This is a genomic window from Deltaproteobacteria bacterium (genome assembly GCA_016235345.1).
In the GTDB taxonomy this organism is placed as follows: domain Bacteria; phylum Desulfobacterota; class Desulfobacteria; order Desulfobacterales; family Desulfatibacillaceae; genus JACRLG01.
Genome location: JACRLG010000023.1, coordinates 275479 through 333149 on the forward strand (window position 1 = coordinate 275479; position 57671 = coordinate 333149).

Annotated in this window: 51 protein-coding genes and 2 pseudogenes (1 of these 53 running past the window's edge); 22 read left to right on the forward strand and 31 right to left on the reverse strand. The window is 56.7% G+C overall.

Translation table 11 applies throughout. The annotated features are described in order from the left end of the window. Positions 1-1881: hypothetical protein (locus HZB23_11770; protein ID MBI5845334.1), on the forward strand; the 1881-nt coding region annotated here is incomplete at its 5' end. 47 nt (positions 1882-1928) lie between these two features. Here the strand turns inward: HZB23_11770 and HZB23_11775 are convergent. The 12 genes from HZB23_11775 to HZB23_11830 form a co-directional block, all read right to left on the reverse strand. After that, entirely contained in the window at positions 1929-2606 is a 678-nt protein-coding gene (locus tag HZB23_11775; protein ID MBI5845335.1) for a hypothetical protein, read from the reverse strand. A 151-nt stretch (positions 2607-2757) separates the two neighbouring features. Next, on the reverse strand, positions 2758-3120 hold the full coding sequence (locus HZB23_11780; GenBank protein MBI5845336.1) for a hypothetical protein: 363 nt from the start codon (positions 3118-3120) through the stop codon (positions 2758-2760). A gap of 102 nt (positions 3121-3222) precedes the next feature. Further along, positions 3223-5553: an FAD-dependent oxidoreductase gene (locus HZB23_11785; protein MBI5845337.1), complete on the reverse strand. Its 2331-nt coding sequence runs from the start codon at positions 5551-5553 to the stop codon at positions 3223-3225. Between the two features lie 84 nt (positions 5554-5637). Further along, entirely contained in the window at positions 5638-7269 is a 1632-nt protein-coding gene (locus HZB23_11790; protein MBI5845338.1) for a 4Fe-4S binding protein, read from the reverse strand. Continuing rightward, the gene (locus HZB23_11795; GenBank protein ID MBI5845339.1) at positions 7227-8363 is read right to left on the reverse strand and encodes a glutamate synthase; all 1137 of its coding nucleotides are present in this window, start codon (positions 8361-8363) and stop codon (positions 7227-7229) included. Before HZB23_11795 ends, HZB23_11790 begins: the two co-directional genes overlap by 43 nt. Before the next feature lie 280 nt (positions 8364-8643). After that, complete coding sequence (locus HZB23_11800) at positions 8644-9330, reverse strand: cytoplasmic protein (protein MBI5845340.1); 687 nt, start codon at positions 9328-9330, stop codon at positions 8644-8646. Positions 9331-9473: 143 nt separating this feature from the next. Then, entirely contained in the window at positions 9474-11558 is a 2085-nt protein-coding gene (locus tag HZB23_11805) for an elongation factor G (protein ID MBI5845341.1), read from the reverse strand. Between the two features lie 242 nt (positions 11559-11800). Beyond that, positions 11801-12820 (reverse strand): tRNA lysidine(34) synthetase TilS, encoded by a 1020-nt coding sequence (gene tilS / locus HZB23_11810; GenBank protein ID MBI5845342.1) that lies wholly within the window; start codon positions 12818-12820, stop codon positions 11801-11803. Between the two features lie 136 nt (positions 12821-12956). Continuing rightward, positions 12957-13358: a hypothetical protein gene (locus HZB23_11815; GenBank protein MBI5845343.1), complete on the reverse strand. Its 402-nt coding sequence runs from the start codon at positions 13356-13358 to the stop codon at positions 12957-12959. Positions 13359-13588: 230 nt separating this feature from the next. Continuing rightward, on the reverse strand, positions 13589-13972 hold the full coding sequence (locus HZB23_11820; protein MBI5845344.1) for a DUF3568 family protein: 384 nt from the start codon (positions 13970-13972) through the stop codon (positions 13589-13591). Positions 13973-14033: 61 nt separating this feature from the next. Continuing rightward, a complete protein-coding gene (gene tpx, locus HZB23_11825; protein ID MBI5845345.1) occupies positions 14034-14546 on the reverse strand; it encodes a thiol peroxidase in 513 nt (170 codons plus the stop codon). Between the two features lie 182 nt (positions 14547-14728). After that, a complete protein-coding gene (locus HZB23_11830; protein ID MBI5845346.1) occupies positions 14729-15418 on the reverse strand; it encodes a porin family protein in 690 nt (229 codons plus the stop codon). 199 nt (positions 15419-15617) lie between these two features. On the opposite strand from HZB23_11830, the gene HZB23_11835 reads away from it, so the two are divergent. Both HZB23_11835 and HZB23_11840 read left to right on the forward strand, forming a co-directional pair. Continuing rightward, positions 15618-16343, forward strand: a complete 726-nt coding sequence (locus tag HZB23_11835; GenBank protein ID MBI5845347.1) for a transcriptional repressor — start codon at positions 15618-15620, stop codon at positions 16341-16343. Positions 16344-16414: 71 nt separating this feature from the next. Continuing rightward, positions 16415-17053 (forward strand): GNAT family N-acetyltransferase, encoded by a 639-nt coding sequence (locus tag HZB23_11840; GenBank protein ID MBI5845348.1) that lies wholly within the window; start codon positions 16415-16417, stop codon positions 17051-17053. 73 nt (positions 17054-17126) lie between these two features. On the opposite strand, the pseudogene HZB23_11845 reads toward HZB23_11840, so the two are convergent. The 3 genes and pseudogenes from HZB23_11845 to HZB23_11855 form a co-directional block, all read right to left on the reverse strand. After that, positions 17127-17468, reverse strand: a pseudogene (locus HZB23_11845) (type II toxin-antitoxin system PemK/MazF family toxin). Beyond that, positions 17462-17554 (reverse strand): annotated as a pseudogene (locus HZB23_11850) (AbrB/MazE/SpoVT family DNA-binding domain-containing protein). The pseudogenes HZB23_11845 and HZB23_11850 overlap by 7 nt, the downstream one beginning before the upstream one ends. Positions 17555-17692: 138 nt before the next feature. After that, the gene (locus tag HZB23_11855; protein MBI5845349.1) at positions 17693-19684 is read right to left on the reverse strand and encodes a tetratricopeptide repeat protein; all 1992 of its coding nucleotides are present in this window, start codon (positions 19682-19684) and stop codon (positions 17693-17695) included. Positions 19685-19752: 68 nt separating this feature from the next. Between HZB23_11855 and HZB23_11860 the strand changes: the two genes are divergently transcribed. The 7 genes from HZB23_11860 (at position 19753) to HZB23_11890 (ending at position 27383) form a co-directional block, all read left to right on the forward strand. Then, positions 19753-20739, forward strand: coding sequence for a radical SAM protein (locus HZB23_11860; protein MBI5845350.1), 987 nt, complete (start codon positions 19753-19755; stop codon positions 20737-20739). 9 nt (positions 20740-20748) lie between these two features. Beyond that, a complete protein-coding gene (locus HZB23_11865; protein ID MBI5845351.1) occupies positions 20749-22077 on the forward strand; it encodes a glycerate kinase in 1329 nt (442 codons plus the stop codon). Between the two features lie 286 nt (positions 22078-22363). Then, on the forward strand, positions 22364-23566 hold the full coding sequence (locus tag HZB23_11870) for a 4Fe-4S binding protein (GenBank protein ID MBI5845352.1): 1203 nt from the start codon (positions 22364-22366) through the stop codon (positions 23564-23566). 74 nt (positions 23567-23640) lie between these two features. Further along, the gene (locus HZB23_11875) at positions 23641-24315 is read left to right on the forward strand and encodes an outer membrane lipoprotein carrier protein LolA (protein MBI5845353.1); all 675 of its coding nucleotides are present in this window, start codon (positions 23641-23643) and stop codon (positions 24313-24315) included. 119 nt (positions 24316-24434) lie between these two features. Then, positions 24435-25040, forward strand: coding sequence for a hypothetical protein (locus tag HZB23_11880; GenBank protein ID MBI5845354.1), 606 nt, complete (start codon positions 24435-24437; stop codon positions 25038-25040). A 96-nt stretch (positions 25041-25136) separates the two neighbouring features. After that, complete coding sequence (locus HZB23_11885; protein ID MBI5845355.1) at positions 25137-25793, forward strand: OmpW family protein; 657 nt, start codon at positions 25137-25139, stop codon at positions 25791-25793. 222 nt (positions 25794-26015) lie between these two features. Continuing rightward, entirely contained in the window at positions 26016-27383 is a 1368-nt protein-coding gene (locus HZB23_11890; GenBank protein MBI5845356.1) for a hypothetical protein, read from the forward strand. On the opposite strand, the gene lnt is transcribed toward HZB23_11890, so the two are convergent. Together lnt and HZB23_11900 are read right to left on the reverse strand one after the other, a co-directional pair. Beyond that, positions 27301-28836 (reverse strand): apolipoprotein N-acyltransferase, encoded by a 1536-nt coding sequence (lnt, locus tag HZB23_11895; protein ID MBI5845357.1) that lies wholly within the window; start codon positions 28834-28836, stop codon positions 27301-27303. The two genes, HZB23_11890 and lnt, sit on opposite strands and share 83 nt — an antisense overlap. Positions 28837-28890: 54 nt before the next feature. Next, complete coding sequence (locus tag HZB23_11900; GenBank protein MBI5845358.1) at positions 28891-29418, reverse strand: DUF3592 domain-containing protein; 528 nt, start codon at positions 29416-29418, stop codon at positions 28891-28893. A 538-nt stretch (positions 29419-29956) separates the two neighbouring features. On the opposite strand from HZB23_11900, the gene HZB23_11905 reads away from it, so the two are divergent. Next, on the forward strand, positions 29957-30229 hold the full coding sequence (locus HZB23_11905) for an HU family DNA-binding protein (protein ID MBI5845359.1): 273 nt from the start codon (positions 29957-29959) through the stop codon (positions 30227-30229). 185 nt (positions 30230-30414) lie between these two features. Then, on the forward strand, positions 30415-31443 hold the full coding sequence (locus HZB23_11910) for a hypothetical protein (protein MBI5845360.1): 1029 nt from the start codon (positions 30415-30417) through the stop codon (positions 31441-31443). Between the two features lie 93 nt (positions 31444-31536). On the opposite strand, the gene plsY is transcribed toward HZB23_11910, so the two are convergent. Further along, positions 31537-32139 carry a glycerol-3-phosphate 1-O-acyltransferase PlsY gene (gene plsY, locus HZB23_11915; protein MBI5845361.1) on the reverse strand — a complete coding sequence of 201 codons (603 nt, stop codon included), beginning with the start codon at positions 32137-32139 and terminating at the stop codon, positions 31537-31539. Between the two features lie 377 nt (positions 32140-32516). On the opposite strand from plsY, the gene HZB23_11920 reads away from it, so the two are divergent. The 5 genes from HZB23_11920 to HZB23_11940 all read left to right on the forward strand — a co-directional run bounded on the left by HZB23_11920 (position 32517) and on the right by HZB23_11940 (position 37752). Further along, the gene (locus HZB23_11920; protein ID MBI5845362.1) at positions 32517-34370 is read left to right on the forward strand and encodes an ATP-dependent metallopeptidase FtsH/Yme1/Tma family protein; all 1854 of its coding nucleotides are present in this window, start codon (positions 32517-32519) and stop codon (positions 34368-34370) included. Then, a complete protein-coding gene (folP, locus tag HZB23_11925) occupies positions 34370-35230 on the forward strand; it encodes a dihydropteroate synthase (GenBank protein MBI5845363.1) in 861 nt (286 codons plus the stop codon). The genes HZB23_11920 and folP overlap by 1 nt, the downstream gene beginning before the upstream one ends. 159 nt (positions 35231-35389) lie before the next feature. Beyond that, positions 35390-36163, forward strand: coding sequence for a type III pantothenate kinase (locus HZB23_11930; protein MBI5845364.1), 774 nt, complete (start codon positions 35390-35392; stop codon positions 36161-36163). 1 nt (position 36164) lies between these two features. Continuing rightward, positions 36165-36821 (forward strand): hypothetical protein, encoded by a 657-nt coding sequence (locus HZB23_11935; GenBank protein ID MBI5845365.1) that lies wholly within the window; start codon positions 36165-36167, stop codon positions 36819-36821. Positions 36822-36885: 64 nt separating this feature from the next. Further along, positions 36886-37752 (forward strand): nitroreductase family protein, encoded by an 867-nt coding sequence (locus tag HZB23_11940; GenBank protein ID MBI5845366.1) that lies wholly within the window; start codon positions 36886-36888, stop codon positions 37750-37752. Between the two features lie 23 nt (positions 37753-37775). Here HZB23_11940 and HZB23_11945 read toward each other — a convergent pair whose 3' ends face one another. The 8 genes from HZB23_11945 to HZB23_11980 all read right to left on the reverse strand — a co-directional run bounded on the left by HZB23_11945 (position 37776) and on the right by HZB23_11980 (position 44039). Next, entirely contained in the window at positions 37776-38165 is a 390-nt protein-coding gene (locus tag HZB23_11945) for a hypothetical protein (GenBank protein MBI5845367.1), read from the reverse strand. A 180-nt stretch (positions 38166-38345) separates the two neighbouring features. Next, the gene (locus tag HZB23_11950) at positions 38346-38924 is read right to left on the reverse strand and encodes a flavodoxin family protein (protein MBI5845368.1); all 579 of its coding nucleotides are present in this window, start codon (positions 38922-38924) and stop codon (positions 38346-38348) included. 12 nt (positions 38925-38936) lie between these two features. Further along, a complete protein-coding gene (locus HZB23_11955; protein ID MBI5845369.1) occupies positions 38937-39569 on the reverse strand; it encodes a dual specificity protein phosphatase family protein in 633 nt (210 codons plus the stop codon). A gap of 45 nt (positions 39570-39614) precedes the next feature. Further along, a complete protein-coding gene (locus tag HZB23_11960) occupies positions 39615-40361 on the reverse strand; it encodes a cytosolic protein (GenBank protein ID MBI5845370.1) in 747 nt (248 codons plus the stop codon). A gap of 23 nt (positions 40362-40384) precedes the next feature. Then, the gene (pyk, locus tag HZB23_11965; GenBank protein MBI5845371.1) at positions 40385-41788 is read right to left on the reverse strand and encodes a pyruvate kinase; all 1404 of its coding nucleotides are present in this window, start codon (positions 41786-41788) and stop codon (positions 40385-40387) included. A gap of 4 nt (positions 41789-41792) precedes the next feature. Continuing rightward, a complete protein-coding gene (locus tag HZB23_11970; protein ID MBI5845372.1) occupies positions 41793-42197 on the reverse strand; it encodes a hypothetical protein in 405 nt (134 codons plus the stop codon). Continuing rightward, the gene (locus tag HZB23_11975) at positions 42194-43018 is read right to left on the reverse strand and encodes an SDR family oxidoreductase (GenBank protein ID MBI5845373.1); all 825 of its coding nucleotides are present in this window, start codon (positions 43016-43018) and stop codon (positions 42194-42196) included. The genes HZB23_11970 and HZB23_11975 overlap by 4 nt, the downstream gene beginning before the upstream one ends. Positions 43019-43031: 13 nt before the next feature. Next, positions 43032-44039 (reverse strand): NAD-dependent epimerase/dehydratase family protein, encoded by a 1008-nt coding sequence (locus tag HZB23_11980; GenBank protein MBI5845374.1) that lies wholly within the window; start codon positions 44037-44039, stop codon positions 43032-43034. Between the two features lie 185 nt (positions 44040-44224). Here HZB23_11980 and HZB23_11985 point away from each other — a divergent pair, with 185 nt between their 5' ends. The 4 genes from HZB23_11985 to HZB23_12000 all read left to right on the forward strand — a co-directional run bounded on the left by HZB23_11985 (position 44225) and on the right by HZB23_12000 (position 50297). Next, on the forward strand, positions 44225-45472 hold the full coding sequence (locus HZB23_11985; GenBank protein ID MBI5845375.1) for an IMP cyclohydrolase: 1248 nt from the start codon (positions 44225-44227) through the stop codon (positions 45470-45472). Positions 45473-45713: 241 nt separating this feature from the next. Beyond that, positions 45714-47387, forward strand: a complete 1674-nt coding sequence (locus tag HZB23_11990; GenBank protein MBI5845376.1) for a YgiQ family radical SAM protein — start codon at positions 45714-45716, stop codon at positions 47385-47387. A gap of 80 nt (positions 47388-47467) precedes the next feature. Further along, complete coding sequence (locus tag HZB23_11995) at positions 47468-48559, forward strand: hypothetical protein (protein MBI5845377.1); 1092 nt, start codon at positions 47468-47470, stop codon at positions 48557-48559. A 451-nt stretch (positions 48560-49010) separates the two neighbouring features. Further along, entirely contained in the window at positions 49011-50297 is a 1287-nt protein-coding gene (locus HZB23_12000) for a radical SAM protein (protein ID MBI5845378.1), read from the forward strand. Between the two features lie 100 nt (positions 50298-50397). On the opposite strand, the gene HZB23_12005 is transcribed toward HZB23_12000, so the two are convergent. Together HZB23_12005 and HZB23_12010 are read right to left on the reverse strand one after the other, a co-directional pair. Beyond that, complete coding sequence (locus HZB23_12005; GenBank protein MBI5845379.1) at positions 50398-52569, reverse strand: TonB-dependent receptor; 2172 nt, start codon at positions 52567-52569, stop codon at positions 50398-50400. Positions 52570-52605: 36 nt separating this feature from the next. Continuing rightward, a complete protein-coding gene (locus HZB23_12010; GenBank protein ID MBI5845380.1) occupies positions 52606-53610 on the reverse strand; it encodes a molybdopterin-dependent oxidoreductase in 1005 nt (334 codons plus the stop codon). Between the two features lie 469 nt (positions 53611-54079). Here HZB23_12010 and HZB23_12015 point away from each other — a divergent pair, with 469 nt between their 5' ends. Continuing rightward, positions 54080-54439: a hypothetical protein gene (locus HZB23_12015; GenBank protein ID MBI5845381.1), complete on the forward strand. Its 360-nt coding sequence runs from the start codon at positions 54080-54082 to the stop codon at positions 54437-54439. Here HZB23_12015 and HZB23_12020 read toward each other — a convergent pair. The 3 genes in view from HZB23_12020 to HZB23_12030 are tightly spaced (each overlapping or abutting the next) and all read right to left on the reverse strand, a layout consistent with a single transcriptional unit that may run on beyond the window. Beyond that, a complete protein-coding gene (locus HZB23_12020) occupies positions 54413-55054 on the reverse strand; it encodes a YkgJ family cysteine cluster protein (GenBank protein MBI5845382.1) in 642 nt (213 codons plus the stop codon). The two genes, HZB23_12015 and HZB23_12020, sit on opposite strands and share 27 nt — an antisense overlap. Next, positions 55051-56742: a tetratricopeptide repeat protein gene (locus tag HZB23_12025; protein ID MBI5845383.1), complete on the reverse strand. Its 1692-nt coding sequence runs from the start codon at positions 56740-56742 to the stop codon at positions 55051-55053. Before HZB23_12025 ends, HZB23_12020 begins: the two co-directional genes overlap by 4 nt. Next, positions 56739-57671 carry the 3' portion of a tetratricopeptide repeat protein gene (locus tag HZB23_12030; protein ID MBI5845384.1) on the reverse strand. 720 nt of this gene lie beyond the right edge of the window, so 933 of the gene's 1653 nt are visible here — the last part of the coding sequence; its start codon lies beyond the right edge, outside the window; its stop codon occupies positions 56739-56741. The genes HZB23_12025 and HZB23_12030 overlap by 4 nt, the downstream gene beginning before the upstream one ends.

The following is a 57671-nucleotide window of genomic DNA, read 5'->3' on the forward strand; positions in this document are numbered from 1 at the left end:
ATTCCCCTTGCGGCGATTGTGCTGGTCGGGGCCTTCATGGCGCTTCCCATGTTCGCGCGCATGGACCGCCTGCCAAACATGATCATGAACGACTGGGGCGAGGTCTATTTTCACCAGGCCGCTGCGCGGGAAAGCGTTCTCTCCGGGGCCGGAATCCCCTTCTGGTGTCCCTACGTCAACGGCGGATACCCCCTGGCAAGCCACCCCTACGATCCCAGCCTTTCCCCGCTTTTCCCGATCACCCTGGTTTTCGGCGAAGTGGCCGGAACCCGCATCCTCCTGTTTCTCGTGTTCCTGGCGGGGCTTTGGGGCATGTGGGCCTCAAGCCGTAGGATATTCAATTATTCCCCACTTGAGGCATTTGCAGCCACGTCGGTTTACGCGGCAAGCGGTTGGCTTCCCATGCGCTTTTTCGGCGGAAACTTCAACGAATGCCTTCTCTACGCCTTTCCAGCCCTGGCCTTTTGCATAAGCAAAGGCCGGGCAAGCCGGGGTTTTGCCGTGCTGGCCGGGCTAATCCTTTACACCATGATGGCCCAGGGCAAATACGTTTACCCTGTGAGCATCTTTTATTTGCTGTTATGGTGGGCGGTTGAAAGGGTTTTCTCGCGGGGCCTAAAATCGGATGAAAGAACCTTTTCATTTTACGCAATATGCGCAGGCATCGTAATCTCATGCCTTTTGGGGATAACCAGAATATACCTGCTTGGCGAAATCATTTCGCTGGATTCGCGGAATTATGATTACAGCATGATGAATAGCAACAGTTCGCTGTATGAAAGCCTTTATTACATCTATCATTTTTTTATTAGAATTCATGACTTCTCGAACGAAACCCTTGTCATGAACGGGCAGATGTATGTCAGCGTCGCAAACAACATGTATCGCCTGGAAAACAAATACATCGGCTGCGGCATCCTTGCGCTGATTTTTGCCCTGATATGGCTCGTTGCCAATTTCGGCGGGAAAAACAAGGGCTTGTCCATCCTGTCGATCCTGACCGCCCTCCTTGCCGTCACCAACTACTTTCCCATAGATATCTACAGGCCCTTGGGCTTTCTGCCCGTTTTTCACAACATCAAGTATCCGGCCAAGTATTTCAATTATTTCCTGCTGTTGTTCATCGCAATTGGCGTCGGAGGCTTTTTCAACGCCTTCTGCGGCCATCTCAAAAAGGATTTAAGGAGCGCGGCTGCCCTGGTCCTGCTGGTTTTTCTCGTATTGCCGGGCATGTGGCGGAATTCCTCCATCATTCCCCTTGCATTCACGCATCCCCGCCCGGCCCGTTGGGTCAAGGCCGACGCCTTTTTCAACGTGGATTACGGCGATCTCTACCCCAATCTCTTGCAGGGTTACGGGCTCCTCCGGCACTGGTGCGGCAACATAGTGCTCTCCACGTCCGTGGTTCCGGCCTTTCTGTGCACCAAAACCGCCCGGCAGGTGGGAACCATAGTCCGCTGCGCGGGCCAATACGCCCGGAACCCCGCCTATTCCGGCGAGGTCGGCCTTGAAAACGGTTACGGAGCCGTGAGCGATTTCAAAACGGGTTACAACCGGACAAGTTTTTTCGTGAGCCTTTTCGGCCCGGACACGGTGATAGTGAACCAGAACTGGGCTTCGGGATGGAAAACGGACCGGGGAATCGTCACCCGAAAAAACGGGCTCCTGGCCGTTAGGTTCGACAAGCCTTTCAGCGGACCAGTGACGCTTTCATACCGCCCGCCCCATATAGGATGGGTTCTTGCCCTGAACCTACTGGCGGTTCTCGGGCTTCTCCTGTGGGCCTTTTTCCGGCCTTTCCGCGCCCGGCCCGGCCTGTCGGCCCCTGGCGGGAATTCCGTCCTGTCCTTAGTCGCTAATGGAGGGGATAAAAAGATGTAAAAACAGTAGGTTGTGTGGTTCCTTGCGAAGCGCTGGCTCACCCAGAATTACGTATTCCACCAGCAATAATATAAGCGTGAGTTTTTGCGGTCATAAACCAAGTGCCAATGCACCTCGCCGTCATCTTTTTTGAAAAACAGACCATCTTTTACGGTGTCGAGGTTATATAATGGTGTGCGATAGGCTTTATCAATTTGTCCTGGTCCATAAATAAAATCAAATTTTTGAATTTGTTTATTCCAAGTTTCGAGTTCATTAATTTGTTTTCCTGTAATTTTGCTTATCAACTTTTCAAGATCAGACTTATCAGCAGAGAACGCTATAAAAATTGTATGGTCCTGAAAACCATCTGTATAAAAGTATGCATTGATAACATTATTTTTAAGTTTGAACTCATCTTTAATAATTTTTATTGCTTCACTATTAATAAATATTTTTGGCTTACTCGTGTTTTCCGTTGCCTTATTAAATGAAATAAAAATTGTGCACGAAATAAGAATCAAAACTATAAATATTGAAGATGCTATAATATAAAAAGTCTTGGCTCGATATCTATAAATAAAATATGCACAAGGTATTAGTGCAATAAATAATATTTTTGCGTCAATATGTACGCCAATTATATCAAAACATTTATATATTATAAAAAATAATCCCAATTCAATTGTTGCGTATATCACAGCCAAAATATATTTATAATGATTGTATTTGGATTCAAGCTCCATTGCTGACATCCAATCACACGCAAAAGATTGTAATTAATCGATTCATGCAGGCCAATCACAAGCTGCCCTGTGGACGGCTTGTTACAGTGGCGCGTTTTTCGTCATATTCCACGCCCCCAGGGGTAGTCCCCGATCTTTTCCAGCATGAATTTCATTTTACCAGCACAAAGCGTTCAGCCAAATATCCATCATGAGTGAATGGCGGCTCCTTCTTAATTCTATTTTCCCATTCTTCTCTTGATTCATTATTTTTATAAACCATGGCGGTGCCAAATAGTCTTATTGTTTTTCCGATGGTTTCTTTTGGTAGAGTAAATCCTCTTAACGAGACAGAAAAATTTTTGCAAACAAGAGTATCGCCTATTTTTGAACGAAATAACTTACCTTCAACAGCCACCTTTTTCCCTTCGGCACTTTGAAATTCATCCTTGGTTTTAATAACAGTATGCCCCTCGGTTTCTGTAAACATAAAACAAATTAACAAAAAAAATAGTGAAATAACAATTGGCTTCATACATTACCTCACAGATTCTTCATTGGTGAAATTGGGGCATTTCGATAGGCAGTTGGGGGGGGGCGAAGGCCCCCCGGCCGCCGGAGGCATGTTTTTTCTTCGCTATAATGGGCTGTTCTCGGTAAGGTTCCACACCCCGCAAGGGCAGGCCCCCATGCAGAAGCCGCAGCCGATGCAAAGCGCCGCGTTCACCGTCATTTCAAAGCCCTTGTCGGGAAGGCTGGTGCGGGAGATGGCACCCTTGGGGCAGATTTCAGCGCAGATTCCGCAGTCCCGGCAAAGCCCGCAGGACGAGCAGTTGCCCGCGCAGTCGCCGGTGTCGGAAAAGGTCCGCTTTTTGGGGTCGAAATAGGCCAGGTTCACCCGGTTCAAGGGAATCACGGCCTTGAAGGTTCTTTTGGGAAGCCTGCCCGACAAAAGCTCGTGCATGGCCTCCGCCGCCTTTTTTCCCGCGCCTATGGCGTCGGTGAGAAGGCCGGGCCGGACGATGTCTCCCACCGCGAAAATCTTGGGGTCGGTGGTGCGAAAGTTTTCGTCCACCGTAATAAAGCCTTTTTGGGTCTGCACGGTTTCCGGAAGGAACCCGGTTTCCGGCGCGTCTCCGATTGACACCACCACGGTGTCGGCGTCAAGGGCCGTCCCGTCCGTAAAGAGCACGTCCTTTTCGCGGATTTCCTTCGTAAAAAGCGGCCACAAGAATTTCGCGCCCGCCTTTTCGGCGGCGTCCCGTTCCTTGCCGAAGGCCGCCGGTTTCTGGACGTCCACCAGGGTGACGGATTCCGCCCCCAGGGCAAAGGCCGAGGAGGCCACGTCGCAGCCCACGTTTCCGGCCCCTATCACCACCACTTTTTTTCCGGCCTTCGCCTTGCCGCTTTTAAAGGCCCGCAGAAAGTCGAGGGCGCTTTCCGCCCGCTCGATTCCCGGAACCGGCAGCATCCTGGGCTTGGAGGCCCCCGCCGCCATCACCACGAAATCGTACCGGGCGGCAAGATGGGAAACGCCGTCCCGGTCCAGGTCCTTTTTGAGGGTGACGTGGGGAATCACTTCCCGCACCCTTTTAAGCTCTGCGGACAAAACCTCCGGCGGGATGCGTTCGGGGGGAATTGCGGTGGAAAGCTTGCCACCAAGCTCTTTTTCCCGGTCGTAGACAGTGGCCTCGTGGCCCTTGAGCCGAAGCTGCCAGGCAACCGAAATTCCGGCAACGCCGCCGCCCACAACCGCTATCTTTTTGCCGGAAAGGGGCGGTAGATCGGGAGTTTTGGCGGCAAGGCTCGCGCGGCCCAGAACGCCCACGTCGATGGGGGTCATGCCTAGGCTGTTACGGGTGCAGCCGCCCATGCATAGGTTGGGGCAGAGGTAGCCGCAGACCGTGGCGGGAAAGGGCGAGTAAAGAAGGGAAACATTCACCGCCTCCTCGGTTTTGCCCTCGCGGACCAGCCGCCAGCGCTCGGATACCGGGATGCCACTGGGGCAGGCCGCCTCGCAGGGGGAGGCGTGCTTTCTGTTCTCCCACACCGGAACGAACCGACGAAGCTCGCCCGTGGTGACCACCTCTATGACTCCGCGTTCGCCGTCCAGAAGATCGCCTACAAGGCCGCCTGTTCCAAGCTCGTGATCCCAGACATTGCGCCTGAACTCGCTCATGGCCCGCCTGGGCTTGGCAGCCTTTTCGTGGGGGGAGCGTGCCTCTATGAGGCTCCACTCCTCACGACGGGTAAGAAGCGGCATTAGCCCGGTTTTTTTGACCCGGAAGAGGAAATCGCCCAATCCTTCAAGCAGCCATTCCCAGTCACTGTCCTCTATGGGAGCGAGCTTGGCGTCGGCCTCTGAAAAGCCCCTGTGAGGCCCGCGAACGAAGATGCGCCCGCGCACCATGCCCACGCAGGGGCGGAAACCCAGCACGTTTTCGGGGTTCTGGGGGCTAAGGCCGCAGACCACGGCGGTTCCGCCCGCCATGAATTCGGCGAAGTAGTCGCCCACGCCGCCCAATACCCAAAGCTGGGGCGGCATGAAGCGCGGGTTGGCCTTGGTCATGGTCATGCCGCGCGCGCCTATGTTGCCAGCGATCATTATGCGGCCCTGGGCCATGGCGTTGCCCACGCCGTTGGTGGCGTTGCCGTGCACCACTATGGTCGCGCCCGCGTTCAGCCAGCCCACGTCGTCCGAGGCCGGGCCCAGAATTTCGACGGTGGTGTTGGCGCAGCCAAGGCTTCCGGTGCGCTGGCCGGACTGGCCGGTGATGGTGACCGAAACCCGGTCTTCGCCTGCGGCCCACAGCCTGCCGCCTATGCCGTGCTGGCCCCGCGCATCCACCAGGATGCGGCGCTCGCCCTTGGCCACGGCCTTCTGGATCAACTCCTCCAGAACCCGGCTTTCGAGCCTCACCCCGTTTTCAACCCCGGATATCCGGCAGTATTCTTCATGGTCCGTCATTTTCGTGCTCCGCAATCGCCCATCAGGACAATTTGTATTCCGTAGGGGCGACCGGCCGGTCGCCCGCTTTTGAACGCACCAGTATTACACAACATACCTTATGCCCAGCCTCTGGGCGGCTTCGTAATCATCAATGCCCAAAGCATCCGACATGCCGATGGGAAGCGACGTTGACCGTCCCAGCGGGGCCACGATTTTCTTGAGCTCGGTGTCGAAGCAGATGAAAACGTCCACCACGCGCTCGGCCACCTTTTCGGGATCAAGGCGGCGGTAGATGCGCTGATCCTGGCTCGTGATACCCTTGGGGCAGAGGCCCACGTTACAGATGTTGCACCGGTCGGTCTCCGAGCCCACGCAACCCGCCGCAGCCTGCATGATGTATTTCCCCACCTGGACACCCGAAGCCCCAAGCATGATAAGCGCCGCCGTGTTGGCGGCGAGGTTGCCGCTTTTTCCGATTCCGCCCCCCGCGAAAAGGGGGAGCTCGTTTTGCTTCCCGACTTTTACGAGGTTGTCATAGCAGTCCCTAATATTGCTGGCTATGGGGTGCCCCATGTGATCCATGGATACGGCGTAGGCGGCTCCCGTGCCGCCGTCCTCGCCGTCTATGGCGAGTCCCGCCGCGTAGGGGTTTCGGGCAAGGTTGTTTAAAACCGCAAGGGCCGTTGAAGTGCCTGAAATCTTGGGATAGACGGGAACGCGGAAGCCCCAGGCCATGCTCATGGACTGGATCATCTTGGCCACTGATTCTTCAATGGAGTACTGGGTCTGATGGGTGGGGGGCGAAGGCAGGCTTACCCCTGTTGGCACTCCGCGAATGGCTGCTATGAGCTTATTGACCTTGTGCCACATCAAAAGGCCGCCGTCCCCCGGCTTGGCCCCCTGGCCGTACTTGATCTCGATGGCGCAGGGGTCTTCCTTCATTTCGGGGATTGCGTGGATGATCTCGTCCCAGCCGAAGTAGCCGGAGGCGATCTGGAGGATGACGTACTTGAGGAAGCGGCTTCGCAGAAGCCTTGGGGGGCATCCGCCCTCGCCGGTGGAGATTCGAACCGGCATCCCCATTTCCTCGTTGAGATAGCTCACTCCCATCTGGAGCCCCTCCCACATGGTGGGGGAGAGAGCGCCGAAGCTCATGCCGCCGATGATGAGGGGGTAGATTTCCCGCACGGGCGGAATCCAGCCCTGGTCCCGGAAAAGGTCCAGGCTCTGTTCGGGGGGAAGTATCCGGCCCAGAAGTGTGCGAAGCTCGAACTCGTGGCGGCCCGCGTCAAGGGCCGGGTCTGTTAGCATTGAAATGCGGGTGAACTTGATGCGGTCCAAGACGCCCCCCGGCGCGTTTCGGCGTCCGCCCCGGTTGCGGGCGGCCCCGCCCTGGTTGCGGTGAAACCTGAGCTTGTCCGGCTCGTCGTTCCGAATCGGCATTATGGCGTTATTGGGGCAGACGGTGTTACACAGGCCGCAGCCCACGCAGGCGAAGGCCGGTTCGGTCTTCTGCCGCACGGCGTAGAACACGGCGTGCTCGCTTTTCGCCTTGGTCTGGGCGGTGTTGACGCCAACGGTGCGCTTTGCCGAAACCCCAAGCTCTATGGCCCTCACCGGGCAGGCCGCCGTGCACCTGCCGCACAGGGTGCAGGCGTCGATGTCCCAATCTATGATCCAGGGAAGGTCTTTTAAGCCAAGCGTGCTTGGGCCAATGGTTCCCACTGGTTGCATACCGTCACCTCTTTGCGCGTCTGGGAAACGTAAACCGTATCCATGTACATTGGCTGGAAATCCGCGCCCTTGTCCCTGTCGGGTATGGCGCTGTCTAACGCGCACATTTCGGACGAAAAAGCCCATCTGCCCGGACGCCCGCCAACAATCCCGGGCCGCAGCTTCTTGCGGTCCTGGGCCATGAAAAGGGTGCGGTCGGGAAGGCAGCCTATCACGCAGTTGGGGCCGTCCGTGATAAGGGGGCGGCAGGCGTGCTTCAGGTTGGCCAGAAACGCGCCGTCGGGATGTTTTTTGATGTCCTCGTCCACAAGCGGGGTGATTATGTGCTTGTAGGCGGCAAGGGGCAGCTTCAGAAAATGCTGGCTGTAATGCAGAATGTGGGTGAAGACCTCGGAATCAGAGTTGTAGCCCGAATAGCCCGAAAAACCCCGCGAGGACAAAAATTCGCGTATGGGCACAAAGGCGGTGTTCTCGCCGTTGGTCATGGATGCCACGCCCTGGATGAAAAAAGGGTGGCAGGCATAGAGGTTGATGGCGTAGTTGGTGTTCTGCCGCCCCTGGGCCATGATGACCCGCGCCCGAAGGTCGTCACGGGCAAGCCCCAGGTACTGGGCCACCGTTAGCGGATCGCCTATCTCCTTAATCATGATCACGTCGGGCCAGAAGCTGTAGACGATCATGTCGCCCTCGGCCTCGCCCATCTTGCGGAGTTTGAGGCGAATTTCCATTAATTTATCCATCTTGCGCCCGTGGGGCATTCCGTCCCAGTCCTCCGGGTACTCGTAGGCCCTTATAAGGTACCTGTCACGGCGGGGGATCCCCGGAGGCGGAGTTGCCGGAAGGCGCATGGAAACCTTGTATTTGGTGGTGAAGCCCACTTCCATCATGAAGGAGTCCAGGCGCTTCAGGCCCTGGACCGAGAATATGCCCGAAAGTATGGGCGCATCCTTCATTTCCTCGAAGGGGCCGGACAGATCGGTGAGATAAAGCCCGACGCCGCTTCCGTCGTGGCCTTCCCGCATCACGTCCAGGGCCTTTAAGGCCACCATGGGCGATAATGGCTCGTCACTGGTTATGGCAAAAAGCCGACACATGGGTGTCTCCTTTGAAACGGTCCACAAAATTCAATTCTGCCGCCGCCGCCCCGACAGGCCGCCGTTGGCGGAAACTTTTTTTATAATATTTTTGGGATTGGTTGCCAAGAAAAAAAGCCATTATGATGATTATGGCTGGGAAGTGAGTGTGACTGATTGAAATGGGGACGAACAACATTTGTCATGCGGAATAATTTTTACGGCCAGAAAAAAAGGGGAGGGGGGAACTTTCAGCTTAATCAACTGAAAAGGCCATCCCTCCCCCAATAATAAGAATCTGCTATCTGCCGGCCTCATTTATCAAAAAAGTGGCCGGGTCCAGCACGAAGTTCCGATCAGCCGGGATTCCGTTCTTCACCGGTTTCACGGCTATTCCGCCGTTTTCCGGGGCCAGGAGGCAGGCCCTGTAAAAAAGGTCCGCAACCTGCGAGAAGGTTCCGGGAAGCCCGTCTTCCATTATGCTCTCGTCCTTTTTTAGCCGCATTGAAAACCAGGCCCGCATTTTGTACTCACCCACCAGGGCCTTCATGTCCTTCAAAAGCGAGATTCCGCCTTCGCTGAAATCGAGGCCGTCCACGATCATCACCTGGGGATAGAAGATGTTCTGCTCGGTAAGATCGTTAAGGCGCTCCATGAGGCGCGAGGCCGAAAAGCCTTCTGCGGTGAAGCCCATTATGAAGCGTCGGGGCAGCATGGTTTCCCACATGGAAAGGTGATCCTGCCAGTTGTTGGCGAGGGCCAGCGGGGTGAAGACCTCCTCGTACCACAGGGCCACCTTGCGCACGGGCTGATCCAGGGAAACGTGCAGAACGTTGGTGCCGGAAAGAAGGTGGTACATGGCAAGCTGAACCAGAACTGCGGTCTTGCCCATGCCGGGCCTGGAAAGAATGGCCCCCAGTTCCCCTTCGGGAAGGCTTTGCGCCATGAGGGAAAGGGGATGATCTTCCCCTATGAGGTTTTGAGACATTTTCTTTCTCCCTTTTCGGGCCGGAAACCATTATCAATGCGGATTGCGTTCCTGCACCGACTATTCGGGTTTCACCTGTCGCCCGTTGTTTCTCTTTTATGTAGGCTGCCCGGTGGGTAAGCCTAAAATCGGATACAAACCCGTCAGTTGGATTTACCCTTGGCTTCTTTGGCCTGTGCTACAAGCCTTTCCGCCACATCCCCCGGAACGCGCCTGTAAATGGCGAATTCCATGGTGAACTGGGCCTTGCCCTGGGTTGCGGAGCGCAGAACCGTGGAATAGCCGAACATTTCCGAGAGCGGCACCTCGGCCTCCACGCGGCACATGGCCCCTTCGTCCTGGGAGCCCAAAATTATGCCCCGGCGCTGCACGATGGTTCCCATCACCGCGCCCTGGAACTCTGTGGGGCTTTCAACCGACAGCTTCATGATGGGCTCCAGTATCACCGGCTTGGCCTTGGGGTAGGCCTCCCGAAAAGCTCCCCTGGCCGCAGCCTGAAAGGCCATGTCGCTTGAATCCACCGCGTGGCTCGCGCCGTCGTTTATGTAAACCTTGACCCCGGTTACGGGAAAGCCCAGAAGCTGGCCCTTGGCCATGCACTCCTTGAAACCCTTTTCGCAGGCCGGTATGAAGTTGGTGGGGATTGCGCCGCCCGTGATCTTGTTGTCGAACACGAAATCCTCTTCAATGGCCGGTTCAAGCCCGCCTGCGATCCTTCCGTACTGGCCGCTTCCACCCGTCTGCTTTTTGTGGGTGTAGTTGAAAGTCGCCTTCTGGGTGATGGTCTCCCGGTAGGCCACCTGGGGAGCGCCGGTCACCACCGCCGCGCCGTACTCGCGTTTCATGCGCTCCACGTAGATTTCAAGGTGAAGCTCGCCCATGCCGCTTATGATGGTCTCGCTGGTTTCCGAATCCACCCTGCAGGTGAAGGTGGGGTCTTCCTTGACGAAACGGTTCAGGGCTTTGGCCATGGCGGACTGGCTTTTGTTGTCCTCGGCGGTGAGGGATAGCGATATGACGGGCTTCGGAACGTGCATGGAAGTGAGCGAGAGGTTCAGATCCGGGTCCGTGAAGGTGTCGCCGGACGCGCACTCCACGCCGAAAAGCGCGCCTATGGTGCCTGCGGGGATTTCCGGGATGTCCTCCATCTGGCTTGCGTGCATCCTAACCGCCCTGCCAACCTTCACCTTTTTTCCGGTGCGGGAGTTTTTGATGGTGGATCCCTTGGCAAGGGTGCCCTGGTAGACGCGCACGTAGGTAAGCTGGCCGTAGCGTCCGTCTTCCAGCTTGAAGGCAAGGGCCACAAGGGGTTTTGCGGGGTCCGCCGAAAGCACGATGTCGGCCTCGGCGTTATCAAGGTCAATGGCCTTGTTTTCCTTTTCGCCGGGGTTGGGCAGGTAAAGGGTGACCGCGTCCAGAAGAAGCTGAACTCCCTTGTTGCGGTAGGCGGTTCCCATAAGGACAGGCGTCATCTTGCGGGCAAGGGTCGCGGCCCTTATTCCGCCGATCAGAAGTTCTTCGGAAATTTCGCCGCCAAGGGCCGCTTCCATGAGGTCGTCCGAGAACATGGAGGCCGCGTCCACAAGGGTTTCGCGGGCGGCTTCGGCGGCGTCCTTCATGGAGGCCGGGATTTCCTCCACTCTTATGTCTTCGCCGTTTTCGCCGTCGAAATAAACCGCCTTCATTTTTACGAGGTCCACCACGCCCTCGAAATCAGCGCCCACGCCTATGGGAAGCTGTATGGGAACCGCGTTGTGGTTGAGCTTGTCCTTGAGATCGTTGGTGATTCGTGCCGGGTTTGCGCCGCTTCTGTCGCACTTGTTGACGAAGGCCAGGCAGGGAACCCCGTAGCGGGCCATCTGGCGGTCGACGGTTATGCTCTGGCTTTGCACGCCGCCCACGGCGCAGAGAACCAGGACGCCTCCGTCCAGCACCCGAAGGCTGCGCTCCACCTCGATGGTGAAGTCGACGTGGCCGGGGGTGTCTATGATGTTGATCGCATGGTCCTTCCAGGTGCAGTGGGTGGCCGCCGAGGCAATGGTGATGCCGCGCTCGCGCTCCAGCTCCATGGAGTCCATGACCGCGCCCACGCCGTCCTTGCCCTTCACGTCGTGCATGGCGTGGATGCGCTGGGTGTAAAAGAGGATGCGTTCCGTGAGGGTGGTCTTGCCCGCGTCGATGTGGGCCGAGATGCCGATGTTTCTGGTGAGAGACAGATCGTGTTCCATGATGCCTTTAAAGCCTTTTCGTGGCGGCAGCCGGAGAAAAACGCCTCCGGCTCCTGGTTTCGTATCCCCCGGAGTGTGAAACCCGCTCCGGCCTGCTTTTTTTCCAGGCCGACTCCGCCCTGGGGTGGGGGCGAAAAAAAGCGGTTCCGCCCCGTTTGGAGGCGGAACCGCCTTGAAAAATATTTATATTATCCCTTAATGAAATTTGCGTCAATAAAAAAGTGAGATGTTTCAGGGCGGGGTCAGCCCCGTTTTTTGGGGCGGGCGGAAAAATCCGGGGGGCGTGAAATGACGAGGCTCTCCCTTGTCCTTTTCGCCACCACGCCGCCGGGCAAGTGGGCGGTCTTGCCGGTTTTGAGGGAAAGAACGTCCTCCACGTGGACAAGGCCGATTTTTCTCAAGTCTCCCTTGACTCTTTCCACTGCGGCCCTGACCAGCCTTCGCCTGACCGCCGGATGCTCCGCCTTGAGTTCCGCCACCGGGAGTGAGATTTCGGCATCTTTCGGCGAAACTCCCATAAGGGTCATGCGGCGGGCGATGAAGTCCTCCCAGAAGGATTCCTCCGCGCCCATAACGTCGGCCAGCCTGTTCAAAGCCGCAATGACTGCGGGGTTGTAGTCTTTTTCCAGCAGGGGAAGAAGCTCGTTTCTTATGCGGTTTCGCAGAAAGGACGGGTCGGAGTTGGATTCGTCCGTGACAAAGGGAAGATTCTGCTCCCTTAAAAAATCCAGCACGTCCTTTCGCGTGGCTTCCAGGAGGGGCCGCACGATGTTTCCTCGAATTGCGGGAATCCCCGAAAGCCCGGTTCCGGCGGCCCCTCTTAAAAGGAACATCATAACGGTTTCCGCGTTGTCGTCCGCCGTATGGGCCACGGCCACGCGCGAGAATCCGTGTCCGGCGCAAATGCGATGGAAGAAGCGGTATCTTGCGTCTCTTCCGGCCTCCTCCAGGCAGAGCCCGTTTTCCGCCGCCAAATCGGACGCCGAGGTTTTTTCCAGGAAAAAGGCCAGCCCGTCTTTCCGCGCAAGCTCCTCCACAAAGGCCTCGTCGCGGTCAGAAGCCTCGCCCCTCAATCCGTGATTCACGTGGGCAACGCCGATTTCGCCCAGTAGAAGGCGATCCTTCAGCATCACCAGCGCGGAAAGCATGGCCGTGGAGTCCGGCCCGCCCGAAACCGCCGCCAGCACGTTCGCCCCTTTGGGGAACATTCCCGCGCGCCGGGCCGTTTTCAGCACGGCCCCGATAAGACCGTCTTCACTCATCGCCCGCCGCCGTCTCGTTGAAGGATTTCGGAACAGAGGGGATACTCAAGGCAGTGCGTCCAATGGAAGGAAACCAAACAGCTTGTTTGACTTTTGAAATCATTGGCGGCGGTGCGCCGACAGCCGGATCGATTTGTCAGTCATCCAAGTTGATGCCCAGGACAGGAGCTGCCATGCCCTGACGGAACAGATGAGCAACCGAACAGTTAATGTACCGAGAGTGTTCGGGTTCTGGTGCAACTTTACCGACAAATGCCCATCGATTTCTTTTCTGCTTGGCCAATTCAGCCAGGACGGGATTATCAAAGTGTGCAGTTTCGGCAGATTCCCACGATTTGATCTTATAAACCGCTTTGATAACTCCTTTATAGACCGCCATCGCTAATATATCCTTCTTTTTTAACTTCTTACCTACCCTCCAAATTCCACGAGTAGCTTCGTAGAGTTCTTCGTCGCTCATTCCTTCCCTGAACAATTTGTTGATACGGAAAAGCAAGGCTGGATCGGTCACATCTACCGGTTGGGGAGCATGTTCCATGATGAAATTACCCCATAGCGTCGTGGATAATTGGCGTGACCCAAAAACGGGGAATTAAATTCTTGGAAGCGGGGGCTTCTTTTCTTCTTCACCCAATGCCGCCATGCTTTAGAGGGATTGAAAACGATGAAATGCAAGGAAGAGTGAAGCGGGCGGGAAGGAATAGTACTTGTCGTACATGACGACCCGCCCGCTTTGCTCTGACACAGCAGTTCGCGTTTTCAGACCCTCTAAAGACGGGCCTTGATGTAGTTGTGGATCGTTTCCGCTACCGAGCGATCCCACAGGCCGACCCTGCCCACCCTTACGGCGATCGTGACCCTTTTGGGGGCCATGTTCTGAACCCTTACTGAAACCTGGGTGTTGTCGGCCTGCTTGGCGTCTATGCGGCAGGTGATGCCGTCGTCGGTCTTGTCCAGAATCCTGATTTTGAGGTCTTTCAGAACGTCTTCGGTGGACGAGATGGCCTTGGCGTAGGGGGATTGATACTCGCGCTGGAGTTCGCCCTCGACCCACGCGAAAGCGCCCACAACGGCGCTTGTGGCGAACAGGGCGCAGCCGGAAAGGATGGAGACCAGAAGGACGGCCAGGGCGAGCTTGGTTAGTGTCTTCATGTTGAAAACCTCCGGGAAAGGATGTGTTTTGGGCGTTGGTTCCGGCTTCGTAATTCCATGGTCATAAAAGGGCCTTGACCGCCGCCAGCGCCTTTTCGTAGTCGGGCTCCTGGGAGGTTTCGGGCACGATTTCCACGTATCTGAGAATTCCGGCCCTGTCAGCCACGAAGACCGAGCGGGCCAGGAGGCGGAGCTCCTTTATCAGCACCCCGTATTTGAGTCCGAAGTCGGCGTCCCTGTGGTCGGAAAGGGTGGTGAGGGCGGTGATTCCCTCGGCGGCGCAAAAGCGTTTCTGGGCAAAGGGAAGGTCCATGCTGACGGTTACGAGGGCCACGTCAGGCCCAAGGGAGGCGGCCTCCCGGTTGAAGCGCTTGGTCTCCACCTCGCACACCGGGGTGTCGAGGGAGGGCACAGCCGCCAGGACCAGGACCTTTCCGGAAAAATCGGCAAGGCTCTTGGGCGACATGTCGTTTGCAAGGGCCGTGAAGTCCGGGGCCCTGTCGCCGGGCGAAAGCGCCGGGCCGACGAGGGTCAGCGGATTTTTATGGATGGTTACTATTCCAGTCCGTTCCATGAAAATGCCTCCGATCCGTAACAGGCTGTCGAAAAACGCGATCCGCTGTGTTCTGCTTCAAAGCCAATTCCGTCACGTACATTAAGTACGCTTGACTCATTGGCTTTTCGCACGCCTTGCGGCTCATCGTTTTTCATCAGCCTGCCAAATTTGAGTTTTTCAACAGGCTGGTAAAGATATGATCAGAAATGATAGGCCGTGTTTCCGGTGACGGAGAGGAACTTGATCTCGTCCCACTCGTTCCAGCCCCAGTAATAGGAGGTGTCGAGACCCAGGGAGATGGAGTCGGTGACGAAAAAGTCGACGCCCGCGCCGATTCGGGTTACGGGGTGGCACTCCCAGTTGATGAAGGTGCGGCTCTTGCCGTAGACCTTGGCGTTGGTTTGGACCTCGCCCATCATGGCCCCGCCCCCTATGGTGAAATAGGGTGAAAACCAGTCGAGCTTGCCGATGGGCGGCTGGAGGCGGCCCGAAAGCATGGCCATCTGCACGTCCACGCCCATGTCGGCGCTGACGGGTTTTCCGCCGTAGATGTAGGAGCCGCTCCATTCGAACTTGTCCATCCAGTCCAGGGTGAATTCCGCCCCGAAAATGCCCGTGAACTTGTAGCCTATGGATAGCCGGGCCCCGAAGGTGTTGTCGAAGTCGGCGTCCAGGCCCACGGGCTTAATTTCTTCGGTGAGATCGTTTATGTCGAGCATTTCAAGGACGTAGGAAAGGCCCAGGCCCACGGAAAGGGGCTTTTTGACCGTGCCGTGCCCGTAACGCGAGCCGTAGGTGGGCTCGTAATATTTGCCGTCCTCCGCGAAAGCCGGAACAACGGGCAGGGCGACGGCCAGGCAGACTATGGCCAAGAGGGTTTTTTTCAACATGGCGGGCCTCCGGATTTGGGATCGTAAACAGGACGCCGATTCGATTCTTACGGCGATTTTTCGCAACGTATCAAAAAATTTACCCGCAAGCAATCGTTTAAAGGCTCATACACAACCGGGCCGGGGCAGGGGCCTTCCGTTTGCTTGACACGTAAGTGGTTGAAAGCTACATTAAAGCAAATATCGCCCGTAGGGCGCAATGAAAAAGAACACAAAAGAACGACAGAAGCACGGAAAAAAATTGGGAAACACTGGCCACAGCAAGGAACTGGGGGAGTTTTACAGGCTCTTCCGGGACGAGGGAATCGAGAGGGTGGAGGACCGCCTGAAGGTGCTTACGGCCTTTCTCTCCTCAGAGGAGCACATGAGTGCGGCCCGACTCACCCAGATGCTGGAGGAGGGCGGGCATCCCTTCGACATCGAGTTCGTGCGGGAAACCCTGCGCCTCCTGTGCCGCTACGGCTTCGCCCAGCGCCACCATTTCGAGGGCGGCAAAAGCCTGTACGAGCACCGGCACTTGGGCCACCACCACGACCATTTCATCTGCACCCGCTGCGGGGCCATCACCGAATTTTACGACGAGGCCCTGGAGAAACTCCAGGCCAATATAGCCAGAAAACACGGTTTTAGGGTTCTCCAGCACCGCATGGAGCTTTACGGCCTGTGCGAAAACTGCAACAAGGACCGCTTCCGGCCCCTTTCCCTCACGGCGGCCAAGGCCGGCGAAACGGTGGTGATAAGGGAGCTTTCGGGCGGAAGCGAGGCAAGGCGAAGGCTTTTGAGCATGGGGCTTAGGACCGGCGACGTACTGGAGGTCCTCATCAACACCGGAGACGGCCAGGTGGTGGTGGTGGTGGATGGCAGGCGCTACGCCCTTGGCCGGGGCCTTGCGGAAAAAATCTTCGTGGCGGCGCACGTTCAGTAGGCAGCGGGCGGCTCGAAGGTTATCTTGAATTTGCTCGAATAAAAACAGGCCGATACGAAAAAGTATAGATCATGGATGAGCCTCTGATTCGCCCCTTTGATCCCGAAGCCGACATGGAAGGCGTTTACGCCTGCTACGCGGAGGGCTTCCGCCACATCGTCTGGCCATTTCTGGATCACGCGGACAAATCCCTCAACATGGACATCCTTCGCCTTTTCTGGAAGGGATGCACCCACGGGTTCGTGGCTGAGCAGGGCGGGGAGGTTCACGGGGTGATTTTCGGGAGCATCCCGGAAAGGCCGAAGCACGTGCTTTCCATGATCCCCAGGGGCGCGGGGCTAATGCTCAGGGCCGCCCTGGGACAGGGCATGGAGCCCGTCGCCCGGCGTCATTTTTTTAACATGGCCTTGGGCTACGCCCCACACGTTTTGAGGCACCCGGTGGATTTTTCATCCGCCGAGATTCTCCTTTTCACGTCGAGAAAGCTTCTCCGGGGCCGGGGCATGGGAAGGAAGCTCATGGACGCCTTTGTTCAAAAGGCCAAAAGCGAAAAGGTCCCCTCTATCCACGTGTGCACGGACACTTCCCTTTCCTGGCATTTCTACGAGGCATACGGGTTTTCGAGGGTGCGCGAGTTTCCCATGAAGGCTTATTCCATAAGCCTTCCGGGCCAGGATCACCAGGGCTTGATTTATCGGATGGGGCTTTGATGGGAAAATCAGGAATTAACTTTTATGATCGGAATAGCGGCATAAGAACAGAAGCAATGGCGTGGTTATCTAACTAAAGGCAGACCAGGGTCGCAAGTTTTTTAAGGACCTGGGCTATCGAAAAATATGGGAGCTCGCACACAAATACCGTGTTTCTTGCCCGCCAATCCAGGCTTTTCACCTGATCGGCAAGGATGGCTCCTGTAACGCCTGATCCTTCCGGGATCAGAACCTCGAACGGATAACCCTTCACCCTGTTGGTTATTGGACAAAAGAGAGCCAATCCCACTTTTGAGTTATAGGCTCCGGGTGAAATTATCAACGCAGGACGTCTTCCTGCCTGTTAATGTCCTGCCTGCGGATCAAGACTCAGCCATACCACCTCGCCCCGTTGCGGGACCCAGTCGTTCACCATGCCTCGTTACCCACGGCCTGCCCGGTTTCCAGTTCCTTGTGCAGATTTTCAGGAGTGACCCCTGCCAAAAGGGTTTCCAACGTATAGCTGGCCGATGCTTCCTTGTCGCTCCGGGTTGAATCGATCGGATGCGCTGCCGAAAAATCGGCCGTACCGGGCGGGAATTCCCGGATGCCTTTTTGATTTTTCGATTTCACCTTCATTGCTTACTCCCCAAGTTTAAATCACTTGAAAATCCCCGCCAGATCCGGGTCTTCCTTGGCCTGGGCCGCGTATGAGGGCTTGAGCCCCACGGCCTTGGCCAGCACTCTTTCAGCCTCGCCGGTTCTTCCCTGGCGGGCCAGGACGCAGGCCAGGTTGTACAGCACGGGCGCGGGCTCCGCCCCAAGGGCAAGGGCGCGGCCAAGATCGGATTCGGCTTCGGAAAGCCGCGAAAGGGCCGCAAGGGAAAGCCCCCGGCCCGCGCGGGCTTCGCCGTCCATGGGGTTTCGGGCCAGGGCTTCGTCGAAGACAGACAGCGCCTCTTCCGGCTCGTTCATGGTGACAAGGAGCATCCCCAGGTTGCAGCGGGCCAGGGTCAGGGAAGGATCGAGCGAAAGGGCGCGGCGAAGGTCGGCAAGGGCCTCCGGGAGGCGTCCCAGGGAGCGGAGGCTTTCGGCCCGGTTATAGAGGGCCACGGCGTTATTCGGATTGATTTCAAGGGCCTTGCCGTACAGGGAAAGGGCCTCGTCGTGATTTCCCCTTTTGGCCGCGCCGGTTCCCAGGGCGTTATAGGGTACATCGAAGGTGCTTTCGATGTTTCGGGGCACGAAGGAATACGGCCAGTAAACGCCAAGCGCCACCACGGCCAAAACCGCGCATGAAGCCCCAGGCAGCAGACGGCGGCGGTGCCTTAAGGCGTCGGGAAGGCCCGTCAGAAAAACGCCGCCCGTGGCGCACAAAAGGGGCAGGATGGGAAGCCTGTAGCGGGAGGCCACGTGAAAGGCGATCACCGAGCCTGCGTAAACCGCGAAAAACAGGGCAGGAACGAAAAATCTCCGGCGATCCGGCCAAAGCATGACGAAGCCCGCGAGCCCCAGGCAGAGAAGCAGCCCGGAGCCTACGAAAAGCGCCCTCAGTACGGGAAAACGGTGGCGGGCGAAGTCGAAGGAGTAGTTGTCGGCGATTTCCAAGGCCGAGAAAAACATTGCGGCCTTTCTGAGCAGAAGGCGCGAGGTGTCGCCCGGGTGGTCAATCACGTAATCGAGGCCCCGGCGGAGATAGAAGCGTGAGACATCAGAGGATTTCATGTGCGTCCGCCCCGAAAGGCGTTCGGCCTCGCGCCTGAAATCCTCCTCCTCGAACTCCGGCACAAGACGCACGTTTTCCGGGTTTTCAAAGGCCCCTTTCGATTCCGGCCCGTTTCCGTAGTAGAAATTCTGCCCTCCCTGGCTTGTGAGAAGCACGAAATCGCCCTCGGCAAGATAATTGTGGATGCTTGCGGGCGACACCGCCGCGAAAAAGCCTGCTGCGTAGAAGATGGCCGGGATGAGCCTGCTGGCGGTCGGCCCTTTTGCCGCAAAAACCAGCCACACGCAGAAAACCGGCACGAAAAGAAGCAGATTGGCCCGTGTGAGGGCGGCAAGGCCCAGAAAAACGCCCGCCAAAAGCGACATCCTGGCGGAAGGGCTTTTCCCCGCCTTTAGGGCCGCGTAAAGGGCTGTGGAAACAAGGAGGATTCCAAGGGGCTCCTTGCCCAGAATTCCGTCGTAAAACAGAAAGAGCCCGCAGAGGATATGAAGAAGGGCCGCCGCGATTCCGGCCCGCCTTCCGCCGAGTTCCCGCCCGATTCCGTATATCAGGACCGTTGAAACGCTGGACAGGATAACGTTGAAAAGCCGCGCCGTCAGAATCGACTGCCCGAAAACGGAATACAGCAGGGCCAGGATGTAGGGGTAGAGGCCATCCTGGTAAAAGGCGCGTGAGGCGATGAGCTTTCCGCCCATTATTTCCAAGGCCTTTTCATGGTAGGCCTCGGAGTCTATCACAAGGGTCGAAAAATAGTCGTCGTTACGCAGAATAAAAAGGTAAATAAGCCTGAGGGCAAGGCTTGCGCAGAAAAGGATAAAGGGGTAACTAAGATGAGGCGGGAGCCGAAAATACCGAAGGGCGACCCCGGAGGGCGGAGCGATAGGCCCCCCCGGCCCTTTTCCGGCGGCGTTCCCTGAAACCGGCATCTTATCTTTTTTCGGGCGACGGCTCATGGCGTTTATCGTAACCGTTCGGAAAGGCATGGAAAAGATCCATGAAACGGACAGTAGCCTTTGAGAAAAACGCCCGCAACATTTTTTTTCACGTGCTCACCAACTGCAACCTTTCATGCCGCCACTGCTACATAAACCCGGCCCAGCACGGCAAGGGCATGGTGAGCCTTGCCACGGCAAAAAAGTGGATGGCTGAACTTTCGGGGAAAACCGGTGAATCCAACCTCATCCTTCTTGGCGGCGAGCCCACCCTTCATCCCGACCTTCCCGAAATCGCACGGGCCGCGAAAGAGATGGGCTACGCAAGTGTCACCGTGGACACCAACGGTTTTCTGTTCCACGATTTCCTGGATCGCGTGACGCCAAGCGACGCGGAGGTTATCAGCTTTTCCATTGACGGGCCGACCGCCGCCAAAAACGACCTTCTGCGCGGCCCCGGCTCCTTCGAGGCCTGCGTATCCGGCATTCGACGGGCGAAGGAGCGCGGCTTTTCGGTCTCTGTGATCACCACCGTAACGGGCGACACCATAGACGATCTCGCACTCATGCCGCCCCTCCTGGCGGGTCTTGGGGTGAACCGCTTTTTCATCCAGGTGATAGGCTTGCGGGGCAGGGGGACCACGGCTGTCCAGGCCCGGCGGGACCGCTGGAAGGCGGTGGTCCCCAAGGTCGCCCAAAACGCCGCTTCATTGGGTTTGACCGTGATACATCCCAAGGTTTATCTTGATTCTGATGAGCCCTTCGCCTGCGCCGGGCGCGAGGCTGAAAACTACTTCGTGTTCCCCAACGGAAGGGTCTATCGCTGCCCCCTGTGCGAGGATTTCCCCCTTCACGCCTACAGCATCAGAAGCGGGCGGCTTAGAAAGCGCCCCGGCATCACCGAGGACAGGTTTTTTTCCCTCGATATCCCCGAAGGCTGCGTGATCAACCGCCTGATTCAGCCCGGCAACACGGCCTGCGACGAAAAGGGTGGGCCGCTTTTCAAGGTGGCGTGTTGTATGCTGAAAGAAGAAACAACTCCCGACTGAGGACAAAAGGTGCAAGGACCGCTTGTAAACGACGCCCGCCACATCTTCCGGGCCGCCCTGGCCGCAGCAGACGCGGGCGAGGCCGTCAGAAGGACGCTTGCGCTTTCGGAGGGCGACCGGCTGAAGGTGGGCGAAAGCATCCTCTCCCTTTCCGGCTACGACCGGATTTACGCGGTGGGGGCGGGAAAGGCTGTGGTTCCAATGGCGGCGGCCCTGGAGGACATCCTGGGGGAGAGGCTCACAGCCGGGGCGGTGGTCACCAAGTACGGCCACGCCGGGCCGCTTTCCAGAATCGAGGTGATGGAGGCCGACCACCCCATACCCGACACCCAGGGGCTTTCCGGGGTGCGGAAAATTCTGAAGCTCATTACCCCGGCAAACGAGCGCGACCTGGTTTTCTGCCTCTTTTCCGGCGGGGCCTCGGCCCTTATGCCCCATCCAGCCGAAGGGCTCACCCTTCACGAAAAGCAGACCGCTACCACGCTCCTTTTAAAAAGCGGGGCGCGCATACATGAGGTCAACACCGTCCGCAAGCACCTTTCGATGGTGAAGGGCGGCAGGCTTTTAAAGGCCGCGCATCCGGCGAAAACGGTCACCATCATGATCTCGGACGTGATAGGCGACGACCCCTCGGTTATAGCCTCAGGCCCCACTTCTCCAGATTCGAGCACCTTCGGAGAGGCCATCGAGATTCTTTCCCGCTACGGCCTTTCAAGCCGGGTCCCCAGGGCCGTCTCCAACTGGCTGGAGCGAGGGGCGCGCGGCGAGATTCCCGAAACCCCCAAGCCTGGCGATCCGATTTTCGATTCGGCCATCAACATCGTGGCGGCAAGCCTCGGCCTTAGCCTCAACGCGGCTGAAAAAATGGCCCGCTCCAAGGGCTACAACACCTTAGTCCTCACCTCCCGCCTTTGCGGAGAAGCACGGGAGGCCGCCAGGGCACTCTCCGCCGTGGCCCTGGAAGCGGCTCTGAACGGCAGGCCCGTGAAACGGCCCGCCTGCATCATTTCGGGCGGCGAGACCACCGTTACGGTGGCGGGCGGCGGCCTGGGCGGGCGCAACCAGGAACTGGCCCTGTCGGCGGCCCTGGAGCTTGACGGAGACCCGGAAATCCTCCTCCTTTCCATAGGAACCGACGGAAGCGACGGCCCCACCAGGGCTGCGGGCGCTCTTGCGGACAACACCACCGTAAAGCGTGCCAGGGCCGCCGGGCTTTCGCCCGAAGCCTTTTTGAAGGCCAACGACTCCCACCGTTTTTTCGAGGCCCTGGGCGACACCGTCACCACCGGCCCCACCAGAACCAACGTAATGGACATGCAGGTTTTTCTGATTCCCTGATTGTAGAGGGTAAAATTCCACATCCAGTGAGTCGGCAGTAAATCGCCAAAATTTTTTTGACAAACGTAAAAAAATGCTGTTACATGTCCTTATCCGGGAGACATGCGAATCCGCCCCCTATCCTCCCTTTGACAACCCGCATAGCGCAGGCTGCTCACAAGCGATGAAATGCAAGGAAGGTGAACAGCGCGGGAAGGAATAGTACTTTTCGTACATGACGCCCCGCGCTGTGAAACCTGACGAAGCAGTTCGCGCTTGTGGACAGCCTGTAACGAAAGGTAAATCCATGACCCGCAAACAAGCCCCCACCGCAAACCGCATCATTCTGAACAGCGACCTCACCGGCTTCGACTCCGCCTCCCGCATCACGGAGGATCACCGCAAGATCATGCGCAACTACGCCTCGCCCCTGCTTTCCGGGCCCGCGCCTACGGACCTTTTGCTTGAAATGATAGCTCACATGTTCACCGAGGAGGAGGCCGCCATAGCCGCCCACCTTCCTCCGCTTCGCCCCCGCACGGCCCAGAAGGTGGCCGAAAAAACAGGCAGGAGCGTTAACGAGGTCAAGGGCATCCTGGACCATCTTTCCTTCCGCAAGGCCATAATCCTGGCATCGGGCACGCCGTCCAAGTACGCCATCATGCCCATAGTTCCCGGCACCTTTGAAATGGCGCTCATGACCAAGGACCTTTCCACCAGAAACGAGTGGCACAAAAAATTCGCACAGTACTTCGAAAAGCTCTGGGAAACCGGCTATATCGCCGATTACAAGCGCTACAGCAAGGCCCTGGTGCGGTACGTGCCGGTGCAGTCGCTTACCGGCTCGCTCCAGTCCGCCTGGCCCTCGGATTACCTGGACGAAATTCTCTCCCGCTACGACGATTTCGCGGTCACCCACTGCCAGTGCCGCCTTGCCATGGAGCTTTCGGACAAGGGATGCGGAAAGCCCCTGGAGGCCTGCGCCAGCTTCGGCCCCCTGGTGAAGCCCCTTCTGGAGCGCGGCCTGGCCCGGAGGGTGGGCAAGGCCGAGATGCTGGCCATCAAGAAGAACGCCGAGGAAAACGGCTGCGTCACCTGGCTCATGAACGCCGCCGGCGACCCCAAGGGCGACTGCTCCTGCTCCTGCTGCGGATGCTGCTGCCACGCCCTTCGCTCGGTCACCCAGTACAACGTGCCGGGCATGATCGCCACCCCGCATTTCATGCCGGAAAAAGCCGAGGAAAAGTGCAAGCGCTGCGGCCTTTGCGTCAAGGCCTGCCCCATGAACGCCTGGACCGCGAACCCGGACAAGACCGTCTCCTTTGACCGGAAAAGGTGCATCGGCTGCGGCCTGTGCGTGGTGTCCTGCAAGCCGGGGGCCTTAAGCCTTTCCCCCATCGGGAAGGTGAAGCCGCCGGAGGAGAACTACCTATCCCTCTTGTTGAAGCTCTTTCCGGGCTTTGCGGCCAACTCGGTTTCAGTGTTTGCAAAGCGCATCCTTAAGTTGTAAATGAGAAGGGTCGGCAGAGGGCTGTCGGCGCTATACTGGTTACATTTGCCGTCAGTCAGTCAAAAGGGATGAAGATGAGAAAATTTCTTCCGGTGATGGTTGCGGTTCTTTTGTCCGTTTGCGCGTCCCTTTCCCTGGCCGGACCCAAAAAGCTCACCGTCGATCAGGTGCTTTCGGGCATCGAGGGCCGGTACAAAACAAGCGGCATGTGCGCGAAATTCTACCAGGAAGCCACCCTTGCGGGAATGGGGATATCCGACAACGCCACCGGCTCGGTTTGTTTCAAGGCCCCGGACAAGATGGCCTGGAAGTACGAAAAGCCCGAGGAGCAGGAGGTGGTCACCGACGGCAAAATTCTGTGGATTTACCGCAAGGTGGACAACCAGGTGATGGTGGGCGAGGCCGGGGCCTTTTTCGGCTCCGGCGAGGGTGCGAGCTTTTTTTCGGACGTGACCCGGCTGAAAAAAATGTTCACAGTAAGTTTCGCCAAGGGCATGATTCCCGAAAAATGGTCCAAAAGCGGCTGGTACGCCTTAAGGCTCATCCCCAAGAAAAAGCGCCCGGAATTCGTGGAGCTAAACCTTGCGGTTGACGCCAGGACCTTTGAAATCCAGGAATCCGTCTCCAAGAATCAGGCTGGCGACAGCACTCGGATTCTTTTCTACGATCTTGCCTTCAACCAGAAGCTGCCGGACTCCAAATTCGTCTTCATCGCCCCTAAGGGAGCGGACGTGATGAAGATGGAATAGGGAAGACGGTGAAAAAATCGTGGCTACGGCGTCCGTGATTACACCTCCCGGCCATTCGTAGGTTGGGTGGTTCTGCCCGTAGGGCAGGTTCACCCAACAACTTTTTAATGTGGTGACATATGGAGTTTATAAGAAAATTTTTTAAGTTATCAAAAAAGATGATTGAGCCTGTAATAGCTGACGTTAGCTCCAATGAATCGCCTATGATATTGCTGGATATTAAAATATGTAATATATCTAAACTCGCTGACGGATTAAGTCCTGTTGATTTAATCAACTGCATTAAATTTTTTCAGCAAATTTGTTATAAAATTGTATATGAATTTGGTGGCCAAATTAATAAATGCGAAACTGATCATGTTCAATCTTTTTGGTTATTAGCTCAAGATAGTTATTGTACTAATTTTATCGAATATGGTAGTGCAGCGTTTAAAATAATTCATGAATTAAAAAATATTAATTTGAAATATGTGCATAAAAAAATTTACAGCATACCTGTGAATTGTATTTTAACTATGGGATCGTGTGGATATTTTATAAAAAATAACGAGATTGTTAATGTTATTGGGCTTCCAGTTATTAGGTTAAATAGATATATGAAATTAATAGGTAAGATAGAAAATTCTATTGTAGTAGATGACTCAATTAAAAATATATTTAAAGATTATACATACAGCAGAATTGAGGCATCAGAAGAGAAATTATATAAATTACATCAGATTTAACAGCCGTTACATAGCTATTTTAATTGGCCGCAACAGCACCAGGGCAGGCGCGGCCTATATGCCAATGGCGACATTGATAAAGTCAGGAGGATTTCCATGAAAAAATCGCGTTTGGCTGTTCTTTGTTTTTTGGTTTTTCTTATTGGCGCGCCCCAGGCGTTTTCCGGCGAAGCGGGTAAAAATATCGGCTTGGGGCTGCACGCCGGGCTCACCGTTCCTTCAAGTCCCACCATCGGGGTTGAGAGCACCTTCATCGAAACCGATACGGGCGGCACGTCGCCTTCTTTCGGCTGCAGTTTGGACTGGTTTTTCGCCCCTGATTTCAGCGTTTCCCTGGGTGTCGATTACTGTAAATTTTCCATCGACGGGAAAAGCGGCGGCGGCAAGGCGGCAATGGGGGACGCCACAACGATTCCGGTTTCGCTTTCGCTGCGCTATCAGCCCACTTTAAACAAGGTGTTCATGCCCTACATCGGTATTGGAGGCAACTACCTGATTTGCGATTTCAGCGAATCGCAGCTAATTAGGGACGCCATTGCCTCGGTTGGCGTCAACGACACCCTTGATCTGGAAAACTCATTTGGTGTCGTGGTTTCAGGCGGCCTGGATTTGATGGTAAGCGACAGGAATTCGGTGGGCATAGGCCTTAGTTATTCATGGAACAACACCAAGATGGAGATCGGTGGAGAAAAGAGCGACTCGTTCGACCTGAACGCTTTCCAGGCCTCAGTCGGATGGAAGCATTACTTCTGAGCCTGAATTTTATTGACGGGTTTCACCGCCGGGTCTTCCGGCCCGGAACAGGTTGCACTGAAAAAATTATTGGGACCACCCGGCCTTCTTAAAAAATTGCAGGTTGGATGGATCCGTACGAAGTGCGGGTTCATCCAACAGCTTCCCGTGAATTCAAGATGTTGAGTGAAACATCGCCTTTCGGCTCGCCCCCCCAACATACGATACAAAAAAGTAGGGAAAATGCCCACCGATATTCTCAATATAGAAGACATCAAACCAGGCGATATTTATGAAGATATATTTTATCATCCTTGCTTGTGTCTTTCGGTGACAGGTGATGAGGTAATGGGGATTTCGCTAGTCGATGGCTCATGCCCACGTTTTAGCGCAGTTGGATTGGATTATTTAAGAAAGTTGCGAATAGAGGAAGCATGGATATGGCGTATGAAAGGCCCACAGCCATTATCTGAAGATGAGTTAGAACGTATACAATCAATAGCAAATAAGTGGTGGAGTGAACGCTCGTATAATAAAATTGAACCAAGATTAAACAAGGAATTGTATATAAAAAATGCTAAACCTGAAAAAATTGGAATAAAAAAAGAATTTTTTAAGTTGCTATCTGACGATTTAATAAGAAAAGAAACTATATCAGGATTTGAAAAACTTTTGGTAAAGGCAAGAGCAGCTAACTATTCTATTGCGCTAATATTAGAGGCTATTCTATTAGCTAATGAGTACGATATCGTTGAATCATTTAAAAAATTAGCATTTTTTATTAATAAAAAATCATTTATGACTCCATTTGCATTATTAGCTAGAGGTCGTATTTATTGCGATAAATTATGTAATTATGAAAATGCATTAATTGATTTTAATACTATTAATACTATGGAAGATTACATGGGCGATTTAAAAGAGTGGATACTTATTTTAGGCTTATATTTAAAAGGCAATGCATTATATTATTTAGGTAAAATGAAAGAGGCCATAGTAATTTTTGATGAAGTGATTGAAAATTTCGGAGAAGGTAAGGAACTATTTTTGGACCTAATGATAGGAAATGCAATGTTCCGAAAAGCAACTATACTTGATAAAGGCGGAAAAAAATATGAAGCCATAAATCTTTATAATGACTTAATTGTTAAATTCGGTAACAGGGATGAGATATCTCTGGTAGAGCTTACTGCTTGGAGTTTTATTTACAAAGGAATATCTCTTGATACTATTGAGTGTAAGAAAGAGGCTATAGATACTTTTAGTGAATTGATTATCCGCTTCAGTGATCATGAAGAAGTATGTATTTTAGAACTTGTAGGTATAGCATTTATTCAAAAATGTATAATACTATATGAGATGAGGATGCTCGATGACTCTGATAAAGTTGCAAACGAAGTTATAAAAAGGTTCGGTAGAAGAAAAAAATCAACACTTAAACAATTTGTAAATAAAGCTCTTGCATTAAAGCTATCAGCCAGTGTGTGTAATGATGATTCTAAAGGCTCTTGCTATTCCAAGCATATAATCAATCTTTTTCAGTTGAAATCCATTTCGATACGCCCACGATTAGAAGGCACAAACCCACTATCCAGTTACCGAGCAGGGTGAAGAGGGTGCGGCCCGACAGAAAAGCCGCCCTGCCGGTAATGGTTTCCTGGCGGAACAGGCCGCTTTTCGCCTCTATCTTTCCGGTTGGCGAGATTATTGCGCAAAACCCGCTGTTTCCGGCCCGCAGCAGAAAGCGGCGGTTCTCTATGGCCCGCATCCTGTTGGCGTCAAGGTGCAGGTGGGGCATGGCCGAATCCCCGAACCAGGTGTCGTTGGAAAGGTTCACCAGTATTTTCGCGCCCTGCCGCACGGCCCTGGCCACGTGGGCCGGGTAAAGGGCCTCCAGGCAGATGGACGCCCCCATGAGGCCGAAGTCGGTATCGGTGGCGGCCCTGCCTTTTCCCTTTATGAACTTGTGCGGGGCCTCGTAGTAATCCCCCAGAATGTCGCCAGCTGGCGCGGTTTCGGCGTAGGGCAGGAGAATTTTCTTGTCGTAGGCGGTCACCCTGCCGGTCCCCGATATAAAATATGCGCAGTTGATGGCCCCAAGGGGCAGCATCCTAAGCCCACCTGTCACCAGCAGAGTGTTCGGCCCTGCCTGGCCCACCAGTTCGGAAAAAAGCCCGTCGGTGATCTCTTGCGGGCTGTTCAGAACCGTTTCCGGCCACACGATCATGCGAAACGGCGCGGAATCCGGCCTTTTTTCGTTCAGGACCCCGCTTAAGGAAAGGTAGGCCTTCACCCTTCCGTAAAAGCCCATGCCGCTCCAGCGCTCCTTTGCCGTGTGGTTGCCCTGTACCAGGGTCACGGCGAACCCGTCCCGCCTGATGGCATCCTTGTACGCCGGAGTCCACCTTGCAAGCTGAACCAATCCGTAGAAAACCGGCGCGAATATGAAGAAGAGCAATAAGAGGGCCGTGCGCCTGGTCCCGGGGGGCGAGTCCCCCTGTCCGGTGGCGGTTCCGGGCACCCCAAGGGCTCCGAAGGCAATCACGCCGTTCGCCCCGGCAAGAAGAAAGCCCGCGCCGAATACCCCCGCGATATCCGCAACCTGTGCGTAGGGGAGAAAGCCCAACGAGGCGTAGCCAAGATGCCCCCAGGGAACGAATCCGAAAATCCACTCCTTGGAAAACTCCGTAATAACCCACAGCGAGGGCGCTGTTACGGCGAAAAAAAACAGGGCCTTGCGTTTTAAAAGGTGAAAGAGAATCCCGAAAGCGCCATAGAGCAGGAAATGTGGAAGGATGAGGCAGAACGCCAGGAACAGGGCCGCCGTAAGGGGCGATTTCTCGTACTGGTCAACCAGGGACCCATAGAGCCAGTATCCCATGAAGGCGGAAAAGAGAGCGCCGAACAGAGCCCCCTTTAAAAAGGCCGAAAGCCGGGTTTTTGCCGCGAAAAGGGCGCAGAAAAGCGGCGAGAGACAGAAAAAGGCCAGGGGCCAGGCCCCGACCGGCGAAAAGGCCAGGGGATAGAGGCAGGCTGAAATTATGGCAAGGCCCCAAAAAAGCATGTCACAGCCACCCGTGAGAGGTTGGAAAAAAAATGGAATCAGGATGAGGGGCCGTCACCATGCATCGGTGTTCAGCCTTTTTGCCGCCAATACCCCCACCAGCCAGGGAATGAGCCAGTAATCGATGGCTCCGGAAACCAGAAAAGCGAACCCGATTATGAAAAAAAGCCACGAACCGGTGGTCGCTCCGGGTTCAAGAACTGACTGCCCCGGCTGGTCCGGGTCGTAATGGACCTTGATTTCCGCTCCAGGCGGATATTTTTTCAGCGTCTCCAAGGGCTTTTGCGGGTTGTTTTTCCAGTCCCGGTCAAAGCCCAGCCGGTCGCCCGTGAGGGCCGCGCCGTCCACCGAATATCCGTAGACGACCGAGGCGCAGTAGCCCATCCTGCCCTTGCTGTGGCGCTTGGTCAACATTTTCGACTCTTTCACCACGCCCTTCGCAATGGGCCAGGAAAGGCTTCTTTTCGCCTCTTTCACGTGGCTTGCGCCCATCCACGCAAGGACGATTCCGCCCGCGAGAAACATGACCGCCACCGCCCGCACGATCTTTACCACCCTGGCCAGCTGTTCCGTTTCCGCCATTTAAATTTCCTTTCAGGCAAGCGCTGCTTGCACCTGGGAAAATATCAATGCGCCATGCCTTCGGTAAGGCGCATTATACCTCTTTTTTGGGAGCTTGCAGGAAAACTTCCGCGAATGCCGCATTTTATTCTGTCACGGTCAGCCGCTGCAAGGCGGAAACCGGATGATATTGATTCCTCCCAGGTTTGAGAGTCCCGGCGGAGCGCAAAATTTATGGGCCCCTTTTCGCCATGACCGGTTTTCACCTGTCAAAGTGAGGTCTTTCCGCTAACAATTACGAAGAAATGCGGGTGTTCGCCTAATTTTTTTGCAAAACCATATTGACAAAGCATCCTATGATGGTATAGGAAAGGGAAGCCCCGAAAGATAACTGTTCAAGAGAGTTCCGTTCGCCGGATGCCGATCAAGCCTGTCGATGCCCGAATATTCCCTTGGGAATCCCTGCAGGCGGCGGAATTTTTGAGAACTCATCAGCCGAGGCGATCCTGTCTGTTTTTTTTCTCAACAATCCATCACTCATTTCCAGTAAGGGGGGGACATGACCAAGCCTGAGCTCATCGACAAAATGGCCAAAGAAGCGAGCATAACCAAGGTGCAGGCAAACGCGGCGCTGGCTTCCTTCATCGACAGCGTAAAGGTGACCCTGAAGAAAAAGGACGGCAAGCTCACCCTGGTGGGCTTCGGCACTTTCACCAAGGTACGCCGCAAGGCCCGCACGGGCCGCAATCCCCAGACCGGCGCGCCCATAAAGATAAAGGCTTCCAATGCCGTCAAGTTCAAGCCGGGCAAAGGCCTGAAGGAAGCCGTGTAAGGGGCGTCCCGGGTTTTTGGGGGATTCGGAGGGGGGGCTCGTCCGGAATCCGCCGGTTTCTGAACGCGAAAGACTTGCCAAGCAGACGGCACCGGGGATGAAGTACCAAAGGTACTCTCTCCTGCGGTGCCGTTTGCATTTACTGGCCGGTTTTGGGCAGGCCCCGATATTTCAGGAGAAGCGGAATGAGCAAACGGAAGGGAAAATGGGTTATCGCCTGCCTTTGTATAGTCACGGTCATCGGTTGCGCAGGGTATCCCGTTAAGGAGCGGAAGGCGCGGGACATGCTCAACCGGGCGATTCTTCTGTATCAGCAGGGGGAATCGGAAAGCGCGGACGGCATGCTTTCCGACATCAGGGATAATTACGCCGACACCGCAGCCGCCACCGAAGCCATAAGAATGCTGCTGGGCCAGGAGCCAGGCGATTACGCGAAGACTCCCTGCGCCCCCGCCGAATGCATGGATGCGATTTTGGATGCGGCGGTGGACCGGGCCGAAAAGATAGGGACCTCCGAGGCCAAGAAGGACGTGATAACCCTTGCTGTGCTTCTGGGAAAATACGTGGGCGACGGCGAGATGCCTTCGTTTCCTCCGAGCCTGGACGATTACGACGAGGATTACACGGAAGGGGAATCCGGCGATGAACGGGTCTCCGACCCAGCCCTTGAAACTGTGAAAAACGCCTACATGGCGGCGATGGCCTTTTTTCTGGACAAGCCCAAGGGCGTGGCCACCCTGACGGAACTGGAAGACTACGGATTCGAGGTTCCGGCAGGAGTCACCTTCAAAATTTCGGACGGGCGCGAAAAAAGCCTCGCAATTACGGCCTGGTCGGAAAAGGGACTCACGGTCTACTCCATCGATGCGGAAGGCGAAATAACCGAAACCCTCCTGCCCGGGGCGGAAAGGCCGGTAAAGGGCGGCGAGGGCCCTCGCCCCGGCCCGGTCGAGGCTGTCAGGGCAGACAAAACTGCCGAATCCGACATAAAAAACGCCTATGTGGCGGCCCAGATTTTTTTCGTGGACAACCCGAAGGGCCAGGTTACCCTGGAGCGCCTCAGGGAGGCCGGATTCAGGGCGTCCGAGGGCGTGACGGCGGTTGTGGAAAAAGGCGGGGAGGACAGCCTTTCCATAAAAACCTGGCACGAAAAGGGTGCCACCGTCTTTCACATCGACGCGGCAGGGGGCATAACGCGGGAACCCAGAAAATAACGCGGAAACCGGATGCTTTTCAGGCGGCCCGCCCTTTGGGGGAAGGCCGCTTTTTTCTTTCCGTCAGCCCTTGGTCTCAAATTCAGACACGAGTCAGATGATCCCGCCGAAAACCCTGGGCTCGGTGCCTTCCTTTATGCGGGCAACGTTGGCCGAGTGGCGGCGGAAAATCATGATGGTCATGGCCGTGGCCACGATGCCCACCGGGACCATGCCCGTGAATGCGAAGGCCACCACGGGCAACACCAGGGCCGCGCACAGGGAGCCCACAGACACCCGGCCCGTCACGAAAAGCCCCGCGATAAAGACCAGGAGAACCCAGAGAAAGCCTAAGGGCGTCCAGGCGGCAAGGCACCCGCCCGCCGTGGCGACTCCCTTTCCGCCGCCTTTGAAATCGGTCCAGACCGGGTATATGTGGCCCAGAAAGGCCGCAAGGCCGGTGAGCGCCACTATCAGGTCGCCCGCTCCCATGTGCCTGGCCACGAAGATCAGGACCCAGCCCTTTGCCATGTCCGCGCCGAGGGTTATGAGGCCCATGGCAGGGCCAGCGTTGCGCATGACGTTGGTTGCGCCTATGTTGCCGCTTCCCAGAGCCCTTATGTCCATGTCGTGCCTGAAACGGAAAAACGCCGCGCCAAAGGGGACAGACCCCAAAAGATAAGCCAGGACCGGCAACGCGTACTTTATCATGATCATCAAAAGCTCCTTTCACGACTGTCTTTTGCAGGGACGGCGACGAAATGGGATATGATCGGGCAATATCTTAAACGGGCCTGAAAAACAGTCAAACAAAAAAAGCGGAATAAAAAACAAAAATTTTACTTTCGCCCGGACGCGGGCGTATTCACCCGCTTTCCGGCCTTTTGGCTGAGAAATCGACCGGGGCGGAAAACCCCAGGCAATTATTCCTTGCCCAAGTGTGGTAAGTGCGGTTAAGATAACCCCGTGGAATACAAAATTTTCATTCCACGCGGCGGGATTTTCACAAGCGCCTTTTGGTTTTGACTCATCACCGGACCATTGGGGCAAGCGCCCTTTTTGTGACCGGGCCGGGTGAACCGGCAGGAAGGACTATGGCTTTGAACGTGCGTCACGTGGTTTTGTGGCTTGTTATCCTGGTGGCCATGATAGGGCTGTTCCAGGTTTTTGACCGCAAGACATCGGCGGAAAAGGAACTCGTCTACTCGGATTTCCTGTCCATGGCCGAAAAGGGCCAGATAGCGTCCGTAACCATCAGAAATCAGAACGTATCCGTCAAGTCAACCGATGGCCGCAGTTTTCATACCTTTGCCCCACGGGATGAAAACATGGTGAGCACCCTGAAGGCTTCAGGGGTGCGCATCGAGGCAAGGCCCGAAAACGAGAGCCACTGGAAGCTCATCCTGTACAACTGGCTGCCCCTCCTGGTCCTCATAGGCGTGTGGATATTCTTCATGCGCCAGATGCAGTCGGGCGGAGGCAAGGCCCTGTCCTTCGGCAAGAGCCGGGCAAGGCTCATGACCGAGCAGAGCGGCAAGGTGACCTTCGCCGACGTCGCTGGCGTTGACGAGGCCAAGGAGGAACTCTCGGAAATCGTCGAATTTCTGCGCGATCCCCGCCGGTTCACCCGCCTTGGAGGCCGCATCCCCAAGGGCGTTCTGCTCATGGGCGCTCCCGGATCGGGCAAGACCCTCATGGCCCGCGCCATCGCCGGTGAGGCCGAGGTCCATTTCTTCGCCATTTCGGGCTCGGATTTCGTGGAAATGTTCGTGGGCGTCGGCGCGTCCCGCGTGCGCGACCTGTTCATCCAGGGGAAGAAACACGCCCCCTGCATCATCTTCATAGACGAGATCGACGCGGTGGGAAGGCATCGCGGGGCCGGCCTGGGCGGCGGCCACGACGAGCGCGAGCAGACCTTGAACCAGCTTCTTGTGGAGATGGACGGTTTCGAGTCCAACGAGGGCGTGATTCTCATCGCCGCCACCAATCGGCCCGACGTCCTCGACCCGGCGCTTCTCCGCCCCGGTCGCTTCGATCGCCAGGTGGTGGTGCCGCTTCCTGACATCAACGGGCGCGAGAAGATACTTGCGGTCCACATGAAAAAAACCCCGGTGGACGCGGACGTCGACACCCACCTGCTCGCAAGGGGCACGCCGGGCTTTTCCGGCGCGGACCTGGAAAACCTCGTCAACGAGGCCGCGCTTCTTGCGGCCAAGGGGGGCAAGGACAAGCTCACCATGGCCGATTTCGAGGAGGCCAAGGACAAGGTCTCCATGGGCCTTGCCAGAAAGAGCAAGGTCTTTTCCGAGGAAGACCGCCGGGCCATAGCCACCCACGAGGGCGGACACGCACTTGTGGCGCGCTTTTTGGCAGACGCCCACCCGGTCAACAAGGTCACCATCATCCCCCGTGGCCGCGCCCTGGGGGTCACCCTCATGATGCCGGACGAGCGCGACCTTACCTACAGGGAGCACCTGTCTGCGGAACTGGCCGTTTTCATGGGAGGACGGGCCGCCGAGGAAATCGTCTTCGGAAAGATGAGCACCGGCGCTTCCAGCGACATCAAGCACGCCACCGAAATTGCCCAGCGCATGGTGCGCGACTGGGGAATGAGCAAGGCTTTGGGGCCGCTCTCCTACTCCCACGGCGAGGGGGACCAGATATTCCTTGGCCGGGAGATAAGCCGCCCCCGCGACTACTCGGAAACCACAGCCCAGGCGATAGACGAGGAAGTCCACGGCATAATCATGGAAGCCTACGGAACGGCCAGGGCGATTTTGACGGAAAACCGCGATATCCTGGACAGGCTTACGGACCTTCTCATCGAAAAGGAGACCATAATGGGCTCCGAGATGGATACCGTGATCCTTTCCCTGCGCCCGGAGCTTCCGCACAAGAACAGGCATCATCCAAATCCAAAGGTTGACGAGCCGCCCCGGAACGCCTGATGAAAAAGCACACCCTGGCCGTAAGCGGCTGGTCTCTGGAACTGGGCGAAAAGGCCCGGATCATGGGAATCGTGAACGTGACGCCGGATTCCTTTTCGGACGGCGGCCATTTTTTCGATCACCGAAAGGCCATGGAGCACGGCCTCGAACTCGCGGAAGCGGGCGCGGACATCCTGGACGTGGGCGGCGAAAGCACCCGGCCCTTTTCCGATCCGGTAACGGTGGAGGAGGAAATGCGCCGGGTGATCCCTGTGATCGAGGCCCTTCGTAAAAAAACCGGCCTTCCCATAAGCGTCGACACAAGGCGCAGCGCCACGGCCCGCGCCGCCCTTTCCGCAGGGGCCACCATAATCAACGACGTCTCCGCGCTTTCGGACGACCCTGCAATGGCGGCCCTTGTGGCGGAGCGCGGGGCGGCGGTGATCCTCATGCACATGCTGGGCTCCCCCAAGACCATGCAGCAGGACCCGCAATACTCAGACGTGGTGAAAGAGGTGAGGGACTACCTTGAAGCCCGCGTCAAGTTCGCCGTTTCAGCCGGAATCCCCAAGGAGCGCATCGTAATTGATCCCGGAATAGGCTTCGGGAAAACAATAGAGCACAATCTTGCCCTTATTCGGAACATCCCCGCCTTCGACTCCCTCGGAGTCCCGGTTCTGATCGGGCATTCCAGGAAGGCCTTCATCCGCAGGCTTCTTGCCGCAGACCTTGGCCGGGAGGCCGACAGGGGCGAGATCGAAACCGGCACCCAGGCCGTAACCGCCATGTGCGCGGCCTCTGGCGCTCACATCATAAGGGTGCATGACGTTAAGGCGGCCAGGGCCGCTATTATTCTTGCAAGGGCCATAAGGCCTGCCTAAAAACGCGAATCGCTGTGTCGAGTATCAAAGCCAATTCCGCCACATACTTTTAGTACGCTTGCTTATTGGCGTTTCACTCTCCTTGCGCTTCATCATTTTTATTCAGGCTTAAAACCCTGCCAATTGTTCAGTTTTATAACAAATAGTGGGAGGCGCTCCATGCTCCTTGCCATTGACATTGGCAACACCAACACCGTTGTGGGGATTTTCGACGGAGACCGGCTGGCCTGCGAGTTCCGCATAAGAACCGTGCGGGACATGACCGAAGACGAGATGTATGGGGCCACCCACAGGCTTTTGGCCGCCAAGGGTGTGAGCGAAAAGGACGTGAGCGACGTAATAGTGGCGAGCGTGGTTCCCAAGATGAGAAGGGCGGTTGACGCCTATTGCGACAAATACCTTGGAATTGCGCCCGTTTGGATCAGCGCGGACCAGGGCCTTGGAATGCCCGTGTTGCTCAAAAATCCTGCGGACGCCGGGGCCGACCGCATAGTGAACGCCATCGCAGCCTACGACAAGTACGGGAGCGCGCTGATCGTGGTGGATTTCGGCACCGCCACCACCTTTGACTGCATCTCGAAAAACGGCGAATACCTGGGCGGGGCCATAAGCCCCGGCATAGGAACCGCCGCAGACGCGCTTTTTTCCAAGGCCGCGCGCCTTCCAAGGGTGGAGATCGCGGAACCCCCCACCCACGCCATAGGCCGCGATACGGTAAGCTCCATGCAGTCGGGGATCATTCTCGGCTACGCAGGGCTCGTTGAAGGTCTCGTTTCCCGCATAAAAACCGAAATGGAAGGCCCGGTCACGGTAATCGCCACGGGAGGGCTTGCGCCTTTAATGGCCCACGTCTGCCCTTCCATCCAGGCGGTGAACAACGATCTCACCCTCTACGGCCTGCTGCTCATTCATAAGCGTTTGATTAAACAATGACATGGGCGACGCACCGGATGGAAATGACAGGAATAAGTATTATTCGAAATTAGCAGAATTATATGGTAAGAATAGATTTATTTTATTTGTGTGCCGCATTGTAGTTGCAATTAGAGAGTTCTATTTGATAATTAAACCTATAGTCAGAGAATATTATAGTTTATTTGAATTATTGCCAAAATCTTTTAAGGAATTTATAGTTTTATTTATTATTTTTATTATAACCATGTCTACTGTAACTCTATATGATAATTTAGGCAGGCATGATGAAGATATATTGAAAATAAACTTATCTGAAATAAAATCAATACACGTTTTGCCTGTTGCTTATTCTTCGCTGGTTAGCAGACCTTATCATTTAAATGGAAATGAAATACTTGAAATTCAATCAGCTCTAAAGACTGCTGAAACGATCAGGCCAAATCACCCAAACACACAGTGGGGTTGCAATCTTCGCATAATAACTGCCAAGGAGACGATATCTCTTGAAATAACTAAAGCTTATGGAGATCGAAATGGTTTGCTGATTTGGGTTTCGAACCCAAGAATGATGTCTGATTTTAAGGTGTGGCGCTGTGACAGACTCGGCGATATTTTGGAAAATATTGCAGCCGACAATGCAATAAAAGCATTGCCGCCAGAAAACACAACGTCTTGATTTTTTTGTTCAATAGGCCTTCTTCGACTTGTCTCTTAGCGAATCTCCCAAGGATAAATCCGTCATGAAATTCACCCGGCCAATTTTTGAGTTGATACCGGAGCGCACGAGTTGGAGAAGCTACGCCAAGACCCCGGTGGAGGTGGAAACGCTCAGGAAAATAGAAGGGTTTCTGGGCGGCCTTCCAAAAGGCCCCTTCGGCTCGGACCTGCGCTTCCTGCTTTCGGTGACGGGCGGGGAGGACGCCGAAACCCTCAAAAAGCTCGGCACCTACGGCATGATCCGCAACAACTTCGGATTCGTGGTGGGGGCGGTGAGGGACACCGGCAAGGGGCTTGAGGACTACGGCCACGCAATGGAGGCCGTGGTGCTTTATCTCACAGATCTCGGCCTTGGAACCTGCTGGCTTGGCGGCACCTTCAACAAGAGCGGGTTCGCGGCGCGGATAGGCGCGAAGGAGGGCGAAACTGTGCCCGCCGTGCTGGCCTTCGGCCTTCGCACGGCCCGTCGAGGGGCCATTGACGCCGTGGTGCGCCTGGGCGCGGGCTCGCGTAAGCGCCTGCCCTTCGAGAGCCTCTTTTTCAGCCCGGATTTTTCGCGGCCCCTGTCCGAAAACCGCCCTGAGCCCTGGATAAAGTCGCTGGAAATGGTTCGCCTTGGGCCTTCGGCCAGCAACAAGCAGCCTTGGCGCATGGTGGCATCCCCCGATGGCCGGGAGTTTCATCTTTTCCTGGAAAGGACCCCCGGCTACGGCGAGAAGAACCTCAAATTCTTCGGCATGGCGGACATGCAGCGACTGGACATGGGAATCGCCATGCGCCACTTCGAGCTTGCACAGGCTGAACAGGACATTCACGGCGAGTGGGTCATCTGTCCGCCCGGCTTCGATTTCGGAAAACGGGAATACGTGGTAACCTGGAAGGCTTTGTAATCACAATTAAAAACCGAATCAGGCTATCCCTGGTATCCGGCGCTGTCCCACCCTTCCTTTAAAAGGGATTTCAAAACATCCTTGTAAAGCCTTTTCCAGGGAACCGTTTTTTCAGGGCCGGGATGTTTTGCCAGCCACGCCCCTTCGGCCCTTTCAAGAGCAAGGTGGGCCAGTCCGCACCTGTATAGGGCGGTGAGCTTGTCCGGCGTCTCGCCCCTGCGTTTCAGGCTTTGAAGCCATGAATTCATGTTGGTCGAAGGGGTGTGAAAAGTAAGGTTCGGGTCCCTTCCTCCGAAGTTCTCTATCCTGCCGTACATGATGTCGCCAAGAATTTGGTAGTCCAGCTCGAAATCCAGCCAGTCCCCTTTCACCAGGAAATCAATAAAGGAATCGTGGACGGCTTTTGTCGGCATTTCTGCATGTTCCGGGACTTGCTGTTTCATGGCCCGCAATGGGAAACAGTATTATATCGAAGGCTCGCCCAGGCGGCCTGAGAGCGATGAAATGCAAAGAAGGTGAGCGGCGCGGGAAGGAATAGTACTTTTCGTACATGACGACCCGCGCCGCGAAACCTGACACAGCAGTTCGCGCTCTCAGACCGCCTGGGTCTTTTTCAGGAGCCATGCCATGTTCCGGCCTAAGACCCTCATGGTCTCCATGCCCTCCACGTCCTTTTCCACGGCTCCCGGCTCCATGCCGAAACCCATGGGCCAGTAGCTTGACCCCACCACGAACATGCTGCTTATGAGAAAAAAGTAGTTGATGGAACTCATAACGTGGTTGGCCCCGGCCCTGCGCACCGCCACCACCGCCGCGCCCGCTTTTTTGTCCAGGAAGTTGCCGTTCACCCTGGCCACCATTCCGGCGCGTTCGATGAGTCCCTTCATGGAAGCCGAAACGTCCGAAAAATAGGTGGGCGAGCCAAGAAGGATGCCGTCTGCCTCCCGCATGGCCTCGATTATCCCGTTCACACCGTCCTTTTCAACGGCGCAGCGCCCGTCCTTGTTTTCCAGGCACTTGTAGCAGGCAAGGCAGCCTTGGATGGGCCGCCCGGCAAGGCTTATGATCCTGGTCTCCGCGCCTTCCTTTTCCATCTCGCCAAGAACCGTGGTAAGAAGGACGCGGGTGTTGCCGTTTTTTCTCGAACTTCCGTTTATGGCTATGACTTTCATGGCATGGCTCCTCTAGTACTCCGTTGCGGGGCTGGCCTGGGCCGGAGCGGTTGCCGCCCGCAGTTCAATAACGTCCAGGTTTCTTACAAAGCTTATAAGGTTGGTCCAGATAACGTGATATCCGTAGCCTCCCCCGGTCATTTCTTTTATGGCTTCTTCTTTTGACCATCCCTCCACCACCACGCGACAGGCTGCGATCATGGCTCCGGTTCTGTCCGCCCCGTACCGGCAGTGAATCAGAACCGGGCATCGTGTTTTATCTGTTATTATTTTGATCAGTCGAACAACCTGTGGGCTTGTAGGCCTGATATCGGGAACAGGTATCTCCACCAGGGACAGCCCCGTGCCTTTAACCAGTTTTCTGTCTAAACTGTTTGCGCTCAGGTTTATCACGGTTCGGATGCCCATTTTGGCGAGGTTATGGAAGCCTTCGCCGGTGGGTTGGGCACTCCGGTAAAGATTGTCGGTCACCTTATGGAGATTGGGAACCCCTTTTACGGAAACGGCTTTCGCCCATCCGTCCGGCCTTGGGCTCACGGGCCTTGAGACCATGCAGCCGGAGGCGAAAAAAAGAATGAGCGAGACGGCCAGGGCCGCCGCCACGTTGCGGCACGCTGACCTTGATGTGCGAAAAATCGGGGTCATGGGCTGGTTCTTCCGTCCACTGGCTTATATAAAGCGCATTGAGGGTCAGGGATTCAGGGAAAAGCGCCACGCGCAGAACCAGTTATCCGGGTGCGGGTCGGGCGGGCAGCCTACGCATTCGGTTATTATGCGCGGATCGATGAATGCGGCGAACGACGGGTACTCGGCCATGCCGCCCGATTTGCATGGATAGTCGTCAAGGCCCTTTCTCTTGCGGGCGGACTGCACCCGGCAGTCGTTCATGCGGAAAATGAAGCTCGTCGGGCCGTCGTCTTCCATCGACTGCTGGTTGATAAAGGCATACATGCGGAATTTGAAGGCGGCTTTGAGCCCTTCCAGGCCGCAGTTTTCCGGAAGATTCAAAAACCTTCTTATGGATTCCGCCTCAAAGGGCGAAAAGCGTGTCCAGCATGTGTCGTTGGCGCGTTTGGCGTCGAACATGCCGGATGAAAACTCCACGGCCTGAAACCACACCCCGTCGTTTGCCAGCCAGTTGACGCCGATGGCCTTAATAAGCTCGGCCAGCCCCTCGTCGGAAAGCTCCAGAAGCGCCTTTGGAACCCCGTTTTGTAACTCGAATTCCAGAACCTTGGAAAGCCTCTCCATCTGTATTCCAAGGCTCCGGTCCCTGGCCGTGAAGAGGTTTGAGAGCGCCCTTTCAAGCCCAAGCTGGTGGATGTTTTCCGAAAACCACAGCCCGTGGTGGACCGCTATGCGATGAAACATGTCCATGACAAACCTTGCCCGCTGATCGGCGGAAAGGTCTTCGAGCGCTTCGGGAAGACCGGCCATCGATATTTCTTTCTGAAAGCGTTTCAAATGCAGCAGACTTTTATCAGGTTCGTGGTGCCCTCGCCGCCGTAGGGGTGCCCTGCGGTGATTACCACCAAATCGCCCGGTTTCACGAGCCCGCTTGCAAGGGCGTACTTGGCCGAGGATTCGATCAGATCCTCCATGTCCTCGGGCGGCGGAATGCGGAAGGGCTTGCAGCCCCAGTGAAGGGCCAGGCTCTTTAGGGTCTCGTCCCTGGGCGAAAGCGCGATGATGGGGCAGCGGGGCCGGAACCGCGCTATCTGCTTGGCCGTGAGGCCCGACACGGTGGAGGCCACCACGGCAGCCGCACCCAGGAAGTCCGCAAGCTCGCAGGTGGCGTGGGCCACGGAGTCGGCGATGGTCTGTTGGGGCGCAAGGGACATGAATTTTTCAACACTCATCAGCTTTTCGGCGGTCTTTGCTATGCGGGCCATGTAGCGCACAGCCTCCACCGGGTAGCTGCCCATGGCGGTTTCCTCGGAGAGCATCACTGCGTCCGTGCCGTCCAATACTGCGTTGTAAACGTCCGTCGCCTCGGCCCTTGTGGGGCGCGGCGAATCCACCATGCTGCGAAGCATCTGGGTGGCGGTGATGACGGGCTTGCCGCGCTCGTTGGCCTTTTTTATCAGCATCTTCTGGACCCCCGGCACGTCCTCCAGGGGGATTTCAACCCCAAGGTCGCCGCGCGCCACCATCACGCCGTCGGCAACTTCCAGGATGGAATCGATGTTCTGGACCGCCTCGTGTTTCTCTATCTTGGCGATCACCGGAAGCTGTTTATCCCCCATGGCCTCCTTCACTTCCAGAATGTCTGTGGCGGAACGCACGAAGGAAAGCCCCACGAAATCGACGCCGTACTTCAATCCTATGGCAAGGTCCACGCGGTCCTTGGGGGTGAGGGAGCTTGCCTTGATGGAGCGTGTGGGGAGGTTGATGCCCTTGTGGCTTGTGAGAAGGCCGCCCGTCACCACCTTGCACACCACCTCGGTTCCGGTGGTCTTTAAGACCTCCAGCTCAAGGAGGCCGTCGGCCAGAAGGATGGGGTCGCCCGGAAAGACATCGTTGGCCAGCTCCTTGTAGGTTACCCCCACCTGGTTGGGCTGGTAGGGGTCCTCCTTTTCGCAGGCCGAAAGCACGAGGGTCGAGCCGACCGTCAGCATGAGCCCCGGTTCTGGAACCTGCCCCACCCTTATTTTGGGTCCGGCCAAATCCTGCAAAATGGCCACCGGAACCCCCCATTCCGCAGCAGCAGCCCGGATGGCCGCAATTTTGCCCGCGTGCTCCTCCTCGGTTCCGTGGGCGAAATTGAGCCGGGCCACGTCCATGCCGCTTTGGATCAGCTCGTGGAGAATGTCCGGCGTAACGCTTGCCGGGCCTATGGTGCAGACTATCTTTGTGTATGGCATGGGCTCACCTTTTTATATTGGAGGGTGTGCGGAAAAGCAAAAACAGGATGATTCCGAAAATAACGCACCAGAGGTTGATGAAGCCGTTGGTGACAAGCTCCACCGGGCTTGTTGCGTAGACGCCGTTTGTTACGTTGAATGAAAAATCCAGGCTTCCCAGAAAGACCAGCGCGCCGGACGCGGCGAGCGCCAGGGGGCGGCCACCGGCCATGCCCTTTAAAACGGCCACGCCGCCCGCGATGAGGGCCGCGCAGAGAAAGAAATCCGGCAGCACGAAGCTGTGTTCAAAGGCGAAATAGCAGGGCGGGGCAGGGTGGGGGGCCATGCCCACGGTGAAAAAGAGAACCCAGAAGGCCGCTATGCCGCAGCCCGTGGCTATCATGAGTATTGAGGCGACTTTTTCCCTCATGGCTTTTTCCCCCTCACCCCGCACACGGCCCGGTCCATCACCGAAAAAACCAGGCCCGGAGCAAGCCGTTTGATGAGGGCCGCGCTCTTGGCGTCAGCGCCCGGAAGAATGAGAAAGCGCCCCTTTCGGATGCCGCAAAGAAGCGCCTCCGCCACCTTTTCCGCCGAGACCACTTTGGCCTTGGCGCTTATGGCGCAGGTCTCCGGCGGCTTGGTGCGGTTTTCGAGGGCAAGGCCCGGAGTGTCGGTGTCGGGCGGGCAGAGAACCGAGACCCCTATTCCGTGGGGGGCGAGCTCGCAGCGAAGGGCCTCGGAAAAACCCACCACCGCGAACTTGGAGGCCGCGTAATCGGTGTAGCCGTAAACTCCGATAAGGCCAGCCACCGAGCTTACGTTGACCACGTGGCCGCTTCCCCTCTTCATCATGGCCGGAACCACTGCGGCTGTGGCGCTCCACACGCCGAAAAGGTTGACCCTCATGGTATCGGAAAACTGATCGAAGGATACCTCGGTAAAGGGCCGTGGAATGGCCCGCCCGGCGCAGTTCACCAGGAGGTCCGGCGTTCCGGCATCGCTCATGGCGCGGGCCATGACATTAAGGACGGCCCGGTTGTCGCCCACGTCAAGGCAAAAGCCCGCGCCCGACCCGCCCGATGGTACGCCAGCCGCGTTGATTTCGCTTACGGCCTTGTCGAGGCGCTCGCGGTTCCGGGCGAAAATGACGACTTTCGCTCCAAGGCCCGCGAAAAGGCGGGCCGCCGCTAGGCCGATTCCGGCGGAGCCGCCGGTTATGAAAACGAGTTTTCCGCCGAAATCCTTCATGGCTGAGCCTTCGTCATTTGCTTTTGGTGATGACGTCCGGGTTCGTTTTGAGCCATTCCATGGTTTTTGCGAAACCTGCCGTAAAGCTTACGGCAGGCGTCCATCCAAGAACCTTTTGGGCCTTGGCGATGGAAAAAAGGAGCCTGGAACCTAAGTTCTTCACCGTGTAGGTGGTGAGAAGGGGCCGGGTCTTTATTGCGAAGAGCCTCCAGAAAAACTCCATGCCGACAGCCGCCGCGTAAGCCGCGCCGTACGGAATCTGGGTTTTGGGCTGGTCCGCCCCTATGGCCTCCGCTATGGCCGCGCAGAATTTCTGAAGCGTCGTGGATTCGCCGTCGTGCACAAGAAAGCCCTGGCCCACGGCCCTTGGGTCCACGGACAGAATCATCATGAGGTCTGTGAGGTTATCTATGTAGGTGGGCCAGACGATGACGTCCTTGCGCCAGAAGATCATGTCGCGCTTTTTTATGGCGTCGGCCAGAAGGGGCACGAAGGTGCGGTCGCCTATGCCATACACCCAGCATGGGTAGACCATGGTGACCGCGAGTCCCCTGGTCTTGTGATACTCCCACATGATCTTTTCGGCCTCGATCTTGTGGTCCGGGTAGGGCTCGCCCCAGGGAATGAGGGGCGTGGACTCGTCCAAGACGCGGCTCTCGTCCCTGCCGAAAACGTCGTTGGTGGAGACGTGAACCAGCCTTGAAACGTGGTTTTCGGAGGCAGCCTCGCACACGTTCCGGGCCCCCTCCACGGTGACCGCCCGAAAAAGGCTTACCGGAGCCCAGTCCGTCACCACGGCGGCGCAGTGAAAAACGATTTCCACGTCCTTCATGGCGGCGCGCACGGATTCGATCCGGGAAACATCGCCGAACACCACGTCCACCCCCTGCCGCTCAAGGGCGGCGGCTCCCGGGTCGCCCGGAAGCACAAGGGCTCTCACCCGGTTTCCCTTTTTCAGGTTCGCCGGAACGAGGCTTCCGCCTATGAATCCCGTGGCTCCCGTAATCAGTACACTGGCCACCGCTTTTCCTCCCGTTCAGGGATGGGGGTCTGAAAAAGGTTTATCGAATATCTATCAGATCGGGCAAACCATCGCAAGATGCATCATCGAAAGGGAGGGGCGTCATGCTCCGGGCCGAAGTCATGATCCTTGACGAAAACCCCCTTTTTGATATTGAAAGAAGGTCAAATCAAAAGGAGGATCAAATGAGCGACCTTAAAAAAATGTACCGCACCATAGCCGGTGACCACTTTCCTGCCCGCATGGAAATTTCCTTCATCGATGATCTCAGCCGCCAGACCCTCTGCTTTGAAAAGGCGGGCTGGGACATAGAAGGCGAGATAAAGGGCCTCCGCTACGGCGAAAATCCAGGCCAGGAGGCGGCCCTCTACAGGCTCGTCAACGGCAATTTGGCCCTTGGGGAGGCCCGATCCATCGCCCCGGGACGTTATCTGGCCTCGGACGTGGAGTTGCTTCAATCCGGCAAGCATCCGGGAAAAACCAACCTCACCGACGCGGACAACGCCCTGAATATCCTTCGTTATTTTTCCGACGCGCCCACCGCTGTGATAGTGAAGCACAACAACCCCTGCGGAGTGGCCAGGGCCGATACCCTTGTGGAAGCCTTCAATCGCGCCAACATGGCCGACCGGGTGGCGGCCTTCGGCGGCTGCATCGCCCTGAATCGCCCTGTGGACAAAGTGACCGCCGAAACCGTGGCGGCCCAGTACGCCGAGGTCGTGGTTGCGCCGGATTACGAAGAGGGCGTCATGGACGTCTTCGCCCGAAAGAAGAACCTTAGGGTGATAGCTGTTCCCAACATGGCCCGCCTTCACGAATTCGTGGGCCAGAGGGTGGTTGATTTCAAGAGCCTGATGGACGGGGGGGTGGTGGTCCAATGGTCCTTCGTTCCTGAAACCCTCAAGAAGGAGGACCTCCTTCCCGCCATCGCCGTTTACGGGGGCAGGACCTACTCCGTGAAGCGCGCGCCCACCGAGGCCGAGTATAACGACATGCTCTTCGGCTGGCTGGTGGAAAGCGGCGTGACATCGAATTCCGTGATCTACGTGAAGGACAACTGCACGGTGGGAATCGGAACCGGCGAGCAGGACCGGGTGGGCGTGGCGGAGATCGCACGGGACAAGGCCTACAGAAAGCTCGCCGACCGCTACGCCTGGGAGACCTGGGCCACGGCCTACAACGACCTTGCCGACCCCGAAAAACGCGCCGAAATCGACGCGAAGGTGGCGGCGGAAAAGGGCGGGCTTCCGGGCTCGACAATGGTGAGCGACGCCTTTTTCCCCTTCCCGGACGGCGTGAACGTGGGCCTTTCCGAGGGCGTATCGGCAGTGATCCAGCCTGGCGGCTCCATGAACGACCACCTTGTGATCGATGCGGTGAACGAGGCCAATGCTTCAATGATGTACACGGGACAGCGCTCCTTCAAACACTGACGGAGGCTTCGCAAAATCGCCGGATGCTGCGTCAGGCTTCTCGGGCGGCGTGCTCACGTGCAAAAAGCACGCTCCGCCGCCGCCAGCTCGCCTTCCTTGCCTGCGGCGATTTTTCAAAGCCTCCTGGCAAGCGGCGGATGTCAGGTCAGGAAGTTGGGGCGGCTTGAGTGGCTCCGTTGTTCTGTCAGATGGGTTTTGCGATTTTCTTCCATCCCGTTGGAGCTTCCCCTTGTTCCTTCCAATGTCAATTGAAGAGATGCGCCGCCTTGGCTGGAAGGCCCTGGACGTCATAATCGTCACGGGCGACGCCTACGTGGATTCCCCCCACGTGGGCGCGGCCCTGGTGGGAAAGGCCTTGGTGAAGGCCGGGTTCCGGGTGGGGATCATCGCCCAGCCGGACGTGAACGGCGACCGGGACATCACCCGCCTTGGGGAGCCCCTTCTTTTCTGGGGGGTGACGGCGGGCTGCACGGATTCCCTTGTGGCCAACTACACGGCAAGCGGCAAGAAGCGCAGAAGCTGCGACTTCACGCCGGGAGGCGTCAACGATCACCGTCCCGACCGGGCGACAATAGCCTATTCCAACTTGATCCGCCGCTTTTACAAGGACACCCGGCCCATAGTGCTGGGAGGCGTCGAGGCGAGCCTTCGGCGGGTCACCCATTACGATTTCCTTGCGGGAAGCCTCAGGCGATCGGTGCTTTTCGACGCCAAGGCCGACGTTCTGGTCTACGGCATGGGCGAAACAACGGCGGTGGCCCTGGCCCGGCGATTCGGGGCGGGGCGGGATTATTCGGACATCAAAGGGATCTGCTACGCCGCCTCCAACAAGCCCCAGGGCTTCGCCGAGCTTCCCTCCCACGCGGAGGCCGCAGCCGACGCCGGGGTTTTCGAGGCCATGTTCCGGGACTTCCACAAGGCGCACGTTGAGGGCCGGGGCCTTGTCCAGAAGATCGACACCCGCTGGCTGGTCATCAACCCGCCGCCCCCGCCGCCCTCCACGCAGGAGCTTGATTCCTTCTACGACGCGGGTTTCGAGCGCGACCAACATCCTTCCTACGCTGGCATGGGCGGGGTGAAGGCCCTGGACACCATAAGGTTTTCGCTTTCCACCCACAGGGGATGCTTCGGCGGGTGCAGGTTCTGCGCCATCGCCTTTCACGAGGGCCGGACCGTGGTTTCAAGAAGCCCGGAATCCCTTTTGAACGAGGCGGCCCGGCTTTCCGTGCTTCCCGCCTTCACAGGGCAGATAAGGGACTTGGGCGGCCCCACCGCCAACATGTACAGGATGGGCTGCGAACGCTCCCCAGAAAAAATCTGCGTGCGGGAAAGCTGCCTTTTTCCCTCCCCCTGCCGTTTTCTGCGGAAAAGCCACGAGCCCCTTCTGGCCCTTTACGAGAAAATCGGCGGAGTGCGAAAGGTGAAGGCCGTCACAGTCGGCTCCGGCATAAGGCACGATCTGGTGATGGCCGACCGCTCCTTTGGACGGGAATATCTCTACACCCTCGCGGCCCGCCACGTGTCCGGCCTTCTGAAGGTGGCCCCGGAGCACAGCGAGGAAAGCGTATTGAGGCTCATGGGAAAGCCCGGCCCGGAAAGCCTTCTGGAGTTTTCGTCGCTTTTTTACGATTTTTGCGCTGATTGCGGCAAAAGGCAGTATCTCACCCATTATTTCATGGCGGCCCATCCGGGCTGCACCCAGGAAAACATGCGCCGCCTGTCGGTTTTCTGCCGGGACTCCCTTGAAATCAGGCCAGCGCAGGTGCAGATTTTCACCCCCACGCCCTCCACCTTCTCCACCCTCATGTACGTGACCGGAAAAGACCCCAAGACCGGCGAAAAAATCTTCGTGGAAAAATCCGCAAAGGGCAGGGAAGCCCAAAAAGCCGCCCTCACCGGATTTCGTTCTACATAAGCCTTGCGCCTGTTGCTTTTGCCCGCCGTTTTTTGTTAGTGTTTTTGAGGGGTAAAAAAAATTCCTTCCCGGAGAATCCCATGAAAAAACTGCAGGCTGGCCGGACTCAAAAGTCCAAAAAGACGCTGTTTCTCGCAATAGGCGCGGTTCTTGTCTTCGCCGCCGCTGTGGCCCTGTTTTTCTGGCTCACCCGCGACGCCGATCAGGATTACGTTTTTGAGAAAAACTACGGCGTGAGCTTTTCGGACGCTGTAAAGGGCCGGGAGATGATGGCCCAGGCTCAGCCTGGAGACACCACCCTTGCAGCCTCCAACCCCCTGGCCGGGGTCAATCTCCACCAGTTTTTCACCGAGGACTTCGCGGCCAACCCCTTCACCCTGAAGTTTTTCCGCTACATCACCCAGCTTTTCGGCGACAGCAAGGACAGGGCCGACGCCCTCAGAAGGGCCAGGGAGTACATCTTCTCGCAGCTTCCAGCAAACGAGGCGGAAAAGGTCTACGCCCTTTACGTGAAATACCTGGATTGCGAAATCGCCCTGATGAGCGAGCAGAGGGGCTGGGGAGACCCCAAGTCCACCGAGGAGGTCCTGGCCTATCTCAGAAAGGCCCAGGAATTCCGCCGCCAGCAGTTGGGAGTCGAGACCGCCGACGCACTTTTCGGGCCGGAAGTGAAGATTCAGGAATACAAGGTGAGGCGCGGAGCCATAGTGGCCGACAAGGAGCTTAACGGGAAGGACAAGGAAGAGGCGCTCGGAAGGCTCACCTCCGACATGTGGGGCGACGAGGCCCAGGCCGTCGAGGAGTACGCCAACCCCTACAACCGCTACCGGGAAAAGCTCGAAATCTACCAGAAAGACTTGGCCGAGCTTCCCACCGAGGCCGAACGTGCGGCTCTGGACAGGGAATTCCGGCAGCAGTTTTTCGACGCCGAGCAGGTGAAGGCCCTGGATGCCGTGGACGCCCAGCTTGCGGCGGAGAAAAAGGCCGAGGCTTCCTTCCAGGCGGCCAGAAGCCAGGTGGAAAAGGACCCCTCCCTTACGGCGGAGGAAAAGGAGCAGAAGATCAAGGATATGGGAACCCGGATGCTTGGCCAGGAAAGCGCCGAGGCCCTTTCGCGGCGGGAGGCCATGGAGAAGGGCAAGGCGGAACTTATGAAGAAGCACGGTAAATAGGGCAGGGCGTCCACAAGAGCGAACTGCTGTGTCAGGCAATTTCGGGCGGGTCGGCATGTACTTTGTGTACTATGCCTCCCCGTCCGAAACCGCCTTCCTTGCATTTCATCTCTTGTGACCGCCCTGCCCCTTGAGGTTGCGACATTCGCGCACTTTGCATTTCATCGTTTTTATCCAGGCTTGGGCCGGGGCTGTTTTCAGGTTCCCGCGCCTTGCGGCTCATCGCTTGTGACCGCCCTGCTTTGGCTGTGTGATGCCAATTAGGCGGGTTTCGACATGGTTTTTGTGTTATAAACAGAATTCGTAGGTTGGGTGGTTCTTGGCCGCAAGGACAAGGTTCACCCAACATTTTTTTTGAGCCACAGCCCGATTGCCGGGTGATTATGCAACCGGCCCGGCGAAAAGTATTTCAGCCTTGTTCGAGTTGTTGGAGAAAATGACCAAACCGAAGATGAAAAAAGGCGGGCGGGAATATCTTCCGGCCCTTGCGGCGGACGAGAGGGGCAACATCCTGGAGCTTCCGGGCTACGCCGCCTGCGGTGCGAGCGGGGAACTGGTTGCGCCGCTTGGGAAGGCCGAAACAGAGCCTTTGCCCCACGGCTCGGAAATGATGATGCTTCCGGGCAGGTCCCCGCTGGTTTTTGACCTCGACCGGAATGAAATGGCGGTCCTGCGGGAAAACCCCTTTTCGCCCGGTGAAAGGCTTTTCGCCGTAGCCGCCTTCAACGCCCCTGCCTGGCTGGTCACCCGCACAGCCGCCTTTTCGGAAGATGAAAACGCGGGCCCCCTGCCTCTTTTCGCTTACGGGGCCGTGGGCTGGGGCCGGGGCGGGGCGAGAAGCGCCGTCACCCTGGTGGACGCCTCCCAGAGGCAGAACCTGCGGCTCATGCCGCTTTCAAGGGTCAAAACCGGGGTGGCCAAGGTGCGCAAGGCCCTGCCGGACAACCGCCTTGCCCGGCACCTGGAAAAATGCGCCCTGGTTTACGGCTGCCCCGCAGCCAAGAACTTCTTCCTGGGCCGGGAGGAAGCGCCCCTTCCCACCGCCCCGGCCTGCAACGCCAGGTGCCTTGGCTGCATAAGCCTTCAAAAGGACTCGGAAATCCCCTCCACCCAGGACCGCATCGCCTTCATGCCCACGCCGGAGGAAATCGCCGGAGTGGCCCTTTTTCATCTGGCCCGCGTCCCCAAGGGCGTGGTGAGTTTCGGCCAGGGCTGCGAGGGCGACCCCCTGCTGGCGGCCAGCGTAATCGCCCCGGCGGTGCGCCTTATTAGAGCCGCCACGGACGTCGGCACCATAAACATCAACACCAACGCCGGGGCCACGGCACTTTGGGAGCAGTGCGCCGACGCCGGAATGGACAGCATCCGGGTCAGCATGAACTCGGCCCGGAAATGCTGCTACGAGGCCTATTTCCGGCCCTCCTACTCCTTTTCGGACGTCCTGGCCTCCATCGATCTGGCGCTTTCCCGCAAAATCTGGGTTTCCATAAATTACCTCAGCATGGCGGGCTTCACCGACTCTGCCCAGGAGTCGGAGGCCCTTTTCGATTTTCTCGCCCGGCATCCCATCAATTTCATCCAGTGGAGAAACCTCAATTTCGACCCCCTTCTATATCATTCCCTGATGAACAAGGCCGACGCCTCCGACCGGCCCCTTGGCATGAAAAGGCTTCTGGCCGAAATTCGTCGCAGATTCCCGCAAGTCGGCTTCGGCTACTTCAACCCGGCCCTCAGGTGACCGGTGCGATTGGCAAAGGATGGCTCGAATGATCTGACGGTAAGGGGAGAACCTTTTTATGTTGAAGGCTCTCCCCTTGCCGGTACGCGTGAGGCGAAAATCAAAGATCGAATCTCATCCCTCCGAAGGCGGTGGCTCCGCTTCCGGGCAGCATGTCTATGTAGTAATATTCCTCGTTAAGTATGTTTTCCACACCCAAGTATGCCTTGGCGTGCCTGCCGATTTCCACGTTAACCCGCGCGTTCCATAAAAAGTAGCTGTCCAGGCTCTTTTTAACGGCCACGAGATGCTTGTTGTCGGCTGCGTCCGCGTGGTCGTAGAAGGTCTGCGCTCCTATCCAGGAGCCGTCGGTTTCCAGGGTGATCCCGAAAGGGGCCTTGTATGAAAGGCCCGCGTCCAGCTTGTATTGGGGCCGGTATGGAAGCTCGTCCGGGGTGTAGGTGAGGCTTCGGAAATAGGTGTTGGTGAGGGTCACCGGGCTGTCCACGCTTGTATCAAGATATGAGTAGGCGATTTTGCCCGAAAGGCCGGAAAGTATTTCGCCCGAAAGGGAGATTTCAAAGCCCTGCATAGCCGCTTCCGAGTACTGCTCGAAGCGGCCAAGAAGGTTGTCGAAATTGATGCAGTTTTCCACGTCATCGTAAAACAGGGCTATTTCAAGGCTGGCCTTGGGAGAGAAGGCCCAGTCGCAGCCTGTTTCGTAGTGGGTTGTGGTCTGTTCTATAAGGTTTGGGTCGCCTAAGGGGCCTATTACGCCTGCTGAGTAAAGATTGCGCATGGTGGGAAAGCGCACCTTGGTTCCTGCTGTGGCGAAAAGGCTTAAGGTGTCGGTGGCGTCAAATCTTAAGCCCGCCTGGGGACAGAAGGCGGAGAGGTCGCGCCCGGCGTCTTCAATCACCACTCCGGCCTGCTTCCGGTAATCCTTGTCGAACATGTCGTAGCTCGCGCCGAGATTGGCCGTAAGGGCCTTGGTGATGCACCAGCGGTAGTCGGCGGAAAATGAGTAGGTAAAGCTTTCATAGGCGTCTTCCGCCCCATACAGGAAGTTTTCCTCGTGAACGTCTTTTTTGGCCGAGATTCCAAGCCCCAACAAATGGGATGAATTAAAGCGCAGAAAGCCGTTCATCACCGCGCCCGTGTCGTAGTCGTCGTAAAGGGAGGGACCGGAAGGCGGCGAAAGGCGGTCCTGGGTGGTGTAATCGGAGCCGTCGTAGGTGTCCAAGACGTTTCGATAGCCGTCGTAATAGATGCGGGTTTTTAGCGAGAAGGCTTCGCAGAAGCGGGATTCTTCTATCAGGTTAACGGTGTGGCGCTCCCATTCGGTGAACCTCCAGTACCGGGGGAACCAGAAAAATCCCTTCTTGTGCTCCCGGTAGATGGGAACGGGCGGCACGCCGTACTCGTCCTTGTAGTATTCGGCGGAAAGCCCGATCTTGTGATCCTGATTGATGGAAAAATCGCCGGTGAAACTTACTGTCTTCCTGTCGTAATCGCCGTTGTCGCGGATGCCGGTATCGGTCGCTATTGGCTCGTTTCCGGGTTTCGCCGGGTTGGAGGGGGCCTTGGCCATGCTGGCCAGAACGGAGCGAGGCAGCGTGAAATCCTCCGCCAGCTTGAAACCGTCCGACTGCTTCATGCTCGCGCCAAGAAAATAGCTGAACCTGCCCACGGTGTTGCCGTGGGTGGCGGAAGCGCCATAAGTGGAGCCCTCGGCGGCCTCGAAATTGGCGGAAAGGCTTGGCCTGGCGCTTCCCTTTTTGGTGATTATCTCGATCACGCCGCCTAAGGCGTTGCCGCCGTAAAGGGGCGAGGCAAGGCCCTTTATCACGCGGATTTCTGCGATGTTGTGAACCGGGATGTCGGTTAAGTTGACAAGTCCCTCGTAGGGAACGCCTAAGGGCATTCCGTCCATGAGTATCTGGACGCTTTCCTGCTCAAAACCCCGTATGGTGGCGTAATAGCCGGTCTTGGTGCGGCCCTGGCGGAAAACGACTCCAGGGACGAGTTTTAAGGCCTCGCCCAGGTTGGTTGCGTGCTCGCGCTCTATGTCGGCTGCCGTAACCACGCTGACCGTTCCCATGGCCTGGGGGGACTCGCTTTTAACCAGCACGGTGATCTCGCCTAAGTCAAATACTTGGTGATCCTTTGATTTCCCGGCATCATCGGCCCAAACAGGGTGAGCGCAAAAAAAGGAAGCGCTAAAAAATCCCGCCAGGGTAAGGGTTTTGAGCCCAAGCCCGAGGCTCTTTTTAAAGGGGATTATGCAATTCATATTATTCCTCCGCTTTTCACACTGGTTATTTGTCTGTCAGAATACATCAATTTCATAAATCCGTTTCACCGAGCGGCCCCCGGTGCTGTCCTCCCTGACAGCGGTCATGGCGAAGCCCTCGTCCGGGTCAAGCGGTCGGCCCAGCTTTTTCATCGCGACGATCACGTTGTCGCCAAGGCGCGAGTTGTAAAGCTCTCCCATTGAAAAGGACGCGCAGAAACCGTCCCGGCTCTTGACGAGAACGTACCTTTTGTAGTCGGCGGGGCTTGCCGCAACGCCGATAAGGCTCACCACGTCCCGCAAAAGCACGCCCTCGAAGGCGAACAGGCCGTGGAATCCCTCGCAGTCGCCAACGTGAAGGCTTTGCTCGATGGGCACCCGGCGCAGTTTTTCAAGGTCTGTGGGCTGAACCTTCAAGGCTTTTCCGCTTGCATGGTCGTTTATGGTGAAAAAAGGCTCAGCCGGGCGCATCAAGCCATCTTTCTTGTCTTTGTAAGCGAGCATCTCGACGTCTTTGCGCTCCACCACGATTTCCGCCACCGCGTTTACGGTGCGCCCGGCCCTAAGATCGGTTGCAATGACCAGGGTCCCGCAGCCCGCAGAAGACCCCAGGGCCTTGCCGTCCTTTTCATAGGAAAGAAGAACGCTTCTTCCGATGCTGGAATAGAAAATCTCGCCAAAGGAGAACACCGCCTCATCCCCGGCCTTTCCCTTCACCCTTATGACCACTGCGGGCTCCCATTTGCGGGTGTGCTTCAAGCCCGCCTTGAATAGGATGTCCCGCAGAAGAACGCCTTTCAAATCCACGGTGGCGATTCGTTCGTCCGGCGTTTTCGGGTCGGATTTTTCCTTCACCAGGGTCACGGCCCTTATTTCAAATGAAGGCAAGTCCCTGATGTCTTCAGGTGAAAGAGTAAGGGTATCCTTGACCTCCCCAGTAACCACCAGATTTTCCACCGCAGGTTTTTTGGGCAGTTGTGAGCAGGAGACTAAAGCCTCTACAAAAAGCAGGAAAATGACCGGGAAAATAAGGTTTCTCACAGTATAACTCCTTAATAAATCACGATAATGCCCGCTTTTCAGGGCTGGCATGGGATCGCCTTTAATTCATACGGCCCCGCCTCTTGGAAAAGGCGGTAAAGCCTTCGCTTTCGGCCGGCCTGCATGAAAGGGAATGCATCAGAGGAAAGGCAGTTATATTGCTTTAACTGATACGTCAAATTGATAGTTTCTATCGAAAACCGGGGATATATTGAGAACACAAAAAGCGGACAGGAAGGAAATACTGCCGGACAGGCGGTTGGCTTGCGGCATGGCGGCCAGGGTTTTCTCGGTTTTTGTTTTATCGGCCAGGGAACATTTTCAGTCGAACTGATCATGGAGCCGCGTGCAGCTTGGTACTAACGCGGAGTGATATAGAACCCATCTCAAAAATATATTTCTATTACGATTGGCTGCAAAATCCAATGGCTGCGTCATCGGCGCAAAAGGTCCTCAACATGGAATAACCATGCCTCCGGTCCTTTTGCGCCTGGCAACCTTCCCCTTGAATTTTTCTTCATCAAAAGTCGTGGGATATCGAGGTGTTGTGGCGCGTCTTGGGCTTGGCCCGTTGTTCAGGGACGCCACAGGCCGGAGACTATCCTGCCGACCCGCCGAAAACCGGGAAGACGCCGAACACGTTGTAATTGTAAGGCTTATCTCTTACGGAAAAAAGAGCGGCGCGTATCTCGACAGCCTCATCGTGCGCCAGGGCGAACTGCACGGGCTTTTGCGGCGGCCTGGTGTGCCCGCCGACAGGCCGAAAAGTGCCCTGGCGGTTTCCGGCAAAAAAGCCTTTGATTTATCTTTCCTCCAGAATGTCCTTTAAGGCCCTGACCACATTTCTCAACTCATCCTGGTGTTCGGGCGGGATAAGGAAGCCCGGCATGGGCCTGTTGTGAAGAAGTTCTTCCCCGCCGCTTTTGCCCTCCACGAGAGCCATCATCCCCACGAGGTTTCCCGATCTTCCGGAAGAATCCAGATGCTCAACGGCCTGCATGAAAACCTGGTTCAGGGACATGTCGAGCGGGCTTATCTCGGCCCCCTCCCGGCTGTCGCTGCACGACGTGCGGGAGAACATCACCCGGCAGGCCAGGGGCCGGGCGGGGTAGGCCAGGCATAGGTCGTCCGACAGAAGCGGGCAGGCCCCCACCGGCGAGTCCTCGTCCTCAGGGGGGGAGGGCCGCCTGCAAAGGGTGTCCAGAACGAGCCCGTTTACGGTGTATGCGGGCCGCCAGGAAATCCGGGCGCTTCTTATGCGCTGTCGGGCCTCCTCGTTTCCGGCCAGGTATTCGGCAAGGTACCGGGCCTCAAGGGTGGTGAGGCTCAGGTGATCCGTGCAGCACAGGGCGCAGCCCTTTTGGCAGACAAGGGGAAGGCTTCCGGTCTCGGAATCGAAAAGGGCGTATATTGTCCTCAGTTTATCGAAAGTCGGGCTGTTCAACCTGATGTTTCCTTTTGTGATGTTTCGACAGATGAAGGCTCTTCTCCGGTATTCTGCCCGTTGGGGCCTCTCCGGGCCTTTTGGAGATTCTGCATGATCTGCGGGTTTCCCGGATCGAGGCGAAGGGCGGTTTCAAAGCTTTTTACGCCGTCATCCCATGAGCCGCTCAGGCACTGGCTGATTCCAAGGCTCAGCCAGATCCGCCAGAACCCGGGCGCAAGGCGGGTCGCCTTGATATAGTACTCCACGGCTTCCCTGTGCCTGTTCTGCATGGCGAGCGATTTTCCAACGTTGTAGTATGCCGTGGTGTAGCGGCTGTCAATGGCGATTGCCTTTTTGTACCTTGCCATGCCTCCCAGAAGGTCGCCCTGGTCGGATATTATCACTCCGAGGTTTTCCTGGGCCCTTGGGTTGTCGGGCCTTTTTTCGGCGGTGTCCATCCAGATGGTGTACCAGTCCTTGTAATCGAGGTTTCGCACAAAGGCGGTGCAGGCAAGGGCCAGGGCCGCGATGGAGGCCGCCGCGAACAGCCCGATGGCGGCTTTCCTGCCCCTTTTGAGGACGAACGAAGCTGCGGCCACGGCCACGGTTGCCACGATGGCCGCCAGGGGCAGGTACATCCGGTACTCCACGGCGGGCGTGGTTAGGGCGATTATGGAGGACGACGGGGCCAGGATGGTGAAGAAGGCGACGCCCGCGAAGGAGGCCGGATGCCTCTTGTAAAGCCCGAAGGCCGTGGCCAGGAAACCCGCTGCCAGGACCAGGGCGTAGGGTATGAAGCCAAGGCCCCTTTCGATGGGCCACCAGTAGTCGAAAACAAGGGGATTGGGCCAGAAGGCCAGCTTTAAGTAATGGATCAGGACTTCCGGCTCGGTTCTGAAATAGTTCCAGCGGTTCAAGTCAAAGTCGTAAAAAAGCGAGTTGCCCGTGGGCTTGGCCACTGCCTGGAAATACGCGAAAATCAGTATCCCCGCAAGAAAGGCGGCGTAGATGGGGGCCGAGCGCCTTAGGGTGTCTTTAAGCGGACGGGGCGCGAAGAGGAACTGCCAGGCCGCGACCACCACCGGAGCCGTGACCAGTATCTCCTTGGATCCGAGGCCCAGGAAAAAGGCCGGTATGGCCACGAGCCATCCCCAAAGCGGCCTTTTGCCGAAGCTGGCCAGGGCCGCGCCGTAAAGGGTGGCGATGAAAAAGAGCCCGGCCATGGATTCGCATCGCTGGGACAGGTAGGTCACCGCCTGGGTGTGAATCGGGTGAACCGCCCATAAAAGGGCCGTGAAAAAGGCGATGGGAGTTTCATGCCCCCCGAACCGGCCCTTTAACGAGGGCGACCTTGAAAGGGTGAGCAAGACCAGCGCAAAAAGGGCCAGGGCGCTTGCCGCGTGAATCAGGATGCTGAGAATATGGTAGCCCGTCACCGAATCGCCGCCAAGGGCGTGGTTGATGGCAAAGGAGAGCCTTATTGTGGGGCGGTTGACGAAGCCGGTTCCGTCGGAGGCTCCGAAAATGGGGAAGATGTTTCTTATTCCCTGGTTTTCGACGATGTTGGCGAAATCATCGTGAAGAAAGGGCGCGTGAAGGGTGTTGGAATATACAAGCCCCACCACGGCCACCAGAATAGCGGCCCAGATCGGGATGTTGGAGGATGCCCCGGGCGCAACGGGAGCGGGGGAAGGATTTTTGCTCATGGTTTCCAGTACTCCGCTTGCCTGCTTTTGAGCACGCTTTCGAGATAGAGATTCAAGGTTTCGTCATTCGGATTTATGCGCCGGGCCTTTCTCAGGCTTAGAATGCCCTCGTCGAAAAGCCCGTTCCTGCACTGGGCCACCCCCAGCCCCTTCCAGGTCATCCAGTGATGCGGGGCCAGCCTGACTGCGTCAAGGTAGTATTTAAGGGCTTCCTGGGGCCTGTTCTGCATCAAAAGGAGCCTTCCGATGTTGTAGTACGCCGAGGTGAAGTTCTTGTCTATGGTGATTATTTCCCTGAACTGGTCTATGGCCCCGAAATAATCCCCCTTCATGGATATGGCGAGCCCAAGGCCTTCCCTGGCGCGGGGGTTTTGTGGCCGTTTCGCAACGGTATCGTTCCAGAGCGTGTATGCGTCCCTGTAATCGAGATTCCGCGTAAAAGAGGCGGCGGCCAGAGCTATTGCAAGGATTGCGGCAAAAATTCCGAGCGCGGGAAGGGCCTTCCTTCCCCGGTTTATGGCAAAAACACCCAGCATGACCGCGAGGCTGGAACAAATGGCGGCAAGGGGAAGGTACATGCGGTATTCCGCCGCCGTGGTGGTAAGGGCCACGATGGAGGAGGAAGGGGCCAGTATGGAGAAAAAACAGACCCCCGCGAAGGAGGCCGGATGCCTCTTAAAAAGTCCCCAGACAGTGGCGATGAAACCCGCGCCCAGAACCAGGGCGTAGGGTATGAAGCCAAGGCCCTTTTCGATGGGCCACCAGTAGTCGAAAACAAGGGGGCGGGGCCAGAAGGCCAGCTTCAGGTAATGGACCAGGACTGCTGGCTGGGTCATAGCGTAGTTCAGCCGGTTCAAGTCATAGGCATAGGCTGACTTGTAAAATTTTGTTTCGGAAGAAATAAGACTGTAAGCCAGTATCAGCACTCC

Coding starts and splice junctions, on each gene's coding strand:
- HZB23_11775 (MBI5845335.1), bottom strand. CDS start 2,606: ATGGAGCTTGAATCCAAATACAATCATTATAAATATATTTTGGCTGTG.
- HZB23_11780 (MBI5845336.1), bottom strand. CDS start 3,120: ATGAAGCCAATTGTTATTTCACTATTTTTTTTGTTAATTTGTTTTATG.
- HZB23_11785 (MBI5845337.1), bottom strand. CDS start 5,553: ATGACGGACCATGAAGAATACTGCCGGATATCCGGGGTTGAAAACGGG.
- HZB23_11790 (MBI5845338.1), bottom strand. CDS start 7,269: ATGCAACCAGTGGGAACCATTGGCCCAAGCACGCTTGGCTTAAAAGAC.
- HZB23_11795 (MBI5845339.1), bottom strand. CDS start 8,363: ATGTGTCGGCTTTTTGCCATAACCAGTGACGAGCCATTATCGCCCATG.
- HZB23_11800 (MBI5845340.1), bottom strand. CDS start 9,330: ATGTCTCAAAACCTCATAGGGGAAGATCATCCCCTTTCCCTCATGGCG.
- HZB23_11805 (MBI5845341.1), bottom strand. CDS start 11,558: ATGGAACACGATCTGTCTCTCACCAGAAACATCGGCATCTCGGCCCAC.
- tilS (MBI5845342.1), bottom strand. CDS start 12,820: ATGAGTGAAGACGGTCTTATCGGGGCCGTGCTGAAAACGGCCCGGCGC.
- HZB23_11815 (MBI5845343.1), bottom strand. CDS start 13,358: ATGGAACATGCTCCCCAACCGGTAGATGTGACCGATCCAGCCTTGCTT.
- HZB23_11820 (MBI5845344.1), bottom strand. CDS start 13,972: ATGAAGACACTAACCAAGCTCGCCCTGGCCGTCCTTCTGGTCTCCATC.
- tpx (MBI5845345.1), bottom strand. CDS start 14,546: ATGGAACGGACTGGAATAGTAACCATCCATAAAAATCCGCTGACCCTC.
- HZB23_11830 (MBI5845346.1), bottom strand. CDS start 15,418: ATGTTGAAAAAAACCCTCTTGGCCATAGTCTGCCTGGCCGTCGCCCTG.
- HZB23_11835 (MBI5845347.1), top strand. CDS start 15,618: ATGAAAAAGAACACAAAAGAACGACAGAAGCACGGAAAAAAATTGGGA.
- HZB23_11840 (MBI5845348.1), top strand. CDS start 16,415: ATGGATGAGCCTCTGATTCGCCCCTTTGATCCCGAAGCCGACATGGAA.
- HZB23_11855 (MBI5845349.1), bottom strand. CDS start 19,684: ATGCCGGTTTCAGGGAACGCCGCCGGAAAAGGGCCGGGGGGGCCTATC.
- HZB23_11860 (MBI5845350.1), top strand. CDS start 19,753: ATGAAACGGACAGTAGCCTTTGAGAAAAACGCCCGCAACATTTTTTTT.
- HZB23_11870 (MBI5845352.1), top strand. CDS start 22,364: ATGACCCGCAAACAAGCCCCCACCGCAAACCGCATCATTCTGAACAGC.
- HZB23_11875 (MBI5845353.1), top strand. CDS start 23,641: ATGAGAAAATTTCTTCCGGTGATGGTTGCGGTTCTTTTGTCCGTTTGC.
- HZB23_11880 (MBI5845354.1), top strand. CDS start 24,435: ATGGAGTTTATAAGAAAATTTTTTAAGTTATCAAAAAAGATGATTGAG.
- HZB23_11885 (MBI5845355.1), top strand. CDS start 25,137: ATGAAAAAATCGCGTTTGGCTGTTCTTTGTTTTTTGGTTTTTCTTATT.
- HZB23_11890 (MBI5845356.1), top strand. CDS start 26,016: ATGCCCACCGATATTCTCAATATAGAAGACATCAAACCAGGCGATATT.
- lnt (MBI5845357.1), bottom strand. CDS start 28,836: ATGCTTTTTTGGGGCCTTGCCATAATTTCAGCCTGCCTCTATCCCCTG.
- HZB23_11900 (MBI5845358.1), bottom strand. CDS start 29,418: ATGGCGGAAACGGAACAGCTGGCCAGGGTGGTAAAGATCGTGCGGGCG.
- HZB23_11905 (MBI5845359.1), top strand. CDS start 29,957: ATGACCAAGCCTGAGCTCATCGACAAAATGGCCAAAGAAGCGAGCATA.
- HZB23_11910 (MBI5845360.1), top strand. CDS start 30,415: ATGAGCAAACGGAAGGGAAAATGGGTTATCGCCTGCCTTTGTATAGTC.
- plsY (MBI5845361.1), bottom strand. CDS start 32,139: ATGATCATGATAAAGTACGCGTTGCCGGTCCTGGCTTATCTTTTGGGG.
- HZB23_11920 (MBI5845362.1), top strand. CDS start 32,517: ATGGCTTTGAACGTGCGTCACGTGGTTTTGTGGCTTGTTATCCTGGTG.
- folP (MBI5845363.1), top strand. CDS start 34,370: ATGAAAAAGCACACCCTGGCCGTAAGCGGCTGGTCTCTGGAACTGGGC.
- HZB23_11930 (MBI5845364.1), top strand. CDS start 35,390: ATGCTCCTTGCCATTGACATTGGCAACACCAACACCGTTGTGGGGATT.
- HZB23_11935 (MBI5845365.1), top strand. CDS start 36,165: ATGGGCGACGCACCGGATGGAAATGACAGGAATAAGTATTATTCGAAA.
- HZB23_11940 (MBI5845366.1), top strand. CDS start 36,886: ATGAAATTCACCCGGCCAATTTTTGAGTTGATACCGGAGCGCACGAGT.
- HZB23_11945 (MBI5845367.1), bottom strand. CDS start 38,165: ATGCCGACAAAAGCCGTCCACGATTCCTTTATTGATTTCCTGGTGAAA.
- HZB23_11950 (MBI5845368.1), bottom strand. CDS start 38,924: ATGAAAGTCATAGCCATAAACGGAAGTTCGAGAAAAAACGGCAACACC.
- HZB23_11955 (MBI5845369.1), bottom strand. CDS start 39,569: ATGACCCCGATTTTTCGCACATCAAGGTCAGCGTGCCGCAACGTGGCG.
- HZB23_11960 (MBI5845370.1), bottom strand. CDS start 40,361: ATGGCCGGTCTTCCCGAAGCGCTCGAAGACCTTTCCGCCGATCAGCGG.
- pyk (MBI5845371.1), bottom strand. CDS start 41,788: ATGCCATACACAAAGATAGTCTGCACCATAGGCCCGGCAAGCGTTACG.
- HZB23_11970 (MBI5845372.1), bottom strand. CDS start 42,197: ATGAGGGAAAAAGTCGCCTCAATACTCATGATAGCCACGGGCTGCGGC.
- HZB23_11975 (MBI5845373.1), bottom strand. CDS start 43,018: ATGAAGGATTTCGGCGGAAAACTCGTTTTCATAACCGGCGGCTCCGCC.
- HZB23_11985 (MBI5845375.1), top strand. CDS start 44,225: ATGAGCGACCTTAAAAAAATGTACCGCACCATAGCCGGTGACCACTTT.
- HZB23_11990 (MBI5845376.1), top strand. CDS start 45,714: ATGTCAATTGAAGAGATGCGCCGCCTTGGCTGGAAGGCCCTGGACGTC.
- HZB23_11995 (MBI5845377.1), top strand. CDS start 47,468: ATGAAAAAACTGCAGGCTGGCCGGACTCAAAAGTCCAAAAAGACGCTG.
- HZB23_12000 (MBI5845378.1), top strand. CDS start 49,011: ATGAAAAAAGGCGGGCGGGAATATCTTCCGGCCCTTGCGGCGGACGAG.
- HZB23_12005 (MBI5845379.1), bottom strand. CDS start 52,569: ATGAATTGCATAATCCCCTTTAAAAAGAGCCTCGGGCTTGGGCTCAAA.
- HZB23_12015 (MBI5845381.1), top strand. CDS start 54,080: ATGCCTCCGGTCCTTTTGCGCCTGGCAACCTTCCCCTTGAATTTTTCT.
- HZB23_12025 (MBI5845383.1), bottom strand. CDS start 56,742: ATGAGCAAAAATCCTTCCCCCGCTCCCGTTGCGCCCGGGGCATCCTCC.